The sequence below is a fragment of the Scandinavium manionii genome (assembly GCF_024764775.1).
GTDB classification, from domain to species: domain Bacteria; phylum Pseudomonadota; class Gammaproteobacteria; order Enterobacterales; family Enterobacteriaceae; genus Scandinavium; species Scandinavium manionii.
Genome location: NZ_JALIGC010000039.1, coordinates 230,686 through 286,878 on the forward strand (window position 1 = coordinate 230,686; position 56,193 = coordinate 286,878).

The window sequence follows — 56,193 nt, forward strand, 5'->3', positions numbered from 1 at the left end:
TATAGTCCGGAAGCGATTAATTCTAAATGTATAAATATTCTGCAGGGAAATGCCTATCCCATTTAGATTTAATCAATAATGCTCTACATTAAATTCATGACTGCTAGCAACACATGCGTCGACCTCGCTTTGCAAAAATCTAACCAACGATGAGGCCGCTTGTAACTGATCAGTCTCAAATAGCGCATCTGCCATTTTTTGTCGTTCATCTTGCTTACAATCGTTCCTTAATGCTTGAGACAGAACAAATGGAAGTGTTTTATCCGTAAATAAATAGGCAAATTCAATATCTGGCACCAGACCAAAGTCAGGTTCAAAAGACTTGTGCGTTCCCTTTTCAATGCCCAAACGTAAAATAGGTTTTTGAGTCAACAGGAAATCAAACATTATAGATGAATAATCGGTAACGAGGGCGTCAAATTTGTTGAGGTGTGGATAAATATCAACTGTCGGATTTATATAGTAAACATTACTGTTAAGTTTACCGCTGCTTTTGTCCTGAAGTAGAAGTGGATGGGCCTTAATATAAAGATCGGCATTATTTTTCTGACACGCCAGTGCTAACTGGCCCAAAAATCCAGATGAACCGGTTAATAGTTGCGTTGCACCCCGCTGCCAGGTGGGTGTGAAGAGGATCTTTTTCCGTTTTTTATTCTGTAATGCCTGAAACATCTCTTTGGGAAGCTCGCTGCCGATGAGCTCGTGCTCGGTCGCGCCGCGTAAAATCACTTCATTCCTGGGATATCCTGCGCGGATGATCCGTTTACATCCAAATGCTTCATTGAAAAAACTATCGAGGCATGAGGAAGTACTTAATACCGTGTCAGCCCTTGAGGCAAAGGCTACTGGACGGCGAAAATTGTAATCAACCAGCGACAAATGCTTCATCAGCATTAGTAACAGATGCTTGACTGAAACACCATGCCAAAGCTGAATGTGGCGGGCTCCTTGCAGACAGGCGAATAGCTCTTCGCTCCCATTGAGGCTCTGTGAGGGGTTGACTGAAAAAACAGCCACCGCAGCAGACAGAAAAAGCCGCATGGTTTCTTCAAACGAATCAGCATCAATCAGATGGCATGGGAGATTTTTCTCTTTAAGAGAGTTAATGAGTGTTTTTTCACAGCTACACCAGATACAGGTATAATCTCTCTGTTCTTCTAACACCCTGAGATATAGGTATTTTGTATTGTCACTGAAAGTCTCTCGGCCAAAAAACAGGACGACTTTCTCTTTTTTATTTTTTCGGGAAAGATGTTCTAACCGCAAAGATAATTCATTTTTCATGCTGCTATACCCGTGCCTGATTGAAAATTTACCAGGAAAGTAATAGCGACATTCCGGTTACTGAACTGAAGCCAATTATTAAATTTAAACAATTCATTCAAAGCATATGAGGTTTGATGAACAAATCCTCCTTGTGGAATGCACATCTGCAATTTTTTCGGACGAAGCGATAGCGGGAGAGTATTCGATAAGGTTATGATAAGTGATGATATTTAATCGACTTTGTTATCTACTTTTAGCAGCGGTGGCCACCATAAGTGCATTCTTTCCTGACCCGCTGCAGGTGTGGATTATTTCCGTAAATGTGCTCACGCTGCTGCTTTATGGGGCGGACAAATTAGCAGCGCGAAAGAATGGGTACCGTGTACCTGAGTTCACTTTGCTGATTTTTGGTGTGGTGGGTGGGTGGTTTGGCGCCATTCTGGGGCAGCAAATATTTCGGCATAAAACACAAAAGCAGCCGTTCAAAACCTACTTTGCCATTAGCGTGATAGTGAATCTGATGGTCGTGATAGCGGGCATGTATTGGGTGATGAGATGAAACAGGGGGGAGTATATGGTGTCCCCTGCAGGAATCGAACCTGCAACTAGCCCTTAGGAGGGGCTCGTTATATCCATTTAACTAAGGGGACGAAGCGGCACGAGTATAGCGTTTTTTAGCAGGCGCGTTAAGCACATAGCAATCTGACTGCTCAAAGTGTCGCCATCGTCCTTCATTTCTGTTGTGATTTTTCGCGTTGCTGGGCTTTTGCTTTCTCCTCAGCTTTCCGTTTATTGCTCATGTCGTTGCGAATTTGCGCGTGGCTCATCAGGGCGAAAATAAAGGTGCCACCGCAAATATTCCCGGCGAGCGTCGGCAGTGCAAAAGGCCAGAAGAAATCATGCCAGTGCAGGGTACCACTGAAAACCAGATACAGAATCTCGACTGTTCCGACCACGATATGTGTAGTATCGCCCAGGGCGATCAGCCAGGTCATGAGAATAATGACGACAATTTTCGCGGCGCCTGCAGAGGGGAACATCCACACCATGGTTGCGATTAGCCAGCCTGAAATAATGGCATTGGCGAACATTTCTCCCGGTGTGTTTTTCATGACGTCCATACCGATTTTGGTGAAGGCATCACGCGTAGGCTCATCAAAAATCGGCATGTATTCGAACGCCCAGGCGGCGACGCCGGTACCGATGAGATTTCCCAGTAACACCACGCCCCAGAGTCGCATTAGCAGGCCAAAATTGCCCATCGTTGGACTTTGCATAACGGGCAAAACGGCGGTAACGGTGTTCTCTGTAAACAACTGTTGGCGGGCCATGATCACGATGACGAAGCCGAAGGTATAGCCCAGGTTTTCCAGCAGGAAACCGCCAGGAACACCTTCGAGCTGCACGTGAAAAATCCCTTTCGCCAGTAGCGATGCTCCCATAGACAGCCCGGCTGCGATTGCCGACCACAGCAGCGCCATGGCATCGCGTTCGAGTTCTTTTTCACCGTCCTGACGAATGTGCTCGTGGATGGCCATTGCCCGCGAAGGAAGCCGCTGTTCATCGACTTCTATCTCTTCCCCCCGGTTTTTTTCATCGCTTTCGACTTCCAGTTCTTCCGTATGGCGGTCAATTTTCTCTTTTTCGATACGGTCCATAGGGTGTTACCTTCGTCAACGGAACCTTGGTAAAGCGTAGCGGGTTTTGCTGACAGTCTCCCCGGGTCAGACTCTTAATTTTGGTGTTATGCCATGAATAGCGATACGTCTGTTTCAAAATATGTATAAAATCAGTAAGAGCAGTGATTTCTTTACAGGGAGATATTTATGAATTTTCGCCTGTCTGCGCTTGCGCTGAGCGCGACGCTGTTGGTGGGCTGCGCCAGTACCGGTGACCAGCAGCAGGGGCGTTCAGATCCGTTCGAAGGATTCAACCGCACCATGTACGACTTCAACTTTAACGTGCTGGACCCTTATCTGGTCCGCCCGGTTGCTGTCGCATGGCGAGACTATGTCCCGCAGCCTGCGCGTAACGGTATCGGCAACTTCACCAGCAACATCGAAGAGCCAGCGATCATGGTGAACATGTTCCTGCAGGGCGACCCGTATCAGGGTATGGTCCACTTCACGCGTTTCTTCCTGAATACCCTTTTAGGAATGGGCGGTTTCATTGATGTCGCGGGAATGGCGAATCAGAAACTGCAGCGCGTTCAGCCACACCGTTTCGGTAGCACCATTGGGCATTATGGTGTGGGCTATGGCCCGTATCTGCAGTTACCATTCTACGGTAGCTTTACCGTGCGTGATGATGTCGGCGATATGGCTGACGACTTGTATCCGGCGCTTTCATGGCTGACCTGGCCGATGTCTATCGGCAAGTGGGTGATAGAAGGGGTTGAAACCCGTGCGCAACTGCTGGATTCCGACGGTCTGCTGCGTCAATCGACTGACCCGTACATCACGGTGCGTGAAGCGTACTTCCAGCAGCATGATTTCATTGCTAATGGCGGTAAACTCAGTACGGAAGACAACCCGAACGCCAAAGCAATTGAAGGCGATCTGAAAGATATCGATTCGCAGTAAGCGACGTCGAAAATAAAAAAGGTGAGCATCGCGCTCACCTTTTTTTATGCCTGAACCCGAACTATCAGAAGCGATAGTTGAAGTTAGAACCGAACAGCCAGGCGGTACCTTCAGAGCGGAACTGAGACTGAGTTGGGCCCGGGTCACCTTCAGTAATATTCACGTGCTGTCCGTGCATGTACGAAGCGCCTACATCGATGGAGGCATCCGGATTAAACGCGTAAGTTGCCCCTGCGCTTAGCCACAGACGGTCTTGATCCGGGATCGAGATAGAGCGGTGATCGGCTGGAACCGGGCTGTCATCAAACGCGATACCGGTACGGAAAGTCCAGTTGTCGTCGTAGTAATAGGTGGTACCCAACGCTAGACGCCATGCATCCTTGAAGCTTTCACCTTTATAGAACAGGGTCTGACCGCTACTGCCGGTCGCTTTCAGCTCCTGGAACTGGCTCCAGCTGGTATAGGTAGCGCTGTAGTGGATAGCCCACTGTGGCGCAACGCGGTTATAACCTGATACTTCCCACATTTCTGGTAAGTTCAGGGTCAAGGAGCCATCGGTAGTTTGACCACTGGTACCATACGGTAAGTTGGTCAGCCCCATATTTGCAAAGATAGGGTTCAGATTAGAGTTAATTGAGCTTTTGTAGTCACCGTCGAAATCGATTTTAACTTCAGAGCGGTAAGTAAAGCCCCAGCGGTTATTTTTATCCAGTTCATACAGGATACCCGCGTTCCAGCCAAAGCCCCACTCATCGCCTTTAAGACGGGCAATCTGGGAGTCTTTGGTTGACAGCCCGCTGTCCATTCCTGGTGGCAGTGGTAGCTGCGAAGAAACCAACGGTCCCAATTCGCCAGCGTAACGCTCAATTTTAGCTTTTGCATACACAGCATCAAAGCCTACACCGAAGCTCCAGTTACTGTTCAGGCGGTAAGCACCGCTCAAGTTGAAGTTTAGTGTCTGGAGATCGGTTTTCCCGCCATAAATACCCGCGTTGTAACTATCGTTAAATTCCGTCGACAAGCCATAGTTCGAGGTCATTGAAGCACCTACACCAAACTGGTCGTTAATAGGTGCAACAAAGTGTAAGTTTGGTACCCAGGCTGTTGGCGCAATATTATCCGCATCGGTACTCTGGCCCGTGAGCTGGGATTTACCAGATATATTCACGTCCGGATCGATATAGACTGCACCAGCAGAAAATTGCGGGCGGTCATACATCATAATTAACGCTGGGTTACGGCTGGCGTTACCCGGATCGTCGGCAATAGCGCCTTCACCGGAATAAGCACGCCCTAAGCCTGAGGCAGAAAATTCATTTAATTGAAAGCCTGCTGACCAGGCCTGAGAGGAAACGAGTGCCACTGCAACTGCGAGAGCGGATTTTGTAAAACGGGTTTTTTGGCTCATGACCATAACCTCAATCGAGTTATTTTTATGCAAAAATTGTTACATGCCGTAACAGAAGCGCGAAGTGTAGGGTCTGTGTTACGTCAGAGAAATCAGACCAGTGCCGAGAGTATAGGTCTGACCAGATGGAATGTTGCAAGTATGTTTATAAGTTTTTTCAATTGTGATCTAAGAAACGCGATCCAGCTGGCAAAATTCGGGTCATGAAAGTTCCCTTGAAAGGGCGATTTTTGTTTTAGATCATTTTTAATTGTGATTTAGCTCACTTATGGCGGCTGAACGAAATATCAACTGGAGACGGTCAGGGCAGGGGCGTAAAATAAAGGCATTGTTTATCTGGCACCCTGGGTGCGAATACAGAGGAAATCTACAATGAGTAAATGCAGTGCTGATGAAACCCCGGTTTGCTGCTGTATGGATGTTGGTACCATTATGGACAACACCGATTGCACCGCGTCCTACAGCCGCGTCTTTGCGACCCGTGCTGACGCTGACGAAACGCTGGCTGCACTGAGCGAAAGAGCCCGTGGTGTTGAGTCCGACCCATGCAAAATCATCCCGACCTATAAAGACGTCGACGGTGGTGTGCAGCTGGATATCGATTTTGTGTTCTGCTGCGAAGCTGAAACCCTGATTTTCCAGCTCGGACTGCGTTAATCCCTTCTCTAAAACGCCTCTGCTCAGCAGGGGCGTTTTCTTTTTTATCCCAGTGTGTTTTGGCTCTCACTTTTATGCTTCCCTGATTGGCTGGATGTAAAAAATTAGTTAAGACTGTTATCAGGTCAGACCACTTTTTTACGTTTACCAGGGGACAGTTATGAGTCAGGCATTACCGCTTATCACCCGCCAGGGCGATCGCATTGCCATTGTCAGCGGGTTACGCACGCCTTTTGCCCGCCAGGCGACGGCTTTTCACGGCATTCCCGCGATTGAACTGGGAAAAATGGTTGTCGGTGAACTGCTGGCTCGCAGCGAAATTCCTCCTGAAGTCATCGAGCAGTTAGTTTTCGGTCAGGTCGTGCAAATGCCGGAAGCGCCAAACATCGCCCGTGAAATTGTGCTCGGCACCGGCATGAGCGTACATACCGATGCATATAGTGTCAGCCGCGCCTGCGCAACCAGCTTCCAGGCCGTCGCCAACGTCGCGGAAAGCCTGATGGCAGGCACCATTCGTGCCGGGATCGCCGGTGGGGCAGATTCCTCCTCTGTCTTGCCGATTGGCGTGAGTAAAGCGCTGGCCCGCACGCTGGTAGATGCTAACAAAGCCCGCACGCTGGGGCAGAAACTCAAACTCTTCTCTCGTCTGCGCCTCAAAGATTTGGCCCCCGTGCCGCCTGCCGTGGCGGAGTACTCCACCGGTTTACGCATGGGCGACACCGCCGAACAAATGGCTAAAAGCTGGGGCATTACCCGTGAGCAACAGGATGCGCTGGCGCATCGCTCGCATCTTCATGCAGCCAAAGCCTGGGCCGACGGCAAGCTGGCAAACGAAGTAATGACGGCCTACTCGCCGCCGTTCCGTGAGCCATTCGCGCAGGACAACAATGTGCGGACCCATTCTTCTCTGGCAGACTACGCAAAGCTGCGTCCGGCCTTTGACCGCAAACATGGCACGGTGACTGCTGCCAACAGCACCCCGCTGACCGACGGCGCGGCGGCAGTTATTTTGATGACGGAATCTCGCGCAAAAGAGCTGGGTCTGAAGCCGCTCGGCTATCTGCGAAGCTACGCGTTTACCGCGATTGATGTCATGCAGGATATGCTGCTGGGGCCCGCGTGGTCCACGCCGCTGGCGCTGGAACGTGCCGGGCTGACGATGGCCGATTTAACCCTGTTTGATATGCATGAAGCCTTCGCCGCCCAGACGCTGGCGAACCTGCAACTGATGGCGAGCGAGCGCTTTGCGCGCGACGTGCTGGGCCGCAGCCATGCGACCGGTGAAGTGGACGACAGTAAATTCAACGTGCTGGGCGGATCCATTGCTTACGGACACCCTTTTGCAGCAACAGGTGCGCGCATGATCACCCAAACTCTCAATGAGCTGCGCCGTCGCGGCGGTGGCTTTGGTCTGGTGACCGCCTGTGCGGCCGGTGGTTTAGGCGCAGCCATGGTTCTGGAGGCCGAATAATGGAAACGACATCCGCATTTACTCTGACCGAACGCCTCGATAACGTGGCGGTCATTACCATCGACGTTCCTGGCGAAAAAATGAATACCCTGAAGGCCGAATTTGGCGTTCAGGTGCGGGCTATCCTCAAGCAAATCCGCGACAACAAAGCCCTGCGTGGCGTGGTGTTCATCTCCGCCAAACCGGATAACTTCATTGCCGGGGCCGACATCAACATGATTGGCAACTGTACGTCGGCGCAGGAAGCTGAAGCGCTGGCGCGACAGGGACAGCAGATCATGGCGGAGATTCATGCTTTGCCAATCACGGTCATTGCCGCGATTCACGGCGCCTGTCTCGGGGGCGGTCTCGAGCTGGCGTTAGCCTGTCACAGCCGCATTTGCACAGATGCTGCGAAAACGGTGCTGGGCTTGCCGGAAGTCCAATTAGGCCTGCTGCCGGGTTCAGGCGGCACGCAGCGTCTGCCGCGGCTGGTTGGCATCAGCACCGCGCTGGACATGATCCTCACCGGGAAACAGCTTCGCGCCCGGCAGGCATTAAAAGTCGGTCTGGTGGATGACGTAGTACCGCACGCTATCCTTCTCGAAGCGGCAATAGAGCTGGCTAAACAGGAACGCCCGACCAGCCGACGTCTGCCGGTCCGGGAACGCATTCTGGCCGGTCCGCTGGGACGCAGTCTGGTGTTCAGCCTGGCGGCGAAAAAAACAGAACAGAAAACGCAGGGGAATTATCCTGCCACCGGGCGCATTTTGAAGGTGCTCGAAACGGGTCTGGCGCAGGGCAGCAGCAGCGGGTATGCCGAGGAAGCCCTGGCGTTTGGCGAGTTGGCGATGACGCCACAGTCAAAAGCACTGCGCTCTGTCTTCTTTGCCAGCACCGACGTGAAAAAGGATCCGGCGGCTAACGCCGAGCCGCAACCACTGCATTCGGCGGCGGTTCTGGGGGGGGGCCTAATGGGCGGCGGTATTGCGTTTGTCACCGCCAGCAAAGCGAAATTGCCGGTCCGTATAAAGGATATCAATGCCAACGGCATCAACCATGCGCTGAAGTACAGCTGGGAGCTGCTTGATAAGAAGGTGCGTCGCCGCCATATCAGATCCAGTGAGCGTGACAGCCAGCTGGCGCTGATTTCTGGCACCACTGATTACAGCGGTTTTGCCCATCGTGACGTCGTGATTGAAGCGGTGTTCGAGGATTTATCCTTGAAACAACAAATGGTGGCAGAGGTGGAGGCTAACTTTGCGCCACACACTATTTTTGCCTCTAACACCTCGTCGCTGCCGATTGGCGATATTGCCGCGCAGGCGCAGCGCCCGGAACAGGTGATTGGTCTGCATTTCTTCAGCCCGGTAGAGAAAATGCCGCTGGTTGAAGTGATTCCCCATGTGGGCACATCGGAAACCACGATTGCCACCACTGTGAAGCTGGCGAAACAGCTCGGTAAAACACCGGTGGTGGTAGCGGATAAAGCCGGTTTTTACGTCAATCGCATTCTGGCGCCTTATATCAATGAGGCGATTCGGCTGCTGACAGAGGGCGAATCCATCGAAAAAATTGATGGCGCGCTGACGAAATATGGCTTCCCGGTAGGCCCAATCCAACTTTTGGATGAGGTCGGAATCGATACTGGAACTAAAATTATTCCAGTACTGGAAAGCGCTTACGGGGAACGTTTCAGCGCACCTGCAAATATCATTAGCGCAATTTTGAACGACGATCGCAAAGGCAGAAAAAATGGTCGCGGTTTCTATCTTTACGGCGCAAAAGGGCGTAAAAGAAAAAAACAGCCTGACCCTGCAATTTATACGCTTATTGGCGGTGGGCAGAAGGGAACGCTCTCTGGGCAACAGATTGCTGAGCGTTGCGTGATGATGATGCTCAACGAAGCCGCACGTTGCTTTGATGAGCAGGTAGTGCGTAGCGCCCGCGATGGTGACATCGGTGCGGTGTTTGGTATTGGTTTCCCCCCCTTTTTGGGCGGCCCGTTCCGCTATATGGACAGCCTTGGTGCGGGGGAGGTCGTGGCGATTCTGCAACGCCTGACGACGCAGTATGGACCACGGTTCACGCCGTGCGACGCATTAATCAGGATGGCAGAACAGGGCCTGGCCTTTTGGCCCGTAAATGAAACTGAGACGTTAAGTTGAGGTCAAATAAAGGTAAATCCAAGAGAGGCATAACGCTGTTGTATGGTTATTTTGTAAACAGAGATTGACTATACTTACGCCATTAAGGTAAAAAACAGCGTTTCATTCATCGAATGGATCAGGCACAATGCCCGACCACCGAATAGACAGCGTACTTTGTACGTGTGTTTTTCCCCGGTGCTTCTGGTTAACAAAAGCGGTGCAATATGCAAGTTTTTATTATGCGTCACGGCGACGCTGCCCTCGATGCAGCCAGCGACTCGGTTCGTCCCCTTACCACTTGTGGTTGCGATGAATCCCGTCAGATGGCGAACTGGCTGAAAGGTCAAAAAGTGGATATTGAGCGCGTTTTGGTCAGCCCGTTCTTACGAGCAGAGCAAACGCTGGATGTGGTGGGGGAGTGCATGAACCTGCCAAAAGAGATCGATGTCCTGCCGGAACTCACGCCTTGCGGCGATGTGGGGCTGGTAAGCGCCTATTTGCAGGCGCTGGCGAACGAAGGTGTTGCCTCTGCGTTGGTGGTTTCCCACCTGCCGCTGGTCGGCTACCTGGTGTCTGAGCTCTGCCCGAGTGAAGCTCCGCCGATGTTCTCGACATCCGCCATTGCGAACGTCACGCTTGATGCTAATGGGCAAGGCCAGTTTAACTGGCAGATGAGCCCGTGCAATTTGAAGATGGCTAAAGCCATCTGAGTAAAAGGCGGGTGAGCCGTGCGCTTCCCGCCATTTTTACCTGTCACTTCTCCCCGCGTCGTTTTCCTACGGTAATTCTGGTGGCTGCCACTCTTCCACTTCAATCAACACCACCAATGCGGCGTCTCCGCCATACTCTTTTGGTGCCTGATGAAACGCCATCACGTGCGGGTGCTGTGCCAGCCACAGCGGCGTCTGCTGCTTCAGAATATGTTTCCCGTGCCCGTGCATCACGCAGGCACAAAACACATGTTCACGACGACAAGCCGCAATCAACGCACCTAATTCCTGTTTGGCCTGCATCTGGGTCAACCCGTGCAAATCAAGATACAGCTCCGGGGAATAATCCCCACGGCGCAGTTTCTTTGCCTCAAAATGGCTCACGTCCGCGCGCACGTATTTCATCGCGCCTTCGGTGTTCAGCAGCGGCTGAAACTCATCGGAAAAATAGTGGCTGTTATCGGCCTGTTCCTGAAGCAAACGCTTCACCGGCACTTCAGTGATTTTCTTACGCGCCGGGCGATGGACAATAGTGTCCTGCTTAATCTTGCGGGTGCCGGTCATCAGTTGACGGAACAGCGCCTGATCCTCTTCGCTCAGTGAGGTTTTCTTTTTCATTCTTTCATCTCATTTTCGCTTTGCGACAGTTTACCCGACTCTCTTCGCTTACGGGCAGTGAAAACGCATTTTTCCCCGCTCTCATGACGCAAGAATGCTGATTTATCGGCGTCTTCATGGCAAACTAGCCGCCGAATTTCAGCGATGGGCCCTGGAGGGGAAAGTGGATAAAATTTTTGTCGATGAAGCAGTCAATGAGCTGCATACCATTCAGGATATGTTGCGTTGGTCGGTGAGCCGCTTTAGCGCCGCGGGTATCTGGTATGGTCATGGCACGGACAACCCGTGGGATGAGGCGGTTCAGCTGGTGCTGCCGTCACTCTATTTACCGCTGGATATTCCGGAAGACATGCATACTGCGCGTCTGACCTCCAGTGAAAAACACCGTATCGTTGAGCGCGTGATTCGCCGCGTCAACGAGCGCATTCCCGTCTCCTATCTGACCAACAAAGCCTGGTTCTGCGGCCACGAATTCTACGTGGATGAACGCGTGCTGGTGCCACGCTCGCCGATCGGTGAGCTCATCAACAACCGTTTTGCCGGCCTGATTGCGCATCAGCCTGAGCATATTCTGGATATGTGTACCGGCAGTGGCTGCATCGCTATCGCCTGTGCGTACGCTTTCCCGGAAGCGGAAGTCGACGGCGTCGATATCTCCCCGGATGCGCTGGCGGTGGCTGAGCAAAATATCGAAGATCACGGCCTCATCCATCACGTCACGCCAATCCGTTCTGACCTGTTCCGTGACCTGCCGAAAGTGCAGTACGACCTGATTGTCACCAATCCGCCGTATGTTGATGCGGAAGACATGGCCGACCTGCCGAACGAATATCGCCACGAGCCTGAACTCGGCCTGGCATCCGGCTCTGATGGCCTGAAGCTGACGCGACGTATTCTTGGCAATGCGCCTGATTACCTGACTGACGACGGTATTCTGATTTGTGAAGTCGGTAACAGCATGGTACATCTGATAGAGCAGTATCCTGACGTTCCGTTCACCTGGCTTGAGTTTGATAACGGCGGCGACGGCGTCTTCATGCTCACCAAAGCGCAGCTTCTGGCTGCCCATGAACACTTCAGCATCTATAAAGATTAATTAAAATTCGACGGGGCTGTGATGGCAGGAAATACAATTGGACAACTCTTTCGCGTAACCACCTTTGGCGAATCTCACGGTGTGGCTCTTGGCTGCATCGTCGACGGCGTGCCGCCGGGCATTCCTCTGACGGAAGCTGATCTGCAGCACGATCTCGACAGACGTCGTCCGGGAACCTCGCGTTACACCACCCAGCGTCGCGAACCGGACCAGGTTAAAATCCTGTCTGGCGTGTTTGAAGGCGTAACCACCGGCACCAGTATTGGGCTGCTGATTGAGAACACCGATCAGCGCTCCCAGGATTACAGTGCCATCAAAGATGTATTCCGCCCGGGCCACGCTGATTACACCTACGAACAAAAGTACGGCCTGCGCGACTATCGCGGCGGTGGCCGTTCTTCCGCTCGCGAAACTGCGATGCGCGTAGCGGCAGGGGCTATCGCTAAAAAATACCTCGCTGAGAAATTCGGCGTGGTTATCCGCGGCTGTATGACCCAAATGGGTGATATTCCGCTGGAAATTAAAGACTGGAGCCAGGTGGAACAGAATCCGTTCTTCTGCCCGGATCCGGATAAAATCGATGCGCTTGATGAACTGATGCGCGGCCTGAAAAAAGAAGGCGACTCGATTGGGGCGAAAATCACTGTGGTCGCTGACGGCGTGCCGCCGGGTCTCGGTGAGCCGGTCTTTGACCGCCTGGATGCCGATATCGCGCATGCGCTGATGAGCATCAATGCGGTGAAAGGCGTTGAAATTGGCGACGGTTTTGATGTTGTCAGCCTGCGCGGTAGCCAAAACCGTGATGAAATCACTAAAGACGGTTTCCAGAGTAACCACGCTGGCGGTGTACTCGGCGGGATCAGCAGCGGGCAGCAAATCATCGCCCACATGGCGCTAAAACCAACGTCGAGCATCACCGTGCCGGGCCATACCATCAATCGTTTTGGCGAAGAAGTCGAGATGGTAACCAAAGGCCGTCACGATCCTTGTGTGGGGATCCGCGCAGTGCCGATTGCCGAAGCGATGTTAGCTATTGTGCTGATGGATCATCTGCTGCGCCAGCGTGCGCAAAATGCGGATGTCACCACCACGCTGCCTCGCTGGTAACGTTCTCCAGGGATTGCGGGAAAATGAAAAAAATCGTCATTGCGCTGCTGACTTTACTGGTAAGCCACGCGGGGTTCGCCGCCACGCCGTGGCAAAAAATCACCCAGCCAATTCCGGGCACTGCCCAGTCGATTGGGGCTTTTGCCAATGGTTGTATCGTCGGCGCGGAAGGTTTGCCGCTGCGCTCCGATAACTATCAAGTGATGCGTACCGATCAGCGTCGCTACTTTGGTCATCCGGATTTGATTCTGTTCATTCAGCGGCTCAGCAATCAGGTGCACAACCTGGGACTGGGCACGATGCTGATTGGCGATATGGGCATGCCGGCGGGTGGGCGTTTCAATGGCGGTCACGCCAGTCATCAGTCGGGGCTGGATGTCGACATTTTCCTGCAACTTCCACAAACCCGCTGGACCTCCGCGCAGTTGTTAAAGCCGCAGGCGCTTGATTTAGTGGCGGCAAATGGCAAACACGTGGTGCCGTCGCTGTGGTCGCCGCAAATCAGTGCGCTTATCAAACTGGCGGCCAAAGATAACGATGTGACGCGCATTTTCGTCAACCCGGCTATCAAACAGCAACTGTGTCTGGATGCGGGTACCGATCGCGACTGGCTGCGTAAAGTGCGTCCGTGGTTCCAGCATCGTGCCCACATGCACGTGCGTTTACGCTGTCCGGCGGGGAGCCTTGAGTGTGAAGATCAGGCGCCACCTCCACCGGGGGATGGCTGTGGTGCAGAACTGCAAAGCTGGTTCGAGCCACCGAAACCGGGAACAACCAAACCTGTGAAGAAAACGCCGCCACCGTTGCCGCGTTCTTGCCAGGCGCTACTGGATGAGCATGTCCTTTAATGGAACATTTCACTGAGATCTTTATGGTGTCACCGCTGTTGCTGGTGGCACTTTTCTTTATCGCGCTACTGGCCGGATTTATTGACTCTCTGGCAGGCGGCGGCGGTCTGCTGACCATTCCGGCATTGTTGGCGGTAGGTATGTCTCCGGCAAACGCCCTGGCAACCAACAAACTGCAGGCTTGCGGCGGGTCACTGTCATCTTCGCTCTATTTTGTTCGCCGCAAAGTTGTCAGCCTGGCGGACCAAAAACTCAATATTCTGATGACCTTTATTGGCTCAATGAGCGGGGCGCTGCTGGTTCAGCACGTGCAGTCCGACGTTCTGCGTCAGATCCTGCCGCTGCTGGTGATTGGCATCGGCCTGTATTTCCTGTTGATGCCCAGGCTCGGCGAAGAAGACCGCCAGCGTCGCCTGCACGGGCTGCCGTTTGCACTGGTCGCCGGTGGCTGTGTCGGTTTCTATGACGGCTTTTTCGGCCCCGGAGCGGGTTCATTTTATGCGCTGGCGTTTGTGACGCTGGCTGGTTTTAATCTCGCCAAATCTACCGCGCACGCAAAAGTGCTGAACGCCACCTCAAACGTGGGCGGTTTGTTGCTGTTTATCATTGGCGGTAAGGTGATTTGGGGAACCGGTTTTGTGATGATGGCAGGACAATTTTTAGGGGCGCGAATGGGATCGCGACTGGTGCTCAGCAAAGGACAAACGCTGATCCGGCCGATGATCGTCATCGTTTCGGCGGTGATGAGCGCTAAACTTCTCTATGACAGTCACGGGGCGGAGATCCTCCAGTGGTTGGGAATTCATTAATGCAACAACACCATTTTCAGCAGCTGATCGACATATTCGATAGCTGTTTTGCTGATGATTTTAATACCCGTCTGATTTCAGGCGAAGACGAACCGATTTATCTTCCTGCTGATGACGATGCGCCGTACAACCGCATCGTCTTTGCGCACGGCTTTTATGCCAGCGCCCTGCACGAGATTTCGCACTGGTGTATTGCCGGTGCCGAGCGCCGCAAGCGGGTGGATTTCGGTTACTGGTACTGCCCGGATGGACGCGATGCGAAAACGCAGGGTCAGTTCGAAGATGTGGAAGTTAAGCCACAGGCGTTCGACTGGCTGTTTTGCGTCGCCGCAGGTTTTCCGTTCAACGTGAGCTGCGACAATCTCGAAGGGGATGTTGAGCCTGACCGCATCGTATTCCAGCGTCGGGTTCATGCACAGGTGATGACGTATCTCGCGGAAGGGATCCCGGCGCGTCCGGCGCGCTTCATCGCGGCATTGCAAAAATATTATCAAACGCCGACGTTAACGGCGGAACACTTCCCCTGGCCGGAAGATCTAAATTGAGGAAAGAAGATGATCGCAGAATTTGAATCGCGCATTCTGGCGTTAATTGATGACATGGTAGAGCACGCCAGCGACGATGAACTGTTTGCCAGCGGCTACCTCCGCGGCCACCTGACGCTTGCGGTCGCAGATCTGGAAGCGGGTGATGATCACTCTCCGGAAGCGGTGTACGAAAAAGTGACCCAGAGCCTGGAAAAAGCGATTCACGCTGGTGAACTGAACCCGCGCGATCAGGCGCTGGTGCTCGGCATGTGGGATACGTTGTTCCAGAAGGCAAAATTTAAATAAGTTTGAGATGAAAATGCCTGGCGGCACTGCGTTTGCACGGACCTACAGGACATTGTAGGCCGGGTAAGCGTAGCGCCACCCGGCGAAATAAAAGCCCCCGATTACAAAATTGGGGGCTTTTTTATGGTTGAGGGTTTACCAGTACAGCGGCCAAACCCGACGCAGGCGCGCCATCGCTTCGAGATAGAAATAGTCGCCCCAGCTACAGCACTGATCCACGCCTTTGCCGCTCGCCATGTGATACACCGAATGTTTGAGCAGACCTTCGCAGGCTTCGTCATCACGGGCGAGATAGTTATCGGTGAGAGATTTCATGATGCGCAGCGCCATTTCTTCGTAATGCGCGCGATGCGGATCCAGCGTCGGCAGGGCCTTCACCAGTTCCAGCAATCCACAGACAGCGATCGCGGCGGCTGAACTGTCGCGTACGGCATCTGTGCCCAGCAGCGCCAGATCCCAATGACAGACTGAATCTTCCGGCAACCGGTTGATAAAGTAGTGCGCCAGACTGCGCGTGAGTTCGACCATGCTGCTGTCACCGGTGTGCAGGTAGCTCAGCATAAAGCCGTAAATTCCCCATGCCTGGCCGCGTGACCAGCAGGAGGTATCGCTATAACCCTGATGGGTGTTACCAAAGCGCGGTTCACCGGTCACCACATCCATGTAGTAAGTGTGATATGTCGAGGCATCCGGGCGTACGATATACCGCGCGGCTTGTTCAACGTGAGCCGTCGCGGCTTCGGCATAACTTGGGTCGCCGGTTTGCTCGCTGGCCCAGTACAACAGCGGCAGGTTCATGTTGCAGTCGATAATCATCCGGCCCTGTTGTTCTGGGTCGTTCAGGTCGCCCCAGGCCTGAATGATTTTGGCTGTCGGGTTAAAGCGCTCCATCAGCGTATCGGCGGCCTGTAATGCGGTGCGTCTGGCAACGTCATTGCCAGTCAGACGCCAGGCGCTGACGCAGGAGAGCGAGTATAAAAAGCCCAGGTCATGGGTCGCGGTCTCAATGCGTTGCTCAATACGCTCGACAAAGGAAGGGATGTAGCGCTCTGCGGCTTCCCGGTAGTGTGCTTTGCCGGTCATTTCCCACATCAGCCAGAGTTGCCCGGGCCAGAAACTGGTGGTCCACTCCACATTTTTGCTGCGTGGCCAGATTCCGTTTTCACAGGCTTCACCGGGGAAGTAGTCGCCAAAGGCCACGATATTATGGTCAAGTTTACGGCTGATGCGTTGCAGGGCCATTTCCAGACTTTGGCGCAGTGCCGGCCGGTCGATGGCATACAGCTCAATAGGGCACAACGGTTCAGTAACAACGGAATGGGTCATAACATCTCCTTAATGACTTTTTGCAGGGGCAATGATTACCGCGTCCGGCGTCTGTGCGTCCTCGGGATGAGGGTCGCGCTCTGAGCGGCAGCGTGAAAGAGTAAGGGTGGAAATCAGCGTAAAGAGCAGGGCGCAGCAGCCCATCATCAGGTAGGTCTGCTCGAAACCGATTTTGGCGTATAGATAGCCCGCAGGCGGTGCGACAACGACGGAACCGACATAGATCATCGCCTGATAGCCGAGCAGGTACATGGTGGCATTGACCTTCTTGTGGAAATGCTCAGCGATATATTTGAACACCGAAATCAGCAGCAGGGCGATCTCCACGCCATATAACGGTTTGATTATCGAGATAGCCAGCGGATCGGTCGTCAGGCCGGAGGCGATCAGACGTGAACCGACCACCAGGCCGCAGAGTAATAATCCTTTTTTGGCGCCGTACTTGTTCACCAGCATCGGGACAAACATCATCATCACAAACTCAGTGCCGGACTGGATCATGCTCAGATAGCCGTACCAGGCGTTGCCCTGTTCTTTGGTGCTAAAAAACGAGACGAAGTAGCGCGGAAACTGCTGCTCGGCGACAAACATCATCCAGGCCACACCGGCGACATACAGGCTGAACATCCAGAATTTGCGGTTTTTCAGCAGTAAGATGACATCGCCAAAGACGATTTTGTTGTCAGAGATAACGTTATTACTGCGCAGTTGCTCATCGCCGATTTTCAGGCTGATCAACACCAGCAGCATCAACACCGAGGTGCCGCTACTGACGAGGAAATTTGCCAGCGGCGTGAGGTTGAACAGTACGCCAGAAAGCGATGCCGCCAGCGCCCAGCCAAGTGATCCCCACATACGAATGCGGCCAAATTCGAGGTTATACAAACGGCTGAAGCGGTCTGCATAAGATTCCGATGCCGCCACGCCAGCGTACCAGCCGAGGCTAAGATACAGCGCGCCGATAATAATCCCAACGAGGGTATGGCTCAGCAGTAACGGTTGATAGACGAAGATAAAAAATGGCGCCATCAGCGCAGACACGGCACAGACAAAATAGAGCAGCCATTTGCTCATGCCGATTTTGTCCATGATGTAGCCGTATACTGGCTTCATGATCACCGCAAACACGCCGTTGATGGCGAAAACGCTGCCGATGGTGATGCTGTCCAGACCGACTTTCTGGCTTAACCACAGGGCATAAAGCCCAAAACTTGAGGACCAGGTAAAGAAGTAGAGAAAGATAAAGCTGCTCATCTTAATTTGCGCAGTGCGCGAGGTTGTCGCGGTCATGATTGTCTCCTCAGTCTCACGGCAGTTCGGTCAGGGGAAAATGCGTTTTCTGCGTGGCCGACGTCAAATGAATAACGCCTTGCACAACACTGACTTCGGGGGCACTGGTGACGCCGAAATCCTGCGGATCTCCGGCCCAGACGGCGCTTATCAGCAAATGCGTACCGCGTGATAATTCACCGCGAAGTATCGGCACGGCGGCGCGGTCGGCAAACAGCAGGTTGCTGTTTGGTGGGGTTAATACCACCTCCCCCTGACGGCGTTTTTTACTCAGACACATAATGGCGCTGGTGTCATGCTCGCCGGTCAGATGGCTGATTCCGGCTTCAAGCTGTTGTTGCGGCAGCGGGCGGGAATTGATGCTGAAGCCACCTTCGGCGCAGTCCAGTTCGCGGGCAGTTTTCAGCCGGTGAACGCGAACCTGCCAGTCGCCGTGCGCGACCAGCCAGCTGTCGACGGTGACGTCATTCCATGGCAGCCAGCGGCAGTAAATGTAATTTTCATGCACGCTGACCTGCTGGCATTCGCGGCGTCCACGCCAGTAGTTGTCCTTTTCACTGAGCAACAGCATCGAGTCCGGCGAGGCGTGCGCCAGGCCAAAGCGCCCGCGTTCGACGTTAAAGGCATAGCGCGTCGAGTAGGCAAATTTGCAGTACTTTGCTTCGGTGTTGACGAAATTGTTCCGCTCCAGCTGGCCAGACGTCAGCATCCATAAATGATTCAGTTGGTGGACCAGGATCTGTGCAGCTTTCGGGATGGCGTGCGGCGTTTGGCGTGGCGGCAGCGGTTCTTCTTTGGCCTGCCAGAAGTCGCTGTTTTCGCCCAACGCCAGTACCAGCACGGTTTTCAGCGCCCAGTACGGCGAGCCTGGCGCGTTATAGTCTTCGGCCATGATCAGGTTTGGATAGCTGTAGCCGACGCTCAGCACGCCGTCGCGGTCGAACGGCTGCTGTTGTTGCCACCAACGCAGATGGCGCAACACCAGGCCTTTAAGAATGCCCGGCGAATACACCTCCAGTCCGGTAAAGGCGGCGGCGCTCCAGAATGCGGCCTGCGCAAAGCGATAGGTCAGGCTGCGACCAAACGGAATTGCTGCACCGTCTTCGTCAAAGAAATGGATAAAGTCATCGGCAAAGACGGTGGCGCGTTCGCGCAACGTGGCACAGCGCTGCGGATCGACCTCTTTCATCAGCCTGGAATAAATCAGGCCGTAGAAGTGGAACCCCATCGAAATGTAGTAATCGCGCGGACGATCCGGGCCGTCGCTGTACCAGCCGTCGCCAAGCCAGTAATGTTCCATCGCCGCAAAATGGCGCTCAATGACTTCGTGGTTGACGGGCATTCCTGCGTGATGAAAACCGACCTGCACCAGAATGGGAAAGAAGTGCCAGTTATTGTCAGGAATAGTGGCGGTTTCGCTTTGCTTCAGCCATTGCCACAGATGCTGTTTTTCCTGCTCGTTGAAGTGCGCCAGCAGCGGCTGATGTGCCAGCGCCAGCAGCAGACCGTAGGCGGCCATTTCCACTACCCGCTGATCGCTATGGCCAATTTCTCCCCAGTATTCCGGATGCGCCGGATGGGTGCCGTTTTTAATAGCCTGAATGTACAGAGAAAGCTGTTCAGGTTCCTGTCCGCCTGCCAGTAACGGCGTGACGCCCCATAATAAACGGGAGAACGCTTCCATATTGGCGATGCGCTGGCCGTAATGGGTGGTGAAATTCGCCAGATCCACACCGCTGGCGTTATTTTTAAAAAAGGGGGTGACCGCATTCAATATTTCATTCACCCATTGGGTGAGGTCACTGCGCTGTTGTAAAGGATTTTCAAAGGTAATGTGTTCAGGTTGCACGAGGCCCTCCCGTCAGACACGAGAAAATTAAACATTATTGTTATTGGACTTTTACCGCGACCGAATCAGTCGGCGAAACCAAGCCTAGCCGCTTTTCTTTCAATGGCTGAGTGAGCAGGTTCACAAAAATGAACCGCTATTTTAAATTCGCTGGATTTTCCCCACTGAGAGGGCAATAAATTGCAAACCGTAGGCTAAAAATTTAATTTTGTTGTCATGGTGACGGAATGAGCGATGTACAGTTACTGGAAAGAATAACCTTAGAAAAGCAGGCGATTTCTTTTAACCGGATGTGGGGATCCAGCGCGGTCTATTATCACTGGCATCAGTGCGTTGAGTTTCTCTATATTTCACAAGGCTATGGCATTGTGGTGGTGGATAATCAGCACTATACCGCACGCCCCGGCAGGCTGTTTATCTTCCCACCGTTTCGCCTGCACAAAGTACATGTCGATGATAGCGATAATAACCATTACCACCGTTCCGCCATGCATATCGAGCAGTCAGCGGTAGAGAGCAATCTGCAACAGTTTCCACGCTTTCAGGCGCAGTTTTCCCGCCTGGCCGCCAGCAACGCGCCAGCTCAGGCCTACGATCTCAGCGAGCATGCCGAATATATGGAAACCGTTCTGGCGCAGTTTGCGGCACTTGCGTCCAGAGAGCATTATCCGGCAGATGAAGTGGCTTTTTTGGTGATGCAGATAATGTCGCTCCTGCCCGCGTTACCACAGGCCAGCACACCGCAGCAGCAAACCGCGTCGGCGCAAATCATGCAGTGGCTGGAAGCGCATTACGGCGAGAAGTTTTCGCTGGAGGATTTGGCGCGGGCTATTGGGCTTTCCCGCAGCTATACGTCACGCATTTTCCGCCAACAGACAGGCGGAAGTATTCACGAGTATTTGCTCACCCGGCGGCTGAAGCGCAGCTGTGATTTGCTGCGCACCAGTGAAATGAGCGTCGATGCGATTGCGGCGAAAGTTGGCTTTCAGGAGGTGACCTACTTCATCACCTGCTTTAAACGGATGATGCATCAGACGCCGTTGCAGTATCGCAAACAGGCGCAGCAGCGCATTAATCTGCTTTGATAACCGCTTTGCCTTTCAGCAGTTTACGCACCCACAGCCGGTTCGGATTCAGCGCTGCCAGGGTTCTGGCATCCAGTGGTAATGGTTCGTCACTCATCTGTGAAGCCAAAATTTCTGCCGCCAGCGGGGCAGAGCACAGGCCACGTGAACCCAGGCCGCCGAGCATGAACAGGTTGTTGTGAACAGGCGCTGATTGGGCATTGTCGCGCTTTTCAGCCAGCGTGGCGTAGGTGTCCAGCGTTTGCGGATAATCTGGCACGTTGCCCATCATCGGTAAATGATCGCGTGTGGCGCAGCGCACGCCACAGCGGGCTTCACCGTCGCTGACGTCGACTTCCTGTGCCCACGTAGCATCCGGGAAACAGTCGAGCAAACGCTGCCGATTATGCTGCTGATCGTCCTCGCTGTAGGCCATTTCCGTTTGCCCGCGATGGTAGCTGGCACCGATGCAATGCTGCTGGTTGTGCGGATTTTGCGGCGTGAGATAGCCGTCGTAACACAGCACCTGACGTAACTTCGCCAGCTCCGGCGTGGTCGGAATATGGCTGACCTGACCGCCCACCGCAGATACCGGCAGCTCCGCCGTTTGCGAGAACTGATTAATCTGATGACCGTTGGCGAGCACCACGCTGGCGTGATGTTGTGTTTCGCTGTTTGCAAAGTGCAGCGCCCAGCCGCTGGCCTGCGCGTCGAGGGTTTCACAACGATGATTCCAGAGAACGTTCAGTCCATTCTGACAGGCCAGTTCGATAACCGCCGCCGTGAGCTGTGCCGGACACAGCCAGCCGCCGAGCGGGTACTGAATGCCCGCACAGCCCGTTTCGACACCAAGCGTGCGCTGCACTTCGGCCGCATCCACTTCAACAGCAATTTCTGGTGGCAGCGCCAGCTTCAGCATCTGAGCAATTTTGTGACTGCTTTTTTCATCCCAGCCAAGCTGCGTCACGCCGCACCAGTCATGATCAAAAGCAACGGGCAGGGAGTCGTACAGACGGCGCGCAAAGGTAAACGCCGCCGGGAAGAAGGTTTCCATCGCCGGATCGTGGGCGCTCAGCAGCGGGTAGAGCGCGCCCTGGCGGTTGCCGGAGGCACCCTGTGCCGGAGCGTCATCTTCGCAATACAGTGTCACCTGCCAGCCGCGGCGCAGCAGCGCCAGAGACAGCAGTGCACTGGCAATACCGCCGCCGATAATCGCCGTTTCTCGGGTTTCACTTCCGGAGCGGGCAAACCACGGCGCGGTGGCAGTTGCTGGTTGCGAATCATCCCGATACCCGGTCAGCATTTCTCGCTTGCGCCCAAAGCCTTTGCTCTTTTTCATGCAAAAACCGGCGTCGTTTAAGCCGCGACGCACAAAGCCCGCTGAGGTAAACGTCGCCACCGTGGCGCCGGGACGCGCCAGTTTTGCCATCGCGTTAAACAGCGTTGGCGTCCACATATCCGGGTTTTTGGCGGGCGCAAAACCGTCAAGGAACCACGCATCGACCTGCTGATTCAGGGAGTCATCCAGCGTGTCGACCAGTTCATTAATGTCGCCAAACCACAGATCCAGCGTGACCTTACCTTCATCCAGCACTAAGCGGTGACAGCCAGAAAAGGGCAGGGGCCATTGCGCCTGTAACTGCGCGGCAAAATCAGCCAGTTCAGGCCAGTGTTGATGAGCAAGTTTCAGGTCGTTCAGACGCAGCGGGAATTTTTCGAAACTGATGAAATGTAATCTTTGTAGCGTAGCGTCAGGCTGCGAGCCGCGAAAAATCTTAAATGCCTGCCAGAGAGTGAGGAAATTCAATCCGGTACCAAATCCACTCTCGGCAACCACCAGGTGGGAACGATCGTGAGACGTAAAGCGCTCCGTTAGTCGGTTTCCCCCAAGAAAAACGTATCGGGTCTCTTCCAGTCCGTTATCATTAGAAAAGTAGACGTCATCAAAATCTCGGGAAACAGGTGTACCCTCACTGTTAAATTCGAGGTTGGCAGGTTGTATGGCGTTTTGTTTCACGTAAGTTACTCGCAGTGCAAGGCGTCCGGCGATCTTAGCGATGTGTGCCGGGTGGCGCAAATTTATACTTAATTTGTCTGATCGGACTTGTTCAGCGTACAAGTGTACGCTATTGTGCCACTCGAAACTTAAAATAGTATATGACTTACAGAGGTATTGAATGAAACGTGCAGTGATTACTGGCCTGGGCATCGTTTCCAGCATCGGTAACAACCAGCAGGAAGTCCTGGAATCTCTGCGTGAAGGACGCTCGGGGATCACTTTCTCTCAAGAATTCAAAGATTCTGGTATGCGTAGCCACGTGTGGGGTAACGTCAAACTGGACACCACGGGTCTTATCGACCGCAAAGTGGTCCGTTTCATGAACGATGCCTCTATCTATGCTTACCTCTCAATGCAGCAGGCTGTTGAAGATGCTGGATTGAAAGAAGATGTTTATCAGAACAACCCACGCGTGGGCCTGATTGCAGGTTCCGGTGGTTCTTCTAAATCTCAGGTCTTCGGCGCAGACGCAATGCGTAGCCCGCGTGGCCTGAAAGCGGTCGGTCCTTACGTTGTGACCAAAGCGATGGCTTCTGCGGTTTCCGCGTGCCTCGCCACCCCATTCAAAATTCACGGTGTGAACTACTCAATCAGCTCCGCTTGTGCGACTTCCGCACACTGCATCGGCAGTGCGGTTGAGCAAATTCAGCTGGGCAAACAGGACATAGTATTTGCTGGCGGCGGTGAAGAGCTGTGCTGGGAAATGGCCTGTGAGTTCGATGCGATGGGCGCACTGTCCACCAAATACAATGAAAGCCCTGACAAAGCCTCCCGTACCTATGATGCGAGCCGTGACGGTTTCGTTATCGCAGGCGGCGGCGGTATGGTTGTGGTTGAAGAACTGGAACACGCTCTGGCGCGTGGCGCACATATCTACGCAGAAGTGGTTGGTTACGGCGCAACCTCTGATGGCGCAGACATGGTTGCTCCGTCTGGCGAAGGCGCAGTACGCTGCATGAAGCTGGCGATGGACGGTGTTGATTCTCCAATCGACTATCTGAACTCCCACGGTACGTCTACGCCAGTTGGCGACGTGAAAGAACTGGGCGCAATCCGTGAAGTCTTCGGTGACAACACGCCAGCGATTTCTGCGACCAAAGCGATGACCGGTCACTCTCTGGGTGCCGCAGGCGTTCAGGAAGCAATCTACTCCCTGCTGATGCTGGAACACGGCTTCGTTGCCCCAAGCATCAACATCGACGAGATGGACGAAAAGGCTGAAGGCCTGAACATCGTGACTCAGCCGACAGAGCGTCAGCTGAACACCGTGATGTCCAACAGCTTTGGCTTCGGTGGCACCAATGCCACTCTGGTTATGCGTAAGCTGAAAGCGTAATTACTACGCCAGATGAATGAAAGGAGCCGAAAGGCTCCTTTTTTACGCCTGTGATTCAGCATTGACAGTCACTGCGATTCGCAGGCAAACTTCAGCCCTAACATTGTCATCGCGATAATGCGTAAGCGTTTAACGTCATCCAACGCACCTTAATCCTGATGTTCAGGTAGAGGGGGCGTGGCATTTCCCCGCCTTACTCTGCGTTATGGAGTAATGCATGTCTGCAGTAACAAAATCTGTAAAATCCTCTTCAGCGAATATTTCGCTGTTTCGCATCGCCTTTGCGGTATTCCTCACCTATATGACCGTGGGCCTGCCTTTACCGGTTATTCCACTGTTTGTGCATAACGAACTCGGCTACGGCAACATGATGGTCGGTTTTGCCGTCGGTATTCAATTCCTTGCCACCGTGTTAACGCGCGGCTATGCCGGGCGACTGGCAGATCAGCGCGGGGCTAAACGCTCAGCGTTGCAGGGAATGTTCGCCTGTGGTCTGGCGGGCGGAGCATGGCTGCTGGCGGCCCTGCTACCGATTAGCGCTGAAGGTAAGTTTGCACTGCTGGTCGTTGGGCGTCTGATCCTCGGTTTTGGTGAAAGCCAACTGCTGACCGGGACGCTGACCTGGGGCATGGGACTGGTGGGGCCAACGCGTTCCGGCAAAGTGATGTCATGGAACGGGATGGCGATTTACGGCGCGCTGGCGGCCGGCGCACCGCTGGGCTTACTCATTCACAGCCATTTCGGCTATGCCGCACTGGCGGGTACCACCATGGTGCTGCCGCTGCTGGCCTGGGCGTTTAACGGCTCGGTGCGGAAAGTCCCTGCTCATGCCGGTGAGCGTCCGTCGCTGTGGAGCGTGGTCGGTCTTATCTGGAAGCCGGGTATGGGGCTGGCCTTACAGGGCGTGGGCTTTGCGGTGATCGGCACCTTTATTTCGCTCTATTTTATGAGTCACGGCTGGGCAATGGCGGGCTTTACGCTGACCGCTTTTGGCGGCGCGTTCGTGCTGATGCGCATTCTGTTTGGCTGGATGCCGGACCGTTTCGGCGGAGTGAAAGTGGCGACGGTTTCACTGCTGGTGGAAACCGTGGGTCTGCTCCTGCTGTGGCAGGCGCCAAATGCCTGGGTTGCGCTGGCGGGTGCGGCATTAACCGGGGCCGGTTGTTCGCTTATCTTCCCGGCGCTTGGCGTTGAGGTGGTTAAGCGTGTACCGCAGCAGGTGCGCGGTACGGCGCTTGGCGGCTATGCTGCTTTCCAGGATATCTCATACGGCGTTACCGGGCCGCTCGCTGGGCTGCTTGCGACCTCGTTTGGTTACTCGTCGGTGTTCCTGGCTGGCGCGATTTCCGCAGTCGTCGGGATTGTGGTCACCCTGGTGTCGTTTCGTCGGGCTTAGAACAGGATCCATAGCAGGAAGATTATCACCAGCAGCCCAACCAGCATCAGACCTGGGCGGGCTGACATCGCCTTCATGTTTTCGATGAACGGTGTGAACGGGTTAAAGATCGGCTGAATATAACGGGTGTCGACGGTGTCCTGAGCGCGTTCGACGCGCTTGAGGAATACCTGATTCAGCAGATCCTGCACCTGAGCCTGGGTTAACACCGTTTGCGGCGTCGCCTGCCAGGTTTGCTGGGCATAGTCGCGCAGAGCGTTAAACTCCTGCGTTTCCATCGGTTGTTTCAGCGCCGCCTGCAGCGTGTTAAGCGTCGGTGCTTTCTGGTCGCTCAGCGTCTGGCGCGCCTGCAGCCAGGTCATCAGCTGATTGAAGTGTTTCGCCGGGATAAGATCGCCGGTTTTCACCCCTGAAAGCTCAAGCATCGACTGCCAAATCATCTTGCTGGATTCTCCGGTCGCCGCGGCCACCTTGGTCACCATCTGATTCAGTGTGTTGTGCTCGGCAGGCAATAATGACCTGTCCGTTGCCGGGCGCTGTTGCGGTTGTGGAATGGCCAGTTCGTTGTTTTGCAGAAGCTGCAGGACATTTTTAAGCTGATCGGGCGTCAGCTGGCTTAACGTTGTGTGGCCATATTGCTGGCGAATAAAATCGCTCACCGCCTGACGGTTATTGCCCTGACTCAGCAGCTCGGTCAACTGCGCCACAATCTGACGCACTTCGTGAGTCTGCTGAGCGCTGACCAGACGCTGATTGAGATTCTGTTCCGCCGCAGGGAAGTGCCTTGAGAGTAGCTGAGCATCATTCCTCAGACCCAAATCATGTTTCATCCCGGCCCATACCCCGGCGCTTTGCTGCGACGTCAGCGCGACAAGACGCGTGATCAGCCGTTCGAGCACCGTGCGCTGCTGGGTGGAGAGCGGTTGCTCGCCGATGTGACTCGTCGTTGTTGCTTCCCCCGGAGGGCGAGCGGGCACGCCTGAAATAGGTTGCGTCATGATAAATCCTGAATGTCCGTCGGTGTTCTCAAGGCTCAGTGTTCCTGGCCGCGAGATTATGGCACACTTCCCCGGTTAACTCTCGTTCCAGACAGGTACTGTACCGTGAAAATCCTTGTTGATGAAAATATGCCCTACGCCCGCGAGCTGTTCAGCCGTTTGGGTGATGTAAAGGCGGTCCCTGGCCGTCCAATTCCCCAGCATGAGCTGGATGATGCCGATGCGTTAATGGTGCGCTCAGTCACCAAAGTGAATGAGGCGCTGTTGGCAGGGAAGGGGATTAAATTCGTGGGTACCGCAACCGCAGGTACCGACCATGTCGATGAGAAATGGCTGGCGCAGGCTGGAATCGGTTTTTCTGCCGCCCCCGGCTGCAACGCCATCGCGGTGGTGGAATACGTCTTTTCATCGCTGCTGATGCTGGCTGAGCGTGATGGTTTCGCGCTGGCCGATCGCACCGTCGGGATCGTCGGGGTGGGTAACGTCGGTGGGCGTTTGCAAAAACGTCTCGAAGCGCTGGGGATCCGCACCTTGTTATGCGATCCACCGCGTGCCGATCGCGGCGACGAAGGTGATTTCCGCAGCCTCGACGACCTGGCGCAAAATGCCGACATTCTGACGTTCCACACGCCGTTGTTTAAAGACGGGCCGTATAAGTCGCTGCACCTGGCAGATGAAGCGCTGATTTCACGTCTGAAGCCTGGCACTATTCTGATAAACGCCTGCCGTGGACCGGTGGTGGATAACGCCGCACTGCTCAAATGCTTACAAGCAGGACAGGATTTAAGCGTCGTACTGGACGTCTGGGAACCGGAGCCGGAACTCAATACCGAACTGCTGTCTCTTGTCGATATTGGCACCGCACACATTGCGGGCTATACGCTGGAAGGCAAAGCGCGCGGCACCACTCAGGTGTTTGAGGCCTACAGCGAGTTTATCGGCAATCGCCACCTGGTATCGCTGGATACGCTGCTGCCTGCGCCGGAATTTGGCCGTATCACGCTGCACGGTCCGCTCGATCAGGCGACGCTAAAAAGGCTGGTGCATTTGGTGTATGATGTGCGCCGCGATGATGCGCCGCTGCGGAAAGTGGCGGGTATTCCGGGTGAGTTCGACAAACTGCGTAAAAACTATTCTGAACGCCGTGAGTGGTCTTCGCTGAACGTCCTGTGTGACGATGAGCAGGCTGCCGTTATGCTCAAAAATCTGGGATTCAACGCCGTTCATCACGCAGCGCGTTAATGTCTTCTTAATACGCCCGGCCAGATCCTCTGGCGGGGCGGCTATTTTTATTTCTGGAGTAAACCACCATGTCTGAAGGCTGGAATATTGCCGTACTGGGCGCAACGGGTGCCGTAGGTGTTGCCCTGCTTGAAACTCTTGCAGAGCGTCAGTTCCCGGTGGGAGAGATTTACGGTCTGGCGCGTAGCGAAAGCGCCGGAGAATCCCTGCGCTACGAAGGTAAAACCGTGCGCGTGCAGGACGTTGCCGAGTTTGACTGGACTCAGGTTCAGCTGGCCTTTTTTGCCGCGGGTGTGGAAGCCTCTGCGGCCTGGGCTGACGAAGCCGCCAACGCAGGCTGTCTGGTCATTGATTTAAGCGGTCTGTTCGCGCTTGAGCCGGATGTACCACTGGTTGTGCCGGATGTGAACCCGTTTGTGCTGGCGGATTACCGCAACCGCAATATCGTGGCGGTGCCGGACAGCCTGACGAGCCAGCTGCTGACTGCGTTGAAGCCGCTGATCGATGACGGTGGTCTGTCGCGGATCGCGGTCACCAGCCTGATGTCAGCATCTTCGCAGGGCAAGAAGGCCGTCGACGCGCTGGCAGGGCAGAGCGCCAAGCTGCTGAATGGCATTCCGATTGATGAGGATGATTTCTTTGGCCGTCAGTTAGCCTTCAATATGCTGCCTCTACTGGTTGACCGTGAAGGTGGTATTGCGGAAGAACGTCGTATTGTCGACCAGGCCCGCAAAATCATGCAGGACGACGGCCTGATGATTTCTGCTCAGTGCGTACGTGCGCCGGTGTTTTACGGTCTGGCGCAAATGGTCAGCTTCGAAGCGCTGCGTCCGCTGGCAGCAGAAGAAGCGCGTGACGCGTTCGAACGGACTGAGGATATCGCCCTGTCTGCGGATACTGATTTCCCGACTCAGGTCGCTGATGCCTCCGGCAGCGCGCATCTTTCCGTGGGCTGTGTGCGTAACGATTACGGTATGCCGGAGCAGATTCAGTTCTGGTCGGTAGCCGATAACGTCCGTTTTGGCGGCGCGCTGATGGCGGTGAAAATCGCTGAGAAACTGGTTCAGGAGTATATGTACTGATGTCTGAAGTGGAAGCGCTGCCTGTCATTAAAGTCGCGCTCGGCATCGAGTACGACGGCAGCAAATACTACGGCTGGCAACGGCAGAACGACGTGCGCAGCGTGCAGGAAAAACTGGAAAAGGCGCTGTCGCAGGTTGCGAATGAATCGATTAGCGTGTATTGCGCGGGTCGAACCGACGCCGGCGTGCACGGCACGGGTCAGGTTGTGCATTTTGAAACGCGGGCGCAGCGCAAAGACGCGGCCTGGACGCTGGGGGTAAATGCGAATTTACCTAAAGACATTGCGGTGCGTTGGGTGAAAGCTGTGCCCGACGATTTCCACGCGCGTTTCAGCGCCACCGCACGTCGGTATCGTTACATTATCTACAATCATCGTCTTCGCCCGGCGGTCTTAAGCCATGGCGTGACGCATTGTCACCAGGCGCTGGATGCCGAACGCATGCAGCGTGCGGCGCAAAGTCTGCTCGGTGAGAATGACTTTACCTCGTTTCGTGCGGTGCAGTGTCAGTCGCGCACGCCGTGGCGAAACGTGATGCACATTAACGTTGAACGTTACGGTGCCTATGTGGTGGTGGATATCAAAGCGAATGCTTTTGTACATCATATGGTGCGGAATATTGTGGGCAGCCTGATGGAAGTGGGTGCCGGAAACCAGCCGGAGAGCTGGATTGCAGAGCTGCTGGAAGCGAAGGACAGAACGCTTGCGGCAGCGACGGCCAAAGCTGAAGGGCTGTATCTCGTTTCGGTGGATTACCCGGAACGGTTCGACCTTCCTGAGCCGCCTATGGGCCCGCTATTTTTAGCGGACTGAATGCAGTCACTTAAGGTTAAGTCACTATGGATCTGATTCGCTTTCTGATTGATTTTATTTTGCATATTGATGTGCATCTGGCTGAGCTGGTCGCGCAGTACGGCGTCTGGGTCTACGCTATTTTGTTCCTGATTTTGTTCTGTGAAACAGGGCTGGTGGTGACACCGTTCCTGCCAGGCGATTCGCTGCTGTTTGTCGCCGGTGCGCTTTCTGCGCTGCCAACAAACGATCTGAACGTGCATTTGATGGTGGTATTGATGGTGATTGCGGCGATAGTCGGTGATGCCCTGAACTACACCATTGGTCGCGTGTTTGGCGAACGGTTGTTCAGCAATCCGAATTCGAAAATTTTCCGTCGTAGCTATCTCGATAAAACGCACCAGTTCTATGAAAAGCACGGCGGGAAGACCATCATCCTCGCCCGTTTTGTGCCGATCGTCAGAACCTTCGCGCCGTTTGTGGCAGGAATGGGGCACATGTCCTATCGTCATTTTGCTGCGTATAACGTGATTGGCGCGCTGCTGTGGGTGCTGCTGTTTACCTACGCGGGTTATCTGTTCGGTGACCTGCCTATTGTGCAGGAAAACCTGAAACTGCTGATCGTGGCCATCATCGTGCTGTCGGTCCTGCCAGGTGTTATCGAGATAATCCGTCACAAGCGTGCCGCAGCAAAGCAGGCTAAATAATTACAGAGCCCGGAAAGTGGCGCAAAGTGGCACCGGTTAGACCACTTTTTTGTCCCATGTTCTGGGCTCTTATGTTTTAATGTGCAACATTTCATGGTCTGTAAGCCCTAAAAATGGCATTATTCGCCGCTTACAGCAAAAACTGGCATCGACCAGGTTCAGGCAGAAAGGTTATCAATGAGCTGGATTGAACGAATTAAAAGCAACATAACCCCCACGCGCAAGGCGAGTATTCCGGAAGGGGTATGGACCAAATGTGACAGCTGCGGACAGGTACTGTACCGCGCAGAGCTGGAGCGTAACCTGGAGGTTTGTCCGAAGTGCGATCACCACATGCGTATGTCAGCGCGTAACCGCCTGCATAGCCTGATGGATGAAGGTACTCTGGTGGAGCTGGGTAGCGAGCTTGAGCCGAAAGATCTGCTGAAGTTCCGCGACTCTAAGAAATACAAAGATCGTCTGGCCTCTGCTCAGAAAGAAACCGGTGAGAAAGACGCGCTGGTAGTAATGAAGGGGACCTTGTTTGGTGCACCTGTCGTTGCCGCTGCCTTTGAGTTTTCCTTTATGGGTGGCTCGATGGGTTCTGTGGTCGGCGCTCGTTTCGTGCGTGCCGTTGAGTATGCGCTGGAAAACAATTGCCCGATGGTGTGCTTCTCAGCCTCCGGTGGTGCGCGTATGCAGGAAGCGCTGATGTCACTGATGCAGATGGCGAAAACCTCTGCAGCGCTGGCAAAAATGCAGGAACGTGGTCTGCCGTACATTTCTGTGCTGACCGACCCAACCATGGGTGGCGTTTCCGCAAGCTTCGCCATGCTGGGTGACCTCAACATCGCTGAGCCGAAAGCGCTGATCGGCTTTGCCGGCCCACGCGTTATCGAGCAGACCGTACGTGAAAAACTGCCGCCGGGCTTCCAGCGCAGTGAATTCCTTATCGAGAAGGGTGCGATCGACATGATCGTCCGTCGTCCTGAGATGCGCTTCAAGATTGCCAGCGTGCTGGCGAAGCTGATGAATCTCCCGGCACCGAACCCGGATGCACCGCTTGAAGACGTGGTGGTACCGCCGGTACCGGATCAGGAACCAGAGGCCTGATAAATGCAAAGGGCAGGGCCAGACGGCGCTGCCCTTTTTGCTTGTGCTAACCGTTAACTATCGCGGGTATCATGGAAAAAGACATCACTCCACTCGCCACGTCGCCCCTCGCCGCGTGGCTTTCTTATCTGGAACACCTGCACAGCAAAACCATCGACCTGGGACTGGCACGCGTCAGCGAGGTTGCGGGCCGAATGGGCGTGCTGAAACCAGCGCCGTTCGTCTTCACCGTCGCGGGCACTAACGGCAAAGGTACGACCTGCCGCATGCTGGAATCGGTGCTGATGGCCGCAGGCTTTAAGGTCGGTGTGTACAGCTCTCCGCATCTGGTTCGCTACACCGAACGCGTGCGCGTACAGGGTGGCGAGCTGGCTGAATCTGCGCATACCGCGTCGTTTGCTGAAATCGAAAAGGCACGGGGCGAAATCTCCCTGACTTACTTTGAATTTGGCACGCTGTCGGCGCTGTGGCTGTTTAAGCAGGCGCAACTGGACGTGGTCATTCTGGAAGTGGGACTCGGCGGGCGGCTGGATGCGACCAATATCGTTGATGCCGACGTAGCGGTTGTCACCAGCATTGCACTCGACCACACCGACTGGCTGGGGCCGGACCGCGAAAGCATCGGCCGTGAAAAAGCTGGCGTGTTCCGCGGCGGTAAACCGGCGGTTGTCGGCGAACCGGATATGCCGCAGACCATTGCCGATGTCGCCGCTGAAAAAGGCGCTGTGTTGCTGCGACGCGGGGCTGACTGGCGTTATCAGGTCACGGGCGACAGCTGGACGTTCAGCGATGCGCAGGGCGAACTGAGTACGCTGCCGTTACCGCAGGTGCCACAGCCCAATGCCGCGACGGCACTGGCGGCGTTGCGGGCGAGCGGGCTGGCTATCAGTGAGCAGGCATTGCGTGAAGGCATTCAGAACGCGATGCTGCCGGGCCGTTTCCACATCGTGAGCGAATCACCGCGTCTGATCCTCGACGTGGCGCACAACCCTCATGCGGCGGCGTATCTGGCGGAACGTCTGAAAATGCAGCCTGCAGCCGGGCGTACGCTGGCGGTGATTGGTATGCTTCATGATAAAGATATTGCCGGGACGCTGGCCTGTCTGTCGGATGTCGTCGACAGCTGGTATTGCGCCCCGCTGGAAGGCCCTCGTGGGGCAACGGCGGAACAGCTGGTGGAACATTTGCGCGATGGCGCAGTCTATGCCACTGTAGCGCAGGCCTGGCATGCCGCGATGGCGGATGCTGGCCCACAAGATACGGTGCTGGTGTGTGGTTCGTTCCACACGGTGGCTCATGTAATGGAAGAGATGGACGCGGGGAGAACCGGTGGCGAGTAAGTTTCAGAATCGTTTAGTCGGAACCATTGCGCTGGTGGCACTCGGGGTTATTGTGCTTCCAGGCCTGCTGGATGGTCAGAAGAAGCATTATCAGGATGAGTTCGCGGCAATTCCCCTGGTGCCTAAACCGGGCGATAAAGAAGAGCCGGATATGCTGCCAGCGGTTACGCAGGCACTGCCTTCTCAGCCTCCGGAAGGGGCGGCGGAAGAGGTCAGGGCAGGTGATGCAGCAGCACCATCGCTTGATACGTCGCGATATGCGGCGAACAGCGGTGCGAATGAAATAGATGATACTGCGCAGCCGGCACCAAAACCGGTAGCACCGAAGCCTCAGGTTCAGACGCAAACCAGACCACAACGTGATACTACAAACGCACAGTCAGCAGCAGAGACGCAAGCGCCTCCTGCTCAGCCGAAGCCTGTTGCCGAAGACAAACCAGCCCCGACGGGCAAAGCCTACGTCGTACAGCTCGGTGCCTTGAAGAATGCCGACAAGGTCAATGAGATTGTCAGCAAACTGCGCGGCGCCGGATATCGCGTCTTTACCGCGCCGTCTACGCCAGTGCAGGGGAAAATCACCCGCATTCTGGTGGGACCGGACGCGTCGAAAGACAAGATGAAAGGTTCGCTTGGCGAGCTGAAACAGCTGTCAGGTCTGAACGGTGTGGTGATGGGGTATACCCCGAACTGAGAGTAAAATGCCCGGCGCAACGTCGGGCGGATAACCAAATCGATGAAAATCGACTGGGCTGAAAGTGCCCTCAGAGGCCAAAAGCTCATGCGGCGTTGAACGTTTTTTCAGCGCCATTTTTATTTGGGCGGGGAAAGGAATTCCCTACGCAAACGTTTTCTTTTTCTGTTAGAATGCGCCCCGAACTGGACGACAGGGCGTAAAATCGTGGGACAACTATGGTCTGGATTGATTACGCCATTATTGCGGTGATTGGTTTTTCCTGTTTGGTAAGCCTCATCCGCGGCTTTGTTCGTGAAGCATTGTCACTGGTAACGTGGGGTTGTGCTTTCTTTGTTGCCAGTCATTACTACACTTATCTGTCTGTCTGGTTTACGGGCTTTGAAGACGAACTGGTTCGAAACGGGATTGCTATCGCGCTGCTCTTTGTCGCGACGCTTATCGTCGGTGCTATCGTTAACTATGTTATCGGTACGCTGGTAGAGAAGACGGGCCTGTCGGGAACCGACAGGGTGCTTGGGATCTGTTTTGGTGCGCTGCGTGGAGTATTGATCGTCGCCGCCATACTGTTTTTCCTCGATACCTTCACCGGCTTTTCAAAAAGCGACGACTGGCAAAAGTCTCAGCTGATCCCTCAGTTCAGCGTCGTCATCAGAATGTTCTTTGACTATCTGCAAAGCTCGTCAAGTTTCTTGCCCAAAGCATAAGCTTTGGGGAGTTCTGAACGAGGAAAATGACGTATGTGCGGTATTGTCGGTATCGCCGGTGTTATGCCGGTAAACCAGTCGATTTATGACGCGTTAACGGTGCTTCAGCACCGTGGGCAGGATGCCGCGGGCATCATCACCATTGATGCAAACAACTGCTTCCGTTTGCGTAAAGCCAACGGCCTGGTGAGCGATGTGTTTGGCGCCGTGCATATGCAGCGCCTGCAGGGCAATATGGGTATCGGCCACGTCCGTTACCCAACCGCCGGCAGCTCCAGCGCGTCTGAGGCTCAACCTTTCTACGTTAACTCACCTTATGGCATCACCCTTGCGCACAACGGCAACTTGACCAACGCTCACGAGCTGCGCAAAAAGCTGTTCGAAGAAAAGCGCCGCCATATCAACACCACCTCCGATTCTGAAATTCTGCTGAACATCTTCGCCAGTGAGCTGGACAACTTCCGCCACTATCCGCTGGAAGCTGACAACATTTTCGCTGCGATTGCCGCGACAAATCGTCAGATTCGCGGGGCGTATGCCTGTGTGGCGATGATTATCGGGCATGGCATGGTGGCTTTCCGCGACCCTAACGGCATTCGCCCGCTGGTGCTCGGCAAGCGCGATATCGGCGATGGTCGCACCGAATACATGGTGGCATCGGAAAGCGTCGCGCTCGATACGCTGGGCTTTGAATTCCTGCGTGACGTGGCGCCGGGTGAAGCAATTTACATCACCGAAAAAGGCCAGCTGTTCACCCGTCAGTGTGCTGACAACCCGGTGAGCAATCCGTGCCTGTTCGAATATGTTTACTTTGCTCGTCCGGACTCGTTCATCGACAAGATTTCCGTCTACAGTGCGCGCGTGAACATGGGCACTAAGCTCGGTGAGAAAATTGCCCGCGAGTGGGAAGATCTGGATATCGACGTGGTTATCCCGATTCCGGAAACCTCTTGCGATATCGCGCTGGAAATTGCCCGCATTCTGAATAAACCGTACCGCCAGGGTTTTGTGAAAAACCGCTACGTGGGTCGTACGTTCATCATGCCAGGCCAGCAGCTGCGCCGTAAATCGGTGCGCCGTAAACTGAACGCCAACCGCGCAGAGTTCCGTGATAAGAACGTGCTGCTGGTGGATGACTCCATCGTGCGTGGTACCACGTCAGAGCAGATCATCGAAATGGCGCGCGAAGCTGGTGCGAAGAAAGTATACCTGGCCTCTGCCGCACCGGAAATTCGTTTCCCGAATGTCTACGGAATCGATATGCCGAGCGCCACGGAGCTGATTGCTCACGGTCGGGAAGTGGATGAGATCCGCCAGATTATCGGCGCCGACGGTTTGATTTTCCAGGATCTGAACGATCTGATTGAAGCGGTTCGCGCTGAGAACCCGGATATTCAGCAGTTTGAATGCTCGGTATTCAACGGCGTGTACGTCACCAAAGACGTGAACCAGCAATATCTCGATTATCTCGACTCCCTGCGTAATGACGACAGCAAAGCACTTGCGCGTCAGAACGAAGTCGAAAGCCTTGAGATGCATAACGAAGGTTAATCGTCTCCACGCCCTCTCGTGCTGAGAGGGCGTCTTTCCTTGCAACTCCCTCTGAATTCCGGCAAAGTCAGGCCCAGTACGAAGACAGGGCGGAATCATGAAACGACTCATTATTGGAATTTCCGGTGCCAGCGGCGCTATCTATGGCGTTCGGCTGTTGCAGGTGCTGCGCGATGTCGCAGAAGTGGAAACCCATTTGGTGATGAGTCAGGCCGCGCGACAGACGCTGTCCCTCGAAACCGATTTCTCTTTACGTGAAGTTCAGGCGCTCGCCAATGTCGTTCACGATGCGCGTGATATCGCCGCCAGCATCTCTTCAGGTTCGTTTAAAACCGACGGAATGGTTATCCTGCCATGCTCCATCAAAACGCTCTCAGGCATCGTCCACAGCTACACCGATGGTTTACTGACCCGCGCTGCTGATGTGGTGCTAAAAGAGCGCCGTCGCCTGGTGCTTTGCGTACGTGAAACACCGCTGCATCTGGGACATTTACGACTGATGACGCAGGCGGCGGAAATTGGCGCGATCATTATGCCGCCGGTTCCGGCGTTTTATCACCGGCCGCAAACGCTGGATGACGTGATTGATCAAACGGTTAATCGCGTATTGGATCAGTTTGATATCACCTTGCCAAAAGAGCTTTTCACCCGCTGGCAGGGCGCGGAATAGGCGCACTACGATAGTGCATCTTTTTGGTGCATGCGTGGTCGTCCGACGATTTTGCAATCCCGATCAAATCCTCAACATTTAATCCCTCTTTTCGCTGTTTAGCGCTGCGGTTTATCCGTTAGAGCTGTTATCTTTCAATTCCAAGACAACTCTGCAACTATTCATTAACACATTTAACGCTGTTTTTTTGAGCAGATGTTTAGGTGGCATAAAACGTGCAGGGCAGTCTGGCAACACACAACACGATTGATTACATAACACGCAACTGCATCACGACACTTAAGGGTAATGTATGAAGAAGACGGTTCTGGCTCTCTCTTTAATGCTGGGGATCAGCAGTGCTTCCAGCGTATTTGCCGCGCTGCCGCAGACTGTTCGTATCGGTACTGACGCCACTTACGCGCCGTTCTCATCCAAGGATGCGAAAGGGGATTTCGTCGGCTTTGATATCGATTTGGGTAACGAAATGTGCAAGCGCATGCAGGTGAAATGTACCTGGGTTGGCATCGATTTTGACTCCCTGATTCCGTCCCTGAAGGCGAAGAAAATCGACGCCATCATCTCCTCTTTGTCGATCACCGATAAGCGCCAGCAGGAAATCGGTTTCTCTGACAAGTTGTACGCCGCTGACTCTCGCCTGATCGCCGCCAAAGGTTCTCCGATTGTCCCAACGCTTGATTCACTGAAAGGCAAACACGTGGGTGTGCTGCAAGGCTCTACTCAGGAAACCTATGCCAATGAAAACTGGCGTAGCAAAGGCATCGATGTGGTGGCCTATCAGAACCAGGATCTTATCTATTCTGACCTCTCCGCAGGACGCCTCGACGCTGCCTTCCAGGACGAAGTCGCCGCCAGCGAAGGCTTCCTGAAACAGCCAGCCGGTAAAGATTACGCCTTTGCGGGCCCGTCAGTTAAAGATAAGAAATACTTTGGCGATGGCACCGGCGTGGGTCTGCGTAAAGACGATACCGAGCTGAAAGCGGCCTTCGACAAAGCACTCGACGGACTGCGTAAAGATGGTACCTACGACAAGATGGCGAAGAAGTATTTCGACTTCAACGTCTACGGTGACTAAGACTGCATTGGCCTGGGAAACCGGGCCTTTCGGGCTGAACAGTTATCTATACATGTGTGGCATAACGACATAATGCTTATTTCTGGTGCAAGAAGTGCACCAAAATGGTGCGCAATTGCATAGTTAAGCAATATTGATGCAAAAAATTGCGTATATGCCCCGATAACCTTTTGCCTTATCCGCATAAAAGGTGGCACGATAACTGTTCTTGATACTTCTGATTACCCGTTAAATGACAGTCTGTTGAGGATAGTTATGAAAAAACTGGCGTTGTCTCTTTCTCTTGCGTTGGCACTTTCCAGCGTTTCTACGGTTTTCGCAGCCATTCCGTCGAAAGTTCGTATTGGCACAGATCCGACTTATGCCCCCTTCGAATCCAAGAATGCGCAGGGGGAGTTAGTTGGTTTTGACATCGATCTGGCAAAAGAGCTGTGTAAGCGAATTAAAGCGCAATGTACCTTCGTTGAAAACCCGCTGGATGCACTGATTCCGTCTCTGCAGGCGAAGAAAATCGACGCCATTATGTCCTCACTCTCCATTACGGAAAAACGCCAGCAGCAGATTGCCTTCACGGACAAACTCTATGCCGCAGATTCCCGCCTGGTGGTTAAAAAAGGCAGCCCGGTTACGCCGGATCTGAATACCCTGAAAGGCAAGCGTGTGGGCGTCCTGCAAGGCACCACGCAGGAAACATACGGTAATGAGCACTGGGCACCAAAAGGCATCGAAATCGTCTCCTACCAGGGCCAGGATAATATCTATTCTGACCTGACGGCCGGACGTATTGATGCCGCATTCCAGGATGAAGTGGCGGCAAGCGAAGGCTTCCTCAAGCAGCCTGTCGGTAAAGATTATCAGTTTGGCGGCCCGTCCATTAAGGATGAAAAACTGTTCGGCGTCGGTACCGGTATGGGCCTGCGTAAAGAGGAGAACGAACTCCGTGTTGCCCTGAATAAAGCCTTTGCTGAGATGCGCGCTGACGGCACCTACGACAAGCTGGCGAAGAAGTATTTCGATTTTAACGTATACGGCGAATAATCGCTGTTTGCGCCGCTGACCCCGACGTTCCCGGGGCCAGCGGCGCAGGACTGACAGGACAGGCTCAATGCTGTACGGGTTTTCACAAGTGATATTTCAGGGGGCCCTGGTCACCCTTGAGCTGGCCCTCAGCTCCGTAGTGCTGGCCGTGCTTATCGGTCTGGCAGGCGCTGCGGGCAAACTTTCCGGCAATCGTGCAGTGGCGCTGATTTTTGAAGGCTATACCACGTTAATTCGTGGCGTGCCGGATCTGGTGCTGATGCTGCTGATTTTCTACGGTCTGCAAATTGTACTCAACAGCATTACCGATGCGCTGGGCGTGGCACAGTTTGATATCGACCCGATGATTGCCGGTATCATTACCCTTGGTTTTATCTACGGAGCCTACTTCACCGAAACTTTCCGCGGCGCGTTTCTGGCTGTACCCAGAGGCCATATTGAAGCGGCGACCGCCTTCGGCTTTACCAGCCGTCAGACGTTTGTGCGTATTCTGTTTCCGGCAATGATGCGGTTTGCACTACCGGGGATTGGCAACAACTGGCAGGTTATCCTCAAAGCGACAGCCCTGGTGTCCTTGCTGGGTCTGGAAGATGTGGTGAAAGCGACGCAGCTTGCCGGGAAAAGTACCTGGGAGCCGTTCTACTTCGCCATTGTCTGCGGACTGATTTATCTGGTATTCACGACGGTATCCAATGGAGTGCTGCTTCTGCTCGAGCGTCGTTATTCCGTGGGTGTGAAGAGGGCTGACCTGTGATTGATATTATTCACGAATACTGGAAGTCCCTGCTGTGGACCGACGGTTACCGTATGACTGGCGTGGCGATCACCCTTTGGCTGCTGATCTCTTCAGTGCTGATGGGCGGCATTCTGGCGGTGTTTTTGGCGATCGGTCGCGTATCCAGCAATAAATTCATTCAGTTTCCAATTTGGCTGTTCACTTACATTTTCCGCGGTACACCGCTGTATGTGCAGCTACTGGTGTTTTACTCCGGGATGTACACACTCGAGATTGTTAAAGGCACCGAACTACTGAACGCCTTTTTCCGTAGCGGACTGAACTGTACGGTACTGGCGCTGACGCTCAACACCTGTGCGTACACCACGGAAATTTTTGCCGGGGCCATTCGCTCTGTGCCAGCGGGAGAAGTGGAAGCCGCGCGCGCCTACGGTTTTTCCGGCGTGAAGCTTTATCGCTGCATCATTTTACCGTCGGCGCTGCGTATCGCGCTCCCGGCCTACAGCAACGAAGTGATTTTGATGCTGCACTCCACGGCGCTGGCGTTTACGGCCACGGTGCCGGATTTGCTGAAAATCGCCCGTGATATTAACTCTGCCACTTACCAGCCGTTTACCGCGTTTGGGATTGCGGCGGTGCTGTATCTGATTATCTCTTATGTGCTGATTAGCCTGTTCCGCAAGGCGGAAAAACGCTGGCTGCAACATGTGAAACCCTCTTCGACACACTGAGAACATCATGCCTGACAATAAATTAAACGTTATCGACCTGCACAAGCGCTACGGCGAACATGAAGTGCTGAAAGGGGTGTCACTGAAGGCCAACGCCGGTGATGTTATCAGTATTATTGGCTCGTCTGGCTCCGGGAAAAGTACCTTCCTGCGTTGCATTAACTTCCTCGAAAAGCCAAGCGAAGGGAATATTGTGGTCAGCGGGCAGAATATCGGCCTGGTGCGTGATAAAGACGGTCAGCTGAAAGTGGCGGATAAAAACCAGCTACGCCTGCTGCGTACGCGTTTGACTATGGTGTTCCAGCACTTCAACTTGTGGAGCCACATGACGGTGCTGGAAAACGTCATGGAAGCACCGATTCAGGTTCTCGGTCTCAGCAAGCAGGAAGCGCGCGAACGTGCGGTGAAATATCTCGCGAAAGTGGGAATCGACGAGCGCCAGCAGATTAAATATCCGGTTCACCTTTCCGGCGGCCAGCAGCAGCGTGTGTCTATTGCCCGTGCGCTGGCGATGGAACCGGAAGTGCTGTTGTTTGATGAACCGACGTCAGCCCTTGACCCGGAACTTGTCGGCGAAGTGCTGCGCATCATGCAGAAACTGGCGGAAGAGGGGAAAACCATGGTGGTGGTGACGCATGAAATGGGCTTTGCCCGCGATGTGTCTTCCCACGTGATTTTCCTGCATCAGGGCCTGATTGAAGAAGAAGGCCATCCGGATGATGTCTTCGGAAGCCCGAAAAGCCCACGCCTGCAGCAGTTTCTGAAAGGTTCGTTAAAATAAACTATTTCCCCTCGTCCAGTGCGACGAGGGGAATACTCACCGCTCTAGCCGATACACCCAATCGTCGTACAGCTCGCCGTTAATCTCGAAGGCCTTTTCCAGTACCTGCGTGCGTAGAAACCCAAGCTTTTCCAGCAACCGCACCGACCCGGCGTTATCTGCCAGCACCCAGGCGTTAATCGCCTGCAGGCCGAGCTTGGAAAAACCATATTCGCAAATGGCCGTCAGGACCTCCTGGGCGTATCCTTTGCCCTGTGCCTGAGGCAGCAATGCGTAACCGATATCCGCTTCCAGAGCGTTATGCGTGCTAACCTGCAGCCCGATATCACCCACGCATTCTCCTTCGCGTTCATATATCGCGAATACATTACCTGAAAGCCGTGAACTGAATTTCAGACGCAGTTCTGCTTCTGAGAGCGGCACTCCCATAAAGCGCATTACCTGCGGGTTAGTGCGCAGAGCCAGAAAACAGGGCCAGTCATTTTCAGACAGCGGGGAAAGTCTCAGGCGCGAAGTAAGCAATGCTGGCATGGTGTCTCCTGATTATTGAGGCGTTGATGCAGCACCTTTGTGTTCCAGCTGGTGCAGATAATGCATCACCGTGCCTTTTTCGAGTGAAGAACGAAGCTGTAAGGCCAGGTTCATACTATCGAGAATGTGTGCATTGGCAATAAGCGGTGAGTCCGGCGGAATGCGTCCTTCACTCGCCAGCCAGTCAACAACTGTGCGCCAGTGCCAGAGCGGGGAGTTACCCTTAACACGCTGTACCGGGCCAGGAAACTGACGTGAGCCTCTGGCGCCATCTTTGAGCAAAGCGATGGCCTGGCGAGTGAGGCCGGTCAGTTCAGCGATATCGCTTAATCCGACCAGCGTAGAGTCGACGGATTCGACTCGTGCGCCAATTCCTGCTGATTCGATATCATTGACTGCGGAAAGTACGGCCTGCGCCAGGCTTGGTGCATCGCGATCGAATTCAAGATACACGGCGGTGCCGTAAAAACAGACCAGGGCATCATTGCAGCCCGCAGTAAAAAGGCGGTCTTCCAGCGCGGTGGTATCTGATGTGACGCCTGACAGCGTCAGGGTAAAATTGAAAAGTGACATGGTGACTCCTTGTTCCAGATAATCCAGTCATCCCTCACGCAGTCAGTGGAGTACAGCTATCCACTTTTCTGACGATTTGCCTGGCATGATTTTGCGGGCTGCCGGGCGTCGACCAGATGCTCATCATATGTTGTCGGTGCTCGGGTATTCCGCATTTCAACCGACCATAACAGTGCGAGCTGTTACCACCCGGTGTAAATACCCAACCTTTTAACTCGGCATAACGGATTGCGGCCCGTATATGCTTGTCAGGATGTTCCTTCATCATTTGTTGTCCTGTGCAGTATGAATAGCCTGTTGACAAGTGTCAACGGTTTGTTTGGCTGAAAATCAACCTGGTGCTCTCGTGCAGAGAATACGGTAACCGCAGATAATTCATGCTGAAAGGAGAGGGCAAATGGATGAGAATATTTCAAGGATGCGAGCACGCTTCCAGCGCGACTGAAACCGTCACGCCGGAACGTACAAATGAAGATGATAAATGCGGGGGAAGGGAATTAAGGCAGGACGTCACCCAACGCTTCCTCAAGATCGTACCAACGGAAGCCGAAACCAGACTCTTCAAGACGCTTAGGCAGCGCGCGTTGTCCACCTAAGACCAGCACAGAAGATTCCCCCATGAGCAATCTGACGGCGGTTGCAGGGGCTCTCAGCACCGCCGGACGATGTAGCGCATGGCCAAGCGCATGCGCGAATTGTTCGTTGCGAACAGGATAAGGCGAAACCATGTTGAACGGGCCGCGCAGGTCATTATCCAGCAGCCAAATAATGCCGTTAACCATATCGTCGATATGGATCCACGCGAGGTATTGACGACCCGTGCCGATAGGGCCGCCAAGGCCGAGTTTGAAAGGCGGGACCATTTTGCCGAGGATCCCACCTTTAGGCGCCAGAACGACACCGGTACGCAGCAAGCAAACGCGGGTGTTCTCGCTTTGCGCATCGCAGGCAATTTGCTCCCAGCGAGCGCAGAGTTTATGGGTGAATTCGTTATGCGGAGGTTCTTCTTCTGTCACCACCACTTCACCGAGGTCGCCGTAGTATCCCGCGGCAGAACCGGAAATCAGCACTCTCGGTGGCTGAGCGCTTGCGGTAAACAGCTCAACCAGCTTTTGGGTGATGTGCCAGCGGCTGCTGCACAACCGCTGTTTTTGCTCTTCGGTCCAGCGTTTGTCGGCGATAGGTTCGCCTGCAAGATTGATTACCGCGTCGATACCGTCAAGCGTGCTGTGTTCGTTGAGTCCCTTCCAGAGTTCAACGCGGGCATCCAGTTGCTGGCGTGCTTTCTCTGGGCTACGCGTCACCACAATGACGTCGTGACCGAGTTCCAGCAAGCGTGGGATCAAATGACGGCCAATCAGGCCAGTACCGCCGGTAATCAGGATCTTCATGCCACCTCCGGATTGCGCTTAGCCTCGCCAGCTCATGGTCATGGAGACAGAATCGGCATAGCGCAGCGCGTGAAGTTTGTCGATTTCCACTTCAGCATAAGTGACCCAGTGATGCTCGCATGCGATATTGAGCACATCCTGAGTTAATTTTTCCAGCAAAGAGAAACGGTTATTCTCTACATGCTGAATAATGCACTTAGTGATGGTGCGGTAGTTCAGCGCATCGTTGATATCTTCGCTATTGCGTGCGTTTTCCGCAGGATAATGGATAGACACGTTGATGACGATATCCTGACGGTTCGCTATCTCTTCTTCTTTGATACCGATATAGGTACGCAGGCGCAGGTTCTTGATTCGAATAATGGCGTCTGGTTGGGACATTGCAGGCTTCCTCCTGGTTATTATCCCAATCATAATACAACAAAGCGCCGTTAATTCGCCTGGGCCTTCTGCATCGCGCGCGCTGTAGCCGGACGCAGGCGTATCCGTTCAAACCAGTTGTTCACCGCCGGGAAATTTTGCAGGTCGATGCGCTGCCGCAGATGCGCGTTAACCCACGGCCAGCACGCGATATCAGCAATGCTGTAATGCTCGCCGCCGAGCCAGGGGGAGGTGCTCAGTCGCTTGTTTAACACGTTGTAGAGTCGCAGGGTTTCAACCTGATAACGCTCAATGGCGTAAGGCACCGGCTGAGGCGCAAAGTGGTTGAAATGATGATTCTGCCCAAGCATTGGCCCCAGACCGCCGACCTGCCAGAACAGCCACTGCAGCGTGACATGACGCTCTCGCAGTTCACCGCTGAGAAGTTTTCCTGATTTTTCAGCCAGGTACAGCAAAATTTCACCGGATTCAAACAGGCTGAAAGGGGCTCCACCGTCGGCAGGAACGTGGTCGACAATGGCCGGGATCTTATTATTGGGCGACACTGTCAGAAATTCCGGACGAAACTGATCGCCCTTGCTGATATCCACGCGGATCTGCCGGTACGCGAGCTGTGCCTCTTCCAGAAAAAGCGTGATTTTATGGCCGTTAGGGGTAGGGGCGTAATAGAGGTCAATCATTTTAACTCCTGGACCTGGGGTATTTTCATGACTTTTCGAGTATAGGTGGTTAAGTCAATTGTGTGAGTTTTCATCAAGTGACAGCCTGTCAAAGACGCGATATGTTGACGTTTTCACCCGCAAACCGTTGAGGAAGCTATGACTCGTCCCGTAATTACGCTGTGGTCCGATAACCATTTTTACTCGCCGTATGTGATGTCCGTTTATGTCGCTTTGCAGGAAAAGGGACTGGCGTTCAGTCTGAAAACCGTCGATTTGGCAAAGGGTGAACATCTGCAATCGGGCTGGAAGGGGTACGGTTTAACCCGCCGGGTGCCGCTGCTGGAGGTGGATACCTTTGAACTGACCGAGTCTTCTGCCATTACCGAATATCTTGATGAGCGTTTTGCCCCGCCGCAGTGGGAGCGTCTTTATCCGCATGATATCGAAAAGCGTGCCCGCGCCCGGCAGATTCAGGCCTGGATACGCAGCGATTTAACGCCCATCCGAGAAGAACGGTCCACGGACGTTGTCTTTGGCGGGGTGAAGAAACCGGCTCTCAGTAGCGCAGGGGAAAAAGCAGCTGCGAAGCTGTATGACACCGCAAGCGCGCTGCTGTCTCACGGGAAGCCAAATCTGTTTGGTGAATGGTCAGTCGCGGATACCGACCTGGCGTTGATGATTAATCGTCTGGTGCTGAACGGGGATGATGTCCCGGAACAGCTGGCCGATTATGCCTCTTTCCAGTGGCAGCGAGCATCTGTCCAGCGTTTCCTTGCGCTCTCGGCGAAATACGCAGGCTGAACCGGCCGCAATAATCCGTTATGATAGTGCGGTTTTTTGTGGAGGAATGATTGATGAAGCTGATGTTTGCATCAGATATTCACGGGTCTTTACCCGCCGCTGAACGCGTGCTGTCTCTGTTTATACAGAGTGATGCCAGATATTTGGTCATTTTGGGCGATGTGTTAAATCATGGCCCGCGTAATGCGTTACCTGAAGGTTATGCGCCTGCTGATGTTGCTGAATGCTTAAACACGCAGGCAGAACGGATTATTGCCGTGCGCGGGAACTGCGACAGTGAAGTGGACCAGATGCTGCTGCATTTTCCCATCACTGCGCCATGGCAGCAGGTGTTGACCGCCGAACAGCGTCTGTTTTTGACGCACGGACATTTGTTTGGTCCGGACAATCTGCCGTCCCTCGCGGCTGGCGATGTGCTGGTTTATGGTCATACTCATATTCCGGTTGCTGAACGTAGAGGTGACATCTTCCACTTCAACCCGGGTTCCATCAGCATTCCGAAAGGCGGCTTTAGCGCCAGCTACGGTATGATGGAGGGCAATAAATTGCGGGTTTTAGCACTCAATGATCAACGGGTTATTGCAGAGGTAGCAATTAATCCGTAATTTACCCGACAACCGTAAACGCGCCGCGAGAGCGTAATAAAGAGAAGGTTTTCCGATGGTGGAGCAGAATTTGGCAAGCACAGAATGGGTGGATATCGTCAACGAAGACAACGAGGTCATCGCACAGTCCAGCCGTGAACAAATGCGTGCGCAGTGTCTGCGTCATCGCGCGACCTATATTGTGGTTCATGACGGCATGGGAAAAATTCTCGTACAGCGCCGGACTGAAACCAAAGATTTTATGCCGGGTATGCTGGATGCCACCGCTGGCGGCGTGGTGCAGTCTGACGAGCAGTTGCTCGACTCAGCGCGTCGCGAAGCAGAAGAAGAGCTTGGAATTGCAGGCGTGCCGTTTGCAGATCACGGACAATTCTACTTCGAAGACAAACACTGCCGCGTGTGGGGCAGCCTTTTCAGCTGTGTATCTCACGGCCCGTTTGCGTTGCAGGAAGAAGAAGTGAGCGAAGTCTGCTGGCTAACACCGGAAGAGATAACCGCCCGTTGCGATGAGTTTACCGCTGATTCACTGAAGGCGCTTGCGCTGTGGATGACCCGCAATGCCAAGAACGAAGCCGCGAAAGACGCGTCAAAAGACGCACCGAAAGAAGAAGAGACCGAGTAACGTTTTAGCAGCTGTCCCGTAAACACAGTTTTGCGGCGATGGCGGGGTCATCATCCCACTCTTCATCATTGAGACGCGCCAGTAGGGCGCGTCCAGCCTCGATTCCTATCTGCTTGTGTGGCACCGAAATCGTAGTCAGCGGCGGTTGACAGACTCGGCTCACGTCGCTGTCACCGAAGCCCACAATCGCCAGATCGTCTGGCACTTTGATACGCCGACGCTGGCACTCATACAGCGCGCCACAGGCCATTTCATCCGACACACACACCAACGCATCCAGCTCAGGCCACGCCAGTAAAAATTCAGGCAACTGTGCCGCACCCGTTGTAAACGTAGGCGGTTCGGCGGCATTTATGACGCGATTGGGTGACATATGATGGCGTAGCATCGCTTTGTACCAACCCTGTAAATGCTGCTGAAAAATCCACTGTTCCTGATTCGCGCACAGTAGGCCGATATTCTGATAGCCGCGCTGAATCAGCGTTTGCGTCAGTTCAAACATGGCCGCGACGTTATCGATACCGATATTCATGTCCAGCGGGTCGGTACGTTTGGCGCCAATTTCCATTACCGGAATACCGCTGTTTTCCAGCCACTGACGCGAGGTATCACTGTGCTCGACGCTAAGCAGAATGGCGGCGGCGATGTTAGACGCCAGCAGCGTTTCGAGCAGCTTTTCTTCCTGGTCGAGATGATGACGCGATTCCGCGAGCATGATTTGGTAGCCCGCAGGCTGCAAAATTTGCTGCAGTCCGGCGAACATTTCTGAGCAGCCGACCTGGGCCAGGCTCGGAACGACCATGCCAATCGTCCATGATGACGCGGATGCCAGCGCGCTTGCCGCCATGTTGGGCATATATCCCAGCGCCTGAACCGCCGCTTCAATCTTTTCCCGGAGTTTATCGGAGACCTGTTCCGGCGTACGCAGCGCACGGGAAACGGTCATCGTTCCCACGCCCGCCAGCTGTGCCACATCTGCCAGCGTGACTTTGCCAGTACTGCGACGTTTTCGGGTCAGAGACATGCTTCTTCCTGATTGAAATCTCGTTTTGAAAGTGTATGCAGTATACGCCGGAAATCCCTCTTTTTGCTGAGTTATTACGCCATGTCCATATTTTTGATAGCGCTATCACAAATTACAAACCTGCTAATTTGGTAGCGCTATCTTTGTGACCATTATCACAGTCAGTATTCGGGACCTTGCATAAAGTTTGTCCACTTACCGAATGCTGGAGAATACGAATGCTCAGTCAATGGCTCCACGAAGGAACGATCCGGCTACAGGAAAGCGTCGAAAACTGGCCGCAGGCACTGGAGATTTGCGCCGGGCCGCTGCTGGAAGCACGTGTGATAATACCGGAGTACGTCACCGCCATTATCGAACAGCACCAAAAACTTGGGCCGTATTATGTGTTGGCTCCTGGCCTTGCGATGCCGCATGCTCGCCCGGAAGAGGGGGCACAAGATTTAGGGCTTTCGTTACTGAAACTGCAACACGGCGTCAATTTTGGTTCGAGCGAGCATGACCCGGTGGATTTGATTATTATGCTGGCGGCCCCGGATAAACACAGCCACATTGAAATGATCTCCGCGCTGGCAGAATTATTTTCCAGCGAAGAGGAATTACTGTCGCTACACCAGGCGAAATCCCTTGAGGAGATAAAAAATATAATCTCACGTTTCTGATTGTTTTAATTTCTAACCCTGACATCCAACATTTTACTTACAGGTAAAGTGCGGGCTGACTCTACGAAAAAAGGTGGCAATAATGAAAATTATGGCGATTTGCGGATCCGGTCTTGGCAGTAGTTTTATGGTCGAGATGAATATTAAAAAAGTCCTCAAGAAACTGAATGTCGAAGCAGAGGTGGAGCATTCAGACCTTTCATCAGCCACGCCGGGTGCGGCCGATCTCTTTGTGATGGCAAAAGACATCGCCGAAAGCGCCAGCGTGCCGGATAACCAACTGGTGGTTATTAATAATATTATCGACATCAATGAACTGGAAAATAAGCTCAGTGCTTATTTCGCCAGCCGTTAACCCGCAATGAGTGAGGGGCAGATATGTTTATCCTCGAGACGCTTAATTTTGTGGTGGATATTCTTAAGGTTCCATCAGTACTGGTGGGTTTAATTGCGCTGATTGGTTTGGTGGCACAGAAGAAATCATTTTCAGACGTTGTTAAAGGCACGGTAAAAACCATTCTGGGCTTTATTGTACTGGGCGGTGGCGCGGGTGTTTTAGTGGGCTCGCTAAACCCACTGGGTGGAATGTTTGAACACGCGTTCAGTATTCAAGGGATTATTCCGAATAACGAAGCGATTGTGTCTATCGCGCTGGAGAAATATGGTGCAGCGACGGCGCTGATCATGGCCTTCGGCATGGTAGCGAACATTGTGGTAGCTCGCTTCACCCGCCTGAAATACATTTTCCTGACCGGGCACCACACCTTCTACATGGCCTGCATGATTGGGGTCATCCTCACCGTCGCAGGTTTTGAAGGCATCGGCCTGGTGTTTACCGGCTCGCTGATCCTGGGCCTGATCATGGCGTTTTTCCCGGCCATTGCACAACGTTATATGAAACGCATAACCGGTAATGACGACATCGCGTTTGGTCACTTCAGGACGCTCGGCTATGTGCTTTCTGGCTGGATTGGCAGCAAAGTGGGCAAAGGTTCTCGCTCAACCGAGGAGATGAACCTGCCGAAAAACCTCAGTTTCCTGCGCGACAGCTCCATTTCCATTTCACTGACCATGATGATCATTTATCTGATTATGGCGGTTTGCGCCGGGCGTGAGTACGTTGAGGCGCAGTTCAGCGGCGGTCAGAACTATCTCGTCTACGCCATCATCATGGCGATCACCTTCGCGGCCGGCGTGTTCATCATCCTGCAGGGCGTGCGACTGATTTTGGCGGAAATCGTTCCGGCATTTACCGGCTTCTCGGAAAAACTGGTCCCGAATGCGCGTCCGGCGCTCGATTGCCCGGTGGTGTATCCGTACGCCCCAAATGCGGTGCTGATTGGCTTCCTGTTCAGCTTCCTCGGTGGCCTGGTGGGCCTGTTCCTCTGCGGACAGTTCAAATGGGTGCTTATCCTGCCAGGCGTCGTGCCTCACTTCTTCACTGGCGCCACCGCGGGCGTGTTCGGTAACGCCACCGGCGGACGTCGCGGAGCAATGATTGGCGCGTTCGCAAACGGCCTGCTGATCACTTTCCTGCCGGTATTACTGCTGCCGGTTCTCGGCGCGCTGGGCTTTGCCAACACCACGTTCTCTGATGCCGATTTCGGTGCGGTGGGCATCGTGCTGGGCAACCTCGCGCGTTATCTGTCGCCAATGGCGATAACCGGGCTGGTGGTGGTTATCTTCGCGCTGTTGGTGCTGTTCAACTATCTGGCCAAAGGCAAAGTCGCTGGCAACGATTTCCCGCAAAATACAGGAGCCAAATGATGAGTACGGTTGCAGAAGTCACTCAACTGGCGCGCGATATCCGTGTTGCCACCCTGAAATCGCTGACGGACCTTGGGTTTGGTCATTACGGCGGCAGCATGTCGGTGGTGGAAACCCTGGCGGTGCTCTACGGCGACGTAATGCGCATCGACCCGGGCGACCCGGACTGGAAAGGGCGCGACTATTTCGTGCTGTCGAAAGGTCACGCGGGCCCTGCGCTGTACAGCACGCTCGCCATCAAAGGCTATTTTCCACAGGAAGAACTGAGCACCCTGAACCAGAACGGCACCAAACTGCCGAGCCATCCGGACAGGCTGAAAACGCGCGGCGTGGATGCCACGACCGGTTCGCTGGGTCAGGGCATTTCCATTGCCGGAGGCATGGCGCTCTCGCACAAACTGGCAGGGCGCAGTAACCGCGTGTTCTGCATCGTCGGCGACGGCGAACTGAACGAGGGCCAGTGCTGGGAAGCGTTCCAGTTCATCGCACATCACAAACTCAATAACCTGATGGTGTTTATCGACTGGAACAAGCAGCAGCTCGACGGCGAGCTGGATGAAATCATCTGTGCGTTCGACCTGCACGAAAAATTCACCGCCTTTGGTTATGACGTAGTCACGGTGAAAGGGGATGACATTCCAGGCCTGATAGACGCGGTAAAACCGGTGCCCGAAGCGGATGCCCGACCACGGCTGATTATCCTCGACAGCATCAAAGGGCAGGGCGTGCCGTATCTGGAAAACCTGGGTAACTCGCACCACCTGCGCCTGACCGACGACATGAGAAAAACCCTGAACGACACCATTGCCCAACTGGAGGCCGCGCATGATTAAGGTTGCACCTGCGGGAGAAAAAGACGCGATTGAGATGCGTAAAGTCTATGCCGGATTTGTGGCGGATCAGATTGAAGCGGGCAGCGAAATCATCGCGCTTGAAGCCGACCTGATGAGCTCGATGGCGATGGATAGCGTCCATAAAAAATACCCGCAGCAGGTGATTAACTGCGGGATTATGGAAGCGAACGTGATCGGCACCGCGGCAGGATTATCGCTGACCGGTCGTAAGCCGTTCGTACATACGTTCACCGCGTTCGCCAGCCGCCGCTGCTTCGATCAGTTGTTTATGTCGCTCGACTACCAGCGTAATAACGTCAAAGTCATCGCCTCCGATGCGGGGGTCACCGCCTGTCATAACGGCGGGACGCACATGTCATTTGAAGATATGGGCATCGTTCGCGGGCTGGCGAATTCGGTGGTGATGGAAGTGACCGATGCCACCATGTTTAAGGACATCCTAAATCAGCTGATTGATCTGGAAGGCTTTTACTGGGTGCGCACCATCCGCAAGCAGGCCCCGTCTGTGTATCAGGAAGGCTCAACGTTCACCATCGGCAAAGGCAACGTGCTGCGTGAAGGCGACGACATCACGCTCATCGCGAACGGCATTATGGTGGCAGAAGCGCTGGAAGCCGCTCGTCGCCTGGAGCGCGAAGGCGTGAGTGCGGCGGTCATCGATATGTTTACGTTAAAGCCTATCGACCGGATGCTGGTGAAAAACTACGCCGAAAAAACCGGGCGTATTGTGACCTGTGAAAATCACAGTATTCATAATGGTCTGGGGTCGGCGGTGGCAGAAGTGCTGGTCGAAACCTGTCCGGTGCCGATGCGTCGCGTGGGCGTGAAAGAGCGGTATGGTCAGGTCGGAACGCAGGATTTCCTGCAACAGGAATATGGCCTGACGGCGGATGAGATCGTGAAGGCGGCGAAGGAACTGCTGTAGCCAAATTGAAGCAATAAAAAAGGCAGCCATTTGGCTGCCTTTTGCATTTCAGCGGAGGATTAGTCCTGCTGAGACGACTGAATCGCCGTCAGTGCGATGGTGTAGACGATATCGTCTACCAGCGCGCCACGAGAAAGGTCATTGACTGGTTTGCGCATACCCTGCAGCATCGGCCCGATGGAGATCAGGTCGGCTGAACGCTGTACCGCTTTGTAGGTGGTGTTACCGGTGTTCAGGTCTGGGAAGATGAACACGGTAGCGCGACCTGCAACCGGAGAGTTCGGCGCTTTGGATTTCGCAACGTCTGCCATTACGGCGGCGTCATACTGCAGCGGGCCGTCGATAACCAGGTCCGGACGTTTTTCCTGTGCGATGCGAGTGGCTTCACGCACTTTCTCAACGTCGCTACCCTGGCCGGAAGTCCCGGTAGAGTAAGAGAGCATGGCTACGCGCGGGTCGATACCGAATGCAGCTGCGGAATCCGCAGACTGGATAGCGATTTCGGCCAGCTGCTCAGCGGTTGGATCCGGGTTAATCGCGCAGTCACCGTAAACATAAACCTGTTCAGGCAGCAGCATGAAGAACACAGAAGAAACCAGTGAGCTGTTCGGCGCAGTTTTGATCAGCTGCAGCGGTGGACGGATGGTATTGGCAGTGGTGTGAACCGCGCCAGAAACCAGACCGTCAACTTCGTCCTGCTCCAGCATCATGGTGCCGAGCACAACGTTGTCTTCCAGCTGCTCGCGAGCCACGGCTTCAGTCATGCCTTTGCTCTTACGCAGCTCGACCAGGCGTGCGACGTAGCTTTCACGTACCACTTCCGGATCGACGATTTCGATGCCCGCGCCCAGTTCAACACCCTGGTCAGCCGCAACGCGGTTGATTTCTTCCGGGTTGCCGAGCAGTACACAGGTCGCGATACCGCGCTCTGCACAGATAGCAGCCGCTTTCACGGTACGTGGTTCGTCGCCTTCTGGCAGAACAACGCGTTTGCCTGCTTTACGCGCCAGCTCGGTCAGCTGGTAGCGGAACGCTGGCGGAGACAGACGACGGCTACGCTCAGACGTTGCAGTCAGCGATTCGATCCAGTTGGCATCGATGTGGCTAGCCACATATTCCTGCACTTTTTCGATACGTGCATGGTCATCAACCGGCACTTCGAGGTTGAAGCTCTGCAGGCTCAGGGAAGTCTGCCAGGTGTTGGTGTTGACCATGAATACTGGCAGGCCAGTGGCGAACGCTCGTTCACACAGCTTGCTCACTCGCGCATCCATTTCGTATGCACCGGTCAGCAGGATGGCACCGATTTCAACGCCATTCATCGCTGCCAGACACGCTGCAACCAGCACGTCTGGACGGTCTGCGGAGGTCACCAGCAGGGAGCCTGCGCGGAAGTGTTCCAGCATGTGTGGAATGCTGCGCGCACAGAAGGTCACGGACTTCACGCGGCGGGTGTTGATGTCGCCTTCGTTCACGATGGTCGCGTTCAGGTGACGAGCCATATCGATTGCACGGGTAGCAATCAGATCAAAGCTCCATGGCACCGCGCCCAGCATCGGAAGCGGGCTAGTCGCTGCCAGATCTGTCGGATTAATTTTCACAACTTTCGCAGTGGAAGAGTCGTCGAAAATTTCAGACAGGTCAGGACGAGTACGGCCCTGATCATCAACCGGTGCGTTCAGTTTGTTAACGATAACGCCGGTGATGTTGGTGTTTTTCGTGCCGCCGAAGCTGCTACGGGTCAGTTCGATACGCTCTTTCAGGCCTTCCTGAGTATCGGTGCCCTGAGACATCACGAACACGATTTCCGCGTTCAGCGTCTTAGCAATCTCGTAGTTCAGGGACTGTGCGAACTGGTGTTTACGAGTCGGGACCAGGCCTTCAACCAGCACCACTTCAGCATCCTGGGTGTTCGCGTGGTAGTTAGCGATGATCTCTTCCATCAGCACGTCATTCTGGTTGCTGGAGAGCAGAGATTCAACGTGGCTCATCTTCAGCGGTTCAGCTGCTGGCAGATTGGAGTTAGCACGCACGATAGCCGTGGTCTGGTCTGGCGCATCGCCACCAGCACGCGGCTGAGCGATTGGCTTAAAGACGCTCAGACGAACGCCTTTGCGTTCCATAGCGCGGATAACGCCAAGGCTGACGCTGGTCAGACCGACGCTGGTTCCGGTAGGGATCAGCATAATTGTACGGGACACGATTTATCCTCTTTCGTTACCGCCACGGTTGGCGGGATCCAAAACAGCACCGCCAGCTAGGCTGGCGGTGTGGAATCAGGCAGTCAGACGAGCTGCGTCTTGTGCGATGACCAATTCTTCATTGGTCGGGATGACCACGGCAGGGCGGGTGCCTTCTTTGTTAATGAAGCCAGACTTGCCGAAGCGGGCAGCCAGGTTGCGTTCGTGATCAACGTCGAAGCCCAGAACGCCCAGTTTACCCAGGGACAGTTCGCGAACCATCGCGGCGTTCTCGCCGATACCACCGGTGAAGACAACGGCGTCCAGACGACCGTCCATCAGCGCGGTGTAAGAACCGATGTATTTCGCCAGGCGGTGGCAGTAAACGTCCATTGCACGTTTAGCGTCTGCTTTGGTTTCGTAGTTGTCTTCAACATAACGGCAGTCACTGGTGACTTCGGTCAGACCCAGGAGGCCGGACTCTTTGGTCAGCATTTTGTTGATTGCATCAACGCTCATGCCCAGGGTGTCGTGCAGATGGAAGATGATAGCCGGGTCGATGTCACCAGAACGGGTGCCCATGACCAGGCCTTCCAGCGGGGTCAGACCCATGGAAGTATCAACACATTCGCCGTTACGGATAGCAGAAACAGAACCACCGTTGCCCAGGTGGCAAGTGATGATGTTCAGTTCTTCAACTGGCTTGTTCAGAATTTTAGCGGCTTCCTGAGTCACGAAGAAGTGGCTGGTGCCGTGTGCGCCATAGCGACGAACGCCGTGTTCTTTGTACAGGCTGTACGGCAGAGCATACAGGTAAGACTCTTCCGGCATGGTCTGATGGAACGCGGTATCGAAGACAGCAACGTTTTTGTCTTTCAGGTTCGGGAAGGATTTCAGCGCTTCCGCGATGCCGATCAGGTGTGCAGGGTTGTGCAGCGGTGCAAAAGAGGCTGCATCTTTGATACCCTGAATAACGGAATCATCGATAACCACAGAACCGGTGTACTTTTCACCGCCGTGAACAACGCGATGACCGATAGCCGCCAGCTGAGCAGACAGTTCTGGTTTTTGTGCCAGAATAGTATTAACGATAAAGTTAAGCGCTTCACTGTGAGCGGCGCCTGCACCTAAAGCCGCTTCTTGTTTGGCGCCGTCCATTTTCCATTTCAGACGTGCTTCAGGGAGATGGAAACATTCGGCCAAACCAGAGAGGTATTCTTCACCATTGATTGCGTCGATGACAGCGAATTTCAGTGAAGAGCTACCGCAGTTCAGAACCAGTACTAACTTACTCGACATGGAAGTACCTATTAATCTTATGTGGCTAAAAAAACGTCAGTGAGTCAAAGAGCGTAGCGCATGATGACGCTGACATTTATGATTAACATCATGCTCAATACTTTTAGCAGGCATGATGAAAGGAATTCGGGTGATTCATCCTTCAGTTTTGCACAATTTTCAACCGATGGCAGAATGTGCAATAATTTGACGAATCGCGAGAGTGGGTCTACGCCCATCTCAGGCCGCACAGAATACCTGAATGCCGCCTTTATTGCCAAAATGTTTTGAACGTTGTCATGCATAGTTGTTGTTTTGCACGAAATTTTGATTTTTTATCTGTGAAGTTGAGGTAACGCCATGTCGACACCCGAGAACCGCCCGGTAAACTTTTTCAGTTCGTTCCGCCGTGGGCAGCACTACGCGAAGACGTGGCCGATGGAAAAACGCCTGGCACCGGTGTTTGTTGAAAACCGCGTCATCCGTGCTACCCGCCACGCTATACGCTTCATGCCGCCGGTAGCGGTGTTTACGCTGTGCTGGCAAATCGCTCTCGGCGGCCAACTTGGCCCGGCCATTGCGACCGCATTGTTTGCGCTGAGCCTGCCGATGCAAGGATTATGGTGGCTGGGCAAGCGTTCCGCCACTCCGCTGCCGCCAACCATTTTGAGCTGGTTCTATGAAGTGCGCGGAAAATTGCAGGAGTCAGGCCAGGTGCTGGCCCCTTTTGAAGGCAAGCCAGATTACCAGGCGTTAGCTGACACGCTTAAGCGCGCATTCAAGCAACTGGATAAAACTTTCCTTGATGATTTGTAATTAACTATCAAAAACGCATATAAAAGAGGGCATAC

Annotated in this window: 57 protein-coding genes and 1 tRNA gene; 39 read left to right on the forward strand and 19 right to left on the reverse strand. The window is 54.1% G+C overall.

Annotated elements, in window-relative coordinates:
• Window positions 1–72: 72 nt before the first annotated feature.
• Complete coding sequence (locus tag MUU51_RS15550; RefSeq protein WP_258968082.1) at window positions 73–1,284, reverse strand: CDP-glycerol glycerophosphotransferase family protein; 1,212 nt, start codon at window positions 1,282–1,284, stop codon at window positions 73–75.
• Between the two features lie 205 nt (window positions 1,285–1,489).
• Here MUU51_RS15550 and MUU51_RS15555 point away from each other — a divergent pair, with 205 nt between their 5' ends.
• Entirely contained in the window at window positions 1,490–1,825 is a 336-nt protein-coding gene (locus MUU51_RS15555; RefSeq protein ID WP_159770783.1) for a DUF1294 domain-containing protein, read from the forward strand.
• Between the two features lie 16 nt (window positions 1,826–1,841).
• Here the strand turns inward: MUU51_RS15555 and MUU51_RS15560 are convergent.
• Window positions 1,842–1,916, reverse strand: a tRNA-Arg gene (locus MUU51_RS15560).
• A gap of 81 nt (window positions 1,917–1,997) precedes the next feature.
• The gene (locus MUU51_RS15565; RefSeq protein ID WP_159770077.1) at window positions 1,998–2,924 is read right to left on the reverse strand and encodes a formate/nitrite transporter family protein; all 927 of its coding nucleotides are present in this window, start codon (window positions 2,922–2,924) and stop codon (window positions 1,998–2,000) included.
• 168 nt (window positions 2,925–3,092) lie between these two features.
• Between MUU51_RS15565 and mlaA the strand changes: the two genes are divergently transcribed.
• The gene (mlaA, locus tag MUU51_RS15570; RefSeq protein ID WP_258968083.1) at window positions 3,093–3,848 is read left to right on the forward strand and encodes a phospholipid-binding lipoprotein MlaA; all 756 of its coding nucleotides are present in this window, start codon (window positions 3,093–3,095) and stop codon (window positions 3,846–3,848) included.
• Window positions 3,849–3,912: 64 nt separating this feature from the next.
• On the opposite strand, the gene fadL is transcribed toward mlaA, so the two are convergent.
• Entirely contained in the window at window positions 3,913–5,262 is a 1,350-nt protein-coding gene (fadL, locus tag MUU51_RS15575; protein WP_509908849.1) for a long-chain fatty acid transporter FadL, read from the reverse strand.
• Window positions 5,263–5,628: 366 nt separating this feature from the next.
• Here fadL and MUU51_RS15580 point away from each other — a divergent pair, with 366 nt between their 5' ends.
• From MUU51_RS15580 to sixA, 4 genes are all read left to right on the forward strand, one after another.
• Complete coding sequence (locus MUU51_RS15580) at window positions 5,629–5,913, forward strand: YfcZ/YiiS family protein (RefSeq protein WP_258968085.1); 285 nt, start codon at window positions 5,629–5,631, stop codon at window positions 5,911–5,913.
• A 160-nt stretch (window positions 5,914–6,073) separates the two neighbouring features.
• Window positions 6,074–7,384, forward strand: a complete 1,311-nt coding sequence (fadI, locus tag MUU51_RS15585) for an acetyl-CoA C-acyltransferase FadI (RefSeq protein ID WP_159770089.1) — start codon at window positions 6,074–6,076, stop codon at window positions 7,382–7,384.
• Complete coding sequence (fadJ, locus tag MUU51_RS15590; RefSeq protein ID WP_258968086.1) at window positions 7,384–9,531, forward strand: fatty acid oxidation complex subunit alpha FadJ; 2,148 nt, start codon at window positions 7,384–7,386, stop codon at window positions 9,529–9,531. Before fadI ends, fadJ begins: the two co-directional genes overlap by 1 nt.
• Before the next feature lie 206 nt (window positions 9,532–9,737).
• Window positions 9,738–10,223, forward strand: a complete 486-nt coding sequence (sixA, locus tag MUU51_RS15595) for a phosphohistidine phosphatase SixA (RefSeq protein WP_159770095.1) — start codon at window positions 9,738–9,740, stop codon at window positions 10,221–10,223.
• 66 nt (window positions 10,224–10,289) lie between these two features.
• On the opposite strand, the gene smrB is transcribed toward sixA, so the two are convergent.
• A complete protein-coding gene (gene smrB / locus MUU51_RS15600; protein ID WP_110509151.1) occupies window positions 10,290–10,841 on the reverse strand; it encodes an endonuclease SmrB in 552 nt (183 codons plus the stop codon).
• Window positions 10,842–11,004: 163 nt separating this feature from the next.
• Between smrB and prmB the strand changes: the two genes are divergently transcribed.
• Genes prmB through MUU51_RS15630 form a run of 6 tightly spaced genes read left to right on the forward strand, consistent with a single transcriptional unit; the run spans window position 11,005 to window position 15,534 of the window.
• Window positions 11,005–11,937: a 50S ribosomal protein L3 N(5)-glutamine methyltransferase gene (prmB, locus tag MUU51_RS15605; protein ID WP_258968087.1), complete on the forward strand. Its 933-nt coding sequence runs from the start codon at window positions 11,005–11,007 to the stop codon at window positions 11,935–11,937.
• A 21-nt stretch (window positions 11,938–11,958) separates the two neighbouring features.
• Entirely contained in the window at window positions 11,959–13,044 is a 1,086-nt protein-coding gene (aroC, locus tag MUU51_RS15610; RefSeq protein WP_159770101.1) for a chorismate synthase, read from the forward strand.
• A gap of 23 nt (window positions 13,045–13,067) precedes the next feature.
• A complete protein-coding gene (gene mepA, locus MUU51_RS15615; RefSeq protein ID WP_258968088.1) occupies window positions 13,068–13,892 on the forward strand; it encodes a penicillin-insensitive murein endopeptidase in 825 nt (274 codons plus the stop codon).
• On the forward strand, window positions 13,892–14,701 hold the full coding sequence (locus MUU51_RS15620; RefSeq protein ID WP_159770107.1) for a sulfite exporter TauE/SafE family protein: 810 nt from the start codon (window positions 13,892–13,894) through the stop codon (window positions 14,699–14,701). The genes mepA and MUU51_RS15620 overlap by 1 nt, the downstream gene beginning before the upstream one ends.
• Window positions 14,701–15,246 (forward strand): elongation factor P hydroxylase, encoded by a 546-nt coding sequence (locus MUU51_RS15625; RefSeq protein WP_159770110.1) that lies wholly within the window; start codon window positions 14,701–14,703, stop codon window positions 15,244–15,246. Before MUU51_RS15620 ends, MUU51_RS15625 begins: the two co-directional genes overlap by 1 nt.
• Window positions 15,247–15,255: 9 nt before the next feature.
• On the forward strand, window positions 15,256–15,534 hold the full coding sequence (locus tag MUU51_RS15630) for a YfcL family protein (protein WP_159760464.1): 279 nt from the start codon (window positions 15,256–15,258) through the stop codon (window positions 15,532–15,534).
• Window positions 15,535–15,669: 135 nt separating this feature from the next.
• Here MUU51_RS15630 and MUU51_RS15635 read toward each other — a convergent pair whose 3' ends face one another.
• Genes MUU51_RS15635 through MUU51_RS15645 form a run of 3 tightly spaced genes read right to left on the reverse strand, consistent with a single transcriptional unit; the run spans window position 15,670 to window position 19,999 of the window.
• Window positions 15,670–16,860, reverse strand: a complete 1,191-nt coding sequence (locus MUU51_RS15635) for a glycoside hydrolase family 88 protein (protein WP_258968089.1) — start codon at window positions 16,858–16,860, stop codon at window positions 15,670–15,672.
• A gap of 9 nt (window positions 16,861–16,869) precedes the next feature.
• Window positions 16,870–18,150: an oligosaccharide MFS transporter gene (locus MUU51_RS15640; protein WP_200849670.1), complete on the reverse strand. Its 1,281-nt coding sequence runs from the start codon at window positions 18,148–18,150 to the stop codon at window positions 16,870–16,872.
• A gap of 16 nt (window positions 18,151–18,166) precedes the next feature.
• Window positions 18,167–19,999, reverse strand: coding sequence for a DUF2264 domain-containing protein (locus tag MUU51_RS15645; RefSeq protein ID WP_258968090.1), 1,833 nt, complete (start codon window positions 19,997–19,999; stop codon window positions 18,167–18,169).
• Between the two features lie 227 nt (window positions 20,000–20,226).
• Between MUU51_RS15645 and MUU51_RS15650 the strand changes: the two genes are divergently transcribed.
• Window positions 20,227–21,084, forward strand: a complete 858-nt coding sequence (locus MUU51_RS15650) for an AraC family transcriptional regulator (RefSeq protein WP_159770119.1) — start codon at window positions 20,227–20,229, stop codon at window positions 21,082–21,084.
• Here the strand turns inward: MUU51_RS15650 and mnmC are convergent.
• Window positions 21,071–23,080 (reverse strand): bifunctional tRNA (5-methylaminomethyl-2-thiouridine)(34)-methyltransferase MnmC2/FAD-dependent 5-carboxymethylaminomethyl-2-thiouridine(34) oxidoreductase MnmC1, encoded by a 2,010-nt coding sequence (gene mnmC / locus MUU51_RS15655; protein WP_200849671.1) that lies wholly within the window; start codon window positions 23,078–23,080, stop codon window positions 21,071–21,073. The genes MUU51_RS15650 and mnmC overlap by 14 nt on opposite strands.
• A gap of 160 nt (window positions 23,081–23,240) precedes the next feature.
• On the opposite strand from mnmC, the gene fabB reads away from it, so the two are divergent.
• A complete protein-coding gene (fabB, locus tag MUU51_RS15660; protein WP_159770125.1) occupies window positions 23,241–24,458 on the forward strand; it encodes a beta-ketoacyl-ACP synthase I in 1,218 nt (405 codons plus the stop codon).
• A 217-nt stretch (window positions 24,459–24,675) separates the two neighbouring features.
• Window positions 24,676–25,854: an MFS transporter gene (locus MUU51_RS15665; RefSeq protein WP_159770128.1), complete on the forward strand. Its 1,179-nt coding sequence runs from the start codon at window positions 24,676–24,678 to the stop codon at window positions 25,852–25,854.
• Here the strand turns inward: MUU51_RS15665 and flk are convergent.
• Window positions 25,851–26,852 carry a flagella biosynthesis regulator Flk gene (gene flk, locus MUU51_RS15670; protein ID WP_159770131.1) on the reverse strand — a complete coding sequence of 334 codons (1,002 nt, stop codon included), beginning with the start codon at window positions 26,850–26,852 and terminating at the stop codon, window positions 25,851–25,853. The genes MUU51_RS15665 and flk overlap by 4 nt on opposite strands.
• Window positions 26,853–26,957: 105 nt before the next feature.
• On the opposite strand from flk, the gene pdxB reads away from it, so the two are divergent.
• The 15 genes from pdxB (at window position 26,958) to hisP (ending at window position 41,086) form a co-directional block, all read left to right on the forward strand.
• Window positions 26,958–28,094, forward strand: a complete 1,137-nt coding sequence (gene pdxB, locus MUU51_RS15675) for a 4-phosphoerythronate dehydrogenase PdxB (protein WP_159770134.1) — start codon at window positions 26,958–26,960, stop codon at window positions 28,092–28,094.
• A 68-nt stretch (window positions 28,095–28,162) separates the two neighbouring features.
• On the forward strand, window positions 28,163–29,176 hold the full coding sequence (locus tag MUU51_RS15680) for an aspartate-semialdehyde dehydrogenase (protein WP_159770137.1): 1,014 nt from the start codon (window positions 28,163–28,165) through the stop codon (window positions 29,174–29,176).
• On the forward strand, window positions 29,176–29,988 hold the full coding sequence (gene truA / locus MUU51_RS15685) for a tRNA pseudouridine(38-40) synthase TruA (RefSeq protein ID WP_159770140.1): 813 nt from the start codon (window positions 29,176–29,178) through the stop codon (window positions 29,986–29,988). Before MUU51_RS15680 ends, truA begins: the two co-directional genes overlap by 1 nt.
• Window positions 29,989–30,014: 26 nt before the next feature.
• Window positions 30,015–30,674, forward strand: a complete 660-nt coding sequence (locus tag MUU51_RS15690; protein ID WP_133460430.1) for a DedA family protein — start codon at window positions 30,015–30,017, stop codon at window positions 30,672–30,674.
• Between the two features lie 177 nt (window positions 30,675–30,851).
• Entirely contained in the window at window positions 30,852–31,766 is a 915-nt protein-coding gene (accD, locus tag MUU51_RS15695) for an acetyl-CoA carboxylase, carboxyltransferase subunit beta (protein WP_200849672.1), read from the forward strand.
• 71 nt (window positions 31,767–31,837) lie between these two features.
• A complete protein-coding gene (folC, locus tag MUU51_RS15700) occupies window positions 31,838–33,106 on the forward strand; it encodes a bifunctional tetrahydrofolate synthase/dihydrofolate synthase (protein ID WP_159770143.1) in 1,269 nt (422 codons plus the stop codon).
• On the forward strand, window positions 33,096–33,797 hold the full coding sequence (gene dedD / locus MUU51_RS15705; protein WP_159770146.1) for a cell division protein DedD: 702 nt from the start codon (window positions 33,096–33,098) through the stop codon (window positions 33,795–33,797). Before folC ends, dedD begins: the two co-directional genes overlap by 11 nt.
• Before the next feature lie 218 nt (window positions 33,798–34,015).
• Window positions 34,016–34,504, forward strand: coding sequence for a colicin V production protein (cvpA, locus tag MUU51_RS15710; RefSeq protein WP_097161729.1), 489 nt, complete (start codon window positions 34,016–34,018; stop codon window positions 34,502–34,504).
• A gap of 33 nt (window positions 34,505–34,537) precedes the next feature.
• Window positions 34,538–36,055, forward strand: coding sequence for an amidophosphoribosyltransferase (gene purF, locus MUU51_RS15715; protein ID WP_159770149.1), 1,518 nt, complete (start codon window positions 34,538–34,540; stop codon window positions 36,053–36,055).
• A 97-nt stretch (window positions 36,056–36,152) separates the two neighbouring features.
• Entirely contained in the window at window positions 36,153–36,725 is a 573-nt protein-coding gene (locus MUU51_RS15720; protein ID WP_258968091.1) for a UbiX family flavin prenyltransferase, read from the forward strand.
• A gap of 292 nt (window positions 36,726–37,017) precedes the next feature.
• Entirely contained in the window at window positions 37,018–37,800 is a 783-nt protein-coding gene (argT, locus tag MUU51_RS15725; RefSeq protein WP_159770155.1) for a lysine/arginine/ornithine ABC transporter substrate-binding protein ArgT, read from the forward strand.
• A gap of 255 nt (window positions 37,801–38,055) precedes the next feature.
• Window positions 38,056–38,838 (forward strand): histidine ABC transporter substrate-binding protein HisJ, encoded by a 783-nt coding sequence (gene hisJ / locus MUU51_RS15730; RefSeq protein WP_258968092.1) that lies wholly within the window; start codon window positions 38,056–38,058, stop codon window positions 38,836–38,838.
• A gap of 67 nt (window positions 38,839–38,905) precedes the next feature.
• Window positions 38,906–39,592 (forward strand): histidine ABC transporter permease HisQ, encoded by a 687-nt coding sequence (locus tag MUU51_RS15735; RefSeq protein ID WP_125352195.1) that lies wholly within the window; start codon window positions 38,906–38,908, stop codon window positions 39,590–39,592.
• Entirely contained in the window at window positions 39,589–40,305 is a 717-nt protein-coding gene (locus tag MUU51_RS15740) for an ABC transporter permease (protein WP_110509206.1), read from the forward strand. Before MUU51_RS15735 ends, MUU51_RS15740 begins: the two co-directional genes overlap by 4 nt.
• 7 nt (window positions 40,306–40,312) lie before the next feature.
• Complete coding sequence (hisP, locus tag MUU51_RS15745) at window positions 40,313–41,086, forward strand: histidine ABC transporter ATP-binding protein HisP (protein ID WP_110509208.1); 774 nt, start codon at window positions 40,313–40,315, stop codon at window positions 41,084–41,086.
• A 36-nt stretch (window positions 41,087–41,122) separates the two neighbouring features.
• Here the strand turns inward: hisP and MUU51_RS15750 are convergent, their stop codons facing one another.
• From MUU51_RS15750 to yfcG, 6 genes are all read right to left on the reverse strand, one after another.
• Complete coding sequence (locus MUU51_RS15750) at window positions 41,123–41,617, reverse strand: GNAT family N-acetyltransferase (RefSeq protein ID WP_258968093.1); 495 nt, start codon at window positions 41,615–41,617, stop codon at window positions 41,123–41,125.
• A 12-nt stretch (window positions 41,618–41,629) separates the two neighbouring features.
• On the reverse strand, window positions 41,630–42,190 hold the full coding sequence (locus tag MUU51_RS15755; RefSeq protein WP_258968094.1) for a VirB4 family type IV secretion/conjugal transfer ATPase: 561 nt from the start codon (window positions 42,188–42,190) through the stop codon (window positions 41,630–41,632).
• A 34-nt stretch (window positions 42,191–42,224) separates the two neighbouring features.
• Window positions 42,225–42,455, reverse strand: a complete 231-nt coding sequence (locus MUU51_RS15760; protein WP_235033636.1) for a hypothetical protein — start codon at window positions 42,453–42,455, stop codon at window positions 42,225–42,227.
• 232 nt (window positions 42,456–42,687) lie between these two features.
• The gene (locus MUU51_RS15765) at window positions 42,688–43,581 is read right to left on the reverse strand and encodes a TIGR01777 family oxidoreductase (protein WP_159770167.1); all 894 of its coding nucleotides are present in this window, start codon (window positions 43,579–43,581) and stop codon (window positions 42,688–42,690) included.
• 18 nt (window positions 43,582–43,599) lie between these two features.
• Window positions 43,600–43,962 carry a dihydroneopterin triphosphate 2'-epimerase gene (gene folX / locus MUU51_RS15770; RefSeq protein WP_159770170.1) on the reverse strand — a complete coding sequence of 121 codons (363 nt, stop codon included), beginning with the start codon at window positions 43,960–43,962 and terminating at the stop codon, window positions 43,600–43,602.
• A gap of 50 nt (window positions 43,963–44,012) precedes the next feature.
• Entirely contained in the window at window positions 44,013–44,642 is a 630-nt protein-coding gene (gene yfcG, locus MUU51_RS15775; RefSeq protein WP_159770173.1) for a GSH-dependent disulfide bond oxidoreductase, read from the reverse strand.
• Between the two features lie 138 nt (window positions 44,643–44,780).
• Between yfcG and yfcF the strand changes: the two genes are divergently transcribed.
• The 3 genes from yfcF to yfcD are packed head-to-tail and all read left to right on the forward strand — an operon-like array spanning window position 44,781 to window position 46,652.
• The gene (gene yfcF, locus MUU51_RS15780; protein WP_159770176.1) at window positions 44,781–45,425 is read left to right on the forward strand and encodes a glutathione transferase; all 645 of its coding nucleotides are present in this window, start codon (window positions 44,781–44,783) and stop codon (window positions 45,423–45,425) included.
• A gap of 50 nt (window positions 45,426–45,475) precedes the next feature.
• On the forward strand, window positions 45,476–46,030 hold the full coding sequence (yfcE, locus tag MUU51_RS15785; RefSeq protein ID WP_200849673.1) for a phosphodiesterase: 555 nt from the start codon (window positions 45,476–45,478) through the stop codon (window positions 46,028–46,030).
• 55 nt (window positions 46,031–46,085) lie between these two features.
• Window positions 46,086–46,652 carry an NUDIX hydrolase YfcD gene (gene yfcD, locus MUU51_RS15790; protein ID WP_159770182.1) on the forward strand — a complete coding sequence of 189 codons (567 nt, stop codon included), beginning with the start codon at window positions 46,086–46,088 and terminating at the stop codon, window positions 46,650–46,652.
• A gap of 4 nt (window positions 46,653–46,656) precedes the next feature.
• On the opposite strand, the gene MUU51_RS15795 is transcribed toward yfcD, so the two are convergent.
• Window positions 46,657–47,676 carry a LacI family DNA-binding transcriptional regulator gene (locus MUU51_RS15795; protein ID WP_258968095.1) on the reverse strand — a complete coding sequence of 340 codons (1,020 nt, stop codon included), beginning with the start codon at window positions 47,674–47,676 and terminating at the stop codon, window positions 46,657–46,659.
• 218 nt (window positions 47,677–47,894) lie between these two features.
• Between MUU51_RS15795 and MUU51_RS15800 the strand changes: the two genes are divergently transcribed.
• From MUU51_RS15800 to MUU51_RS15820, 5 genes are all read left to right on the forward strand, one after another.
• Window positions 47,895–48,338: a PTS sugar transporter subunit IIA gene (locus tag MUU51_RS15800; RefSeq protein WP_258968096.1), complete on the forward strand. Its 444-nt coding sequence runs from the start codon at window positions 47,895–47,897 to the stop codon at window positions 48,336–48,338.
• A gap of 82 nt (window positions 48,339–48,420) precedes the next feature.
• Window positions 48,421–48,693, forward strand: a complete 273-nt coding sequence (locus MUU51_RS15805) for a PTS sugar transporter subunit IIB (protein ID WP_258968097.1) — start codon at window positions 48,421–48,423, stop codon at window positions 48,691–48,693.
• Between the two features lie 23 nt (window positions 48,694–48,716).
• Window positions 48,717–50,105 carry a PTS ascorbate transporter subunit IIC gene (locus tag MUU51_RS15810; protein ID WP_258968098.1) on the forward strand — a complete coding sequence of 463 codons (1,389 nt, stop codon included), beginning with the start codon at window positions 48,717–48,719 and terminating at the stop codon, window positions 50,103–50,105.
• Window positions 50,105–50,938: a transketolase gene (locus MUU51_RS15815; RefSeq protein ID WP_159770792.1), complete on the forward strand. Its 834-nt coding sequence runs from the start codon at window positions 50,105–50,107 to the stop codon at window positions 50,936–50,938. The genes MUU51_RS15810 and MUU51_RS15815 overlap by 1 nt, the downstream gene beginning before the upstream one ends.
• Complete coding sequence (locus tag MUU51_RS15820) at window positions 50,931–51,884, forward strand: transketolase family protein (RefSeq protein WP_258968099.1); 954 nt, start codon at window positions 50,931–50,933, stop codon at window positions 51,882–51,884. Before MUU51_RS15815 ends, MUU51_RS15820 begins: the two co-directional genes overlap by 8 nt.
• A gap of 59 nt (window positions 51,885–51,943) precedes the next feature.
• On the opposite strand, the gene pta is transcribed toward MUU51_RS15820, so the two are convergent.
• Window positions 51,944–54,085 (reverse strand): phosphate acetyltransferase, encoded by a 2,142-nt coding sequence (gene pta, locus MUU51_RS15825; RefSeq protein WP_159770200.1) that lies wholly within the window; start codon window positions 54,083–54,085, stop codon window positions 51,944–51,946.
• Between the two features lie 75 nt (window positions 54,086–54,160).
• Window positions 54,161–55,363, reverse strand: coding sequence for an acetate kinase (gene ackA, locus MUU51_RS15830; protein ID WP_159770203.1), 1,203 nt, complete (start codon window positions 55,361–55,363; stop codon window positions 54,161–54,163).
• A 339-nt stretch (window positions 55,364–55,702) separates the two neighbouring features.
• Between ackA and yfbV the strand changes: the two genes are divergently transcribed.
• Window positions 55,703–56,158, forward strand: a complete 456-nt coding sequence (yfbV, locus tag MUU51_RS15835; protein WP_159770206.1) for a terminus macrodomain insulation protein YfbV — start codon at window positions 55,703–55,705, stop codon at window positions 56,156–56,158.
• The last annotated feature ends 35 nt before the right edge of the window (window positions 56,159–56,193 follow it).

What these genes read in the sequence shown, in the direction of transcription:
- MUU51_RS15735 (WP_125352195.1), top strand. Translation starts at nt 38,906, where the DNA reads ATGCTGTACGGGTTTTCACAAGTGATATTTCAGGGGGCCCTGGTCACC.
- MUU51_RS15680 (WP_159770137.1), top strand. Translation starts at nt 28,163, where the DNA reads ATGTCTGAAGGCTGGAATATTGCCGTACTGGGCGCAACGGGTGCCGTA.
- MUU51_RS15750 (WP_258968093.1), bottom strand. Translation starts at nt 41,617, where the DNA reads ATGCCAGCATTGCTTACTTCGCGCCTGAGACTTTCCCCGCTGTCTGAA.
- folX (WP_159770170.1), bottom strand. Translation starts at nt 43,962, where the DNA reads ATGTCCCAACCAGACGCCATTATTCGAATCAAGAACCTGCGCCTGCGT.
- yfbV (WP_159770206.1), top strand. Translation starts at nt 55,703, where the DNA reads ATGTCGACACCCGAGAACCGCCCGGTAAACTTTTTCAGTTCGTTCCGC.
- smrB (WP_110509151.1), bottom strand. Translation starts at nt 10,841, where the DNA reads ATGAAAAAGAAAACCTCACTGAGCGAAGAGGATCAGGCGCTGTTCCGT.
- MUU51_RS15650 (WP_159770119.1), top strand. Translation starts at nt 20,227, where the DNA reads ATGAGCGATGTACAGTTACTGGAAAGAATAACCTTAGAAAAGCAGGCG.
- cvpA (WP_097161729.1), top strand. Translation starts at nt 34,016, where the DNA reads ATGGTCTGGATTGATTACGCCATTATTGCGGTGATTGGTTTTTCCTGT.
- purF (WP_159770149.1), top strand. Translation starts at nt 34,538, where the DNA reads ATGTGCGGTATTGTCGGTATCGCCGGTGTTATGCCGGTAAACCAGTCG.
- MUU51_RS15665 (WP_159770128.1), top strand. Translation starts at nt 24,676, where the DNA reads ATGTCTGCAGTAACAAAATCTGTAAAATCCTCTTCAGCGAATATTTCG.
- MUU51_RS15625 (WP_159770110.1), top strand. Translation starts at nt 14,701, where the DNA reads ATGCAACAACACCATTTTCAGCAGCTGATCGACATATTCGATAGCTGT.
- MUU51_RS15555 (WP_159770783.1), top strand. Translation starts at nt 1,490, where the DNA reads ATGATATTTAATCGACTTTGTTATCTACTTTTAGCAGCGGTGGCCACC.
- folC (WP_159770143.1), top strand. Translation starts at nt 31,838, where the DNA reads ATGGAAAAAGACATCACTCCACTCGCCACGTCGCCCCTCGCCGCGTGG.
- MUU51_RS15640 (WP_200849670.1), bottom strand. Translation starts at nt 18,150, where the DNA reads ATGACCGCGACAACCTCGCGCACTGCGCAAATTAAGATGAGCAGCTTT.
- yfcD (WP_159770182.1), top strand. Translation starts at nt 46,086, where the DNA reads ATGGTGGAGCAGAATTTGGCAAGCACAGAATGGGTGGATATCGTCAAC.
- MUU51_RS15690 (WP_133460430.1), top strand. Translation starts at nt 30,015, where the DNA reads ATGGATCTGATTCGCTTTCTGATTGATTTTATTTTGCATATTGATGTG.
- sixA (WP_159770095.1), top strand. Translation starts at nt 9,738, where the DNA reads ATGCAAGTTTTTATTATGCGTCACGGCGACGCTGCCCTCGATGCAGCC.
- fadI (WP_159770089.1), top strand. Translation starts at nt 6,074, where the DNA reads ATGAGTCAGGCATTACCGCTTATCACCCGCCAGGGCGATCGCATTGCC.
- fadJ (WP_258968086.1), top strand. Translation starts at nt 7,384, where the DNA reads ATGGAAACGACATCCGCATTTACTCTGACCGAACGCCTCGATAACGTG.
- MUU51_RS15580 (WP_258968085.1), top strand. Translation starts at nt 5,629, where the DNA reads ATGAGTAAATGCAGTGCTGATGAAACCCCGGTTTGCTGCTGTATGGAT.
- yfcF (WP_159770176.1), top strand. Translation starts at nt 44,781, where the DNA reads ATGACTCGTCCCGTAATTACGCTGTGGTCCGATAACCATTTTTACTCG.
- MUU51_RS15815 (WP_159770792.1), top strand. Translation starts at nt 50,105, where the DNA reads ATGAGTACGGTTGCAGAAGTCACTCAACTGGCGCGCGATATCCGTGTT.
- MUU51_RS15760 (WP_235033636.1), bottom strand. Translation starts at nt 42,455, where the DNA reads ATGAAGGAACATCCTGACAAGCATATACGGGCCGCAATCCGTTATGCC.
- ackA (WP_159770203.1), bottom strand. Translation starts at nt 55,363, where the DNA reads ATGTCGAGTAAGTTAGTACTGGTTCTGAACTGCGGTAGCTCTTCACTG.
- truA (WP_159770140.1), top strand. Translation starts at nt 29,176, where the DNA reads ATGTCTGAAGTGGAAGCGCTGCCTGTCATTAAAGTCGCGCTCGGCATC.
- MUU51_RS15550 (WP_258968082.1), bottom strand. Translation starts at nt 1,284, where the DNA reads ATGAAAAATGAATTATCTTTGCGGTTAGAACATCTTTCCCGAAAAAAT.
- MUU51_RS15620 (WP_159770107.1), top strand. Translation starts at nt 13,892, where the DNA reads ATGGAACATTTCACTGAGATCTTTATGGTGTCACCGCTGTTGCTGGTG.
- MUU51_RS15805 (WP_258968097.1), top strand. Translation starts at nt 48,421, where the DNA reads ATGAAAATTATGGCGATTTGCGGATCCGGTCTTGGCAGTAGTTTTATG.
- accD (WP_200849672.1), top strand. Translation starts at nt 30,852, where the DNA reads ATGAGCTGGATTGAACGAATTAAAAGCAACATAACCCCCACGCGCAAG.
- MUU51_RS15795 (WP_258968095.1), bottom strand. Translation starts at nt 47,676, where the DNA reads ATGTCTCTGACCCGAAAACGTCGCAGTACTGGCAAAGTCACGCTGGCA.
- MUU51_RS15720 (WP_258968091.1), top strand. Translation starts at nt 36,153, where the DNA reads ATGAAACGACTCATTATTGGAATTTCCGGTGCCAGCGGCGCTATCTAT.
- MUU51_RS15810 (WP_258968098.1), top strand. Translation starts at nt 48,717, where the DNA reads ATGTTTATCCTCGAGACGCTTAATTTTGTGGTGGATATTCTTAAGGTT.
- MUU51_RS15820 (WP_258968099.1), top strand. Translation starts at nt 50,931, where the DNA reads ATGATTAAGGTTGCACCTGCGGGAGAAAAAGACGCGATTGAGATGCGT.
- MUU51_RS15630 (WP_159760464.1), top strand. Translation starts at nt 15,256, where the DNA reads ATGATCGCAGAATTTGAATCGCGCATTCTGGCGTTAATTGATGACATG.
- flk (WP_159770131.1), bottom strand. Translation starts at nt 26,852, where the DNA reads ATGACGCAACCTATTTCAGGCGTGCCCGCTCGCCCTCCGGGGGAAGCA.
- MUU51_RS15635 (WP_258968089.1), bottom strand. Translation starts at nt 16,860, where the DNA reads ATGACCCATTCCGTTGTTACTGAACCGTTGTGCCCTATTGAGCTGTAT.
- MUU51_RS15755 (WP_258968094.1), bottom strand. Translation starts at nt 42,190, where the DNA reads ATGTCACTTTTCAATTTTACCCTGACGCTGTCAGGCGTCACATCAGAT.
- MUU51_RS15800 (WP_258968096.1), top strand. Translation starts at nt 47,895, where the DNA reads ATGCTCAGTCAATGGCTCCACGAAGGAACGATCCGGCTACAGGAAAGC.
- fadL (WP_509908849.1), bottom strand. Translation starts at nt 5,262, where the DNA reads ATGGTCATGAGCCAAAAAACCCGTTTTACAAAATCCGCTCTCGCAGTT.
- hisP (WP_110509208.1), top strand. Translation starts at nt 40,313, where the DNA reads ATGCCTGACAATAAATTAAACGTTATCGACCTGCACAAGCGCTACGGC.
- yfcG (WP_159770173.1), bottom strand. Translation starts at nt 44,642, where the DNA reads ATGATTGACCTCTATTACGCCCCTACCCCTAACGGCCATAAAATCACG.
- MUU51_RS15765 (WP_159770167.1), bottom strand. Translation starts at nt 43,581, where the DNA reads ATGAAGATCCTGATTACCGGCGGTACTGGCCTGATTGGCCGTCATTTG.
- fabB (WP_159770125.1), top strand. Translation starts at nt 23,241, where the DNA reads ATGAAACGTGCAGTGATTACTGGCCTGGGCATCGTTTCCAGCATCGGT.
- mlaA (WP_258968083.1), top strand. Translation starts at nt 3,093, where the DNA reads ATGAATTTTCGCCTGTCTGCGCTTGCGCTGAGCGCGACGCTGTTGGTG.
- mepA (WP_258968088.1), top strand. Translation starts at nt 13,068, where the DNA reads ATGAAAAAAATCGTCATTGCGCTGCTGACTTTACTGGTAAGCCACGCG.
- aroC (WP_159770101.1), top strand. Translation starts at nt 11,959, where the DNA reads ATGGCAGGAAATACAATTGGACAACTCTTTCGCGTAACCACCTTTGGC.
- MUU51_RS15565 (WP_159770077.1), bottom strand. Translation starts at nt 2,924, where the DNA reads ATGGACCGTATCGAAAAAGAGAAAATTGACCGCCATACGGAAGAACTG.
- argT (WP_159770155.1), top strand. Translation starts at nt 37,018, where the DNA reads ATGAAGAAGACGGTTCTGGCTCTCTCTTTAATGCTGGGGATCAGCAGT.
- hisJ (WP_258968092.1), top strand. Translation starts at nt 38,056, where the DNA reads ATGAAAAAACTGGCGTTGTCTCTTTCTCTTGCGTTGGCACTTTCCAGC.